At 67.5% G+C, this 53,871-nt stretch carries 62 protein-coding genes (1 of these 62 only partly in view); 32 read left to right on the top strand and 30 right to left on the bottom strand.

Annotated features, from left to right (window positions below; genetic code table 11):
• Positions 1-729 carry the final stretch of a dihydroxy-acid dehydratase gene (gene ilvD, locus AB0M14_RS25835; RefSeq protein ID WP_364999200.1) on the top strand. Its footprint begins 963 nt before the window's first position, so only the last 729 of its 1,692 coding nucleotides appear in the window; its start codon lies beyond the left edge, outside the window; its stop codon occupies positions 727-729.
• Between the two features lie 11 nt (positions 730-740).
• Here ilvD and AB0M14_RS25830 read toward each other — a convergent pair whose 3' ends face one another.
• The gene (locus AB0M14_RS25830; protein ID WP_364999198.1) at positions 741-1,061 is read right to left on the bottom strand and encodes a hypothetical protein; all 321 of its coding nucleotides are present in this window, start codon (positions 1,059-1,061) and stop codon (positions 741-743) included.
• 182 nt (positions 1,062-1,243) lie between these two features.
• Here AB0M14_RS25830 and AB0M14_RS25825 point away from each other — a divergent pair, with 182 nt between their 5' ends.
• The 4 genes from AB0M14_RS25825 to AB0M14_RS25810 are packed head-to-tail and all read left to right on the top strand — an operon-like array spanning position 1,244 to position 5,075.
• Complete coding sequence (locus AB0M14_RS25825; protein ID WP_364999196.1) at positions 1,244-2,377, top strand: LLM class flavin-dependent oxidoreductase; 1,134 nt, start codon at positions 1,244-1,246, stop codon at positions 2,375-2,377.
• A 4-nt stretch (positions 2,378-2,381) separates the two neighbouring features.
• Positions 2,382-3,224 carry an ABC transporter permease gene (locus AB0M14_RS25820; protein ID WP_364999194.1) on the top strand — a complete coding sequence of 281 codons (843 nt, stop codon included), beginning with the start codon at positions 2,382-2,384 and terminating at the stop codon, positions 3,222-3,224.
• Complete coding sequence (locus AB0M14_RS25815; RefSeq protein ID WP_364999193.1) at positions 3,221-4,267, top strand: glycine betaine ABC transporter substrate-binding protein; 1,047 nt, start codon at positions 3,221-3,223, stop codon at positions 4,265-4,267. The genes AB0M14_RS25820 and AB0M14_RS25815 overlap by 4 nt, the downstream gene beginning before the upstream one ends.
• The gene (locus AB0M14_RS25810) at positions 4,254-5,075 is read left to right on the top strand and encodes an ABC transporter ATP-binding protein (protein ID WP_364999191.1); all 822 of its coding nucleotides are present in this window, start codon (positions 4,254-4,256) and stop codon (positions 5,073-5,075) included. The genes AB0M14_RS25815 and AB0M14_RS25810 overlap by 14 nt, the downstream gene beginning before the upstream one ends.
• Positions 5,076-5,078: 3 nt before the next feature.
• On the opposite strand, the gene AB0M14_RS25805 is transcribed toward AB0M14_RS25810, so the two are convergent.
• Positions 5,079-5,390 carry a hypothetical protein gene (locus AB0M14_RS25805; protein ID WP_364999189.1) on the bottom strand — a complete coding sequence of 104 codons (312 nt, stop codon included), beginning with the start codon at positions 5,388-5,390 and terminating at the stop codon, positions 5,079-5,081.
• A gap of 252 nt (positions 5,391-5,642) precedes the next feature.
• Here AB0M14_RS25805 and AB0M14_RS25800 point away from each other — a divergent pair, with 252 nt between their 5' ends.
• From AB0M14_RS25800 to AB0M14_RS25790, 3 genes are all read left to right on the top strand, one after another.
• Positions 5,643-5,786: a hypothetical protein gene (locus AB0M14_RS25800; protein ID WP_364999187.1), complete on the top strand. Its 144-nt coding sequence runs from the start codon at positions 5,643-5,645 to the stop codon at positions 5,784-5,786.
• Between the two features lie 34 nt (positions 5,787-5,820).
• Positions 5,821-6,171, top strand: a complete 351-nt coding sequence (locus AB0M14_RS25795) for an HNH endonuclease (protein WP_364999185.1) — start codon at positions 5,821-5,823, stop codon at positions 6,169-6,171.
• A 141-nt stretch (positions 6,172-6,312) separates the two neighbouring features.
• Positions 6,313-6,726, top strand: coding sequence for a hypothetical protein (locus tag AB0M14_RS25790; protein WP_364999183.1), 414 nt, complete (start codon positions 6,313-6,315; stop codon positions 6,724-6,726).
• Here AB0M14_RS25790 and AB0M14_RS25785 read toward each other — a convergent pair.
• Positions 6,689-7,852, bottom strand: a complete 1,164-nt coding sequence (locus AB0M14_RS25785; protein ID WP_364999181.1) for an LLM class flavin-dependent oxidoreductase — start codon at positions 7,850-7,852, stop codon at positions 6,689-6,691. The genes AB0M14_RS25790 and AB0M14_RS25785 overlap by 38 nt on opposite strands.
• Before the next feature lie 187 nt (positions 7,853-8,039).
• On the opposite strand from AB0M14_RS25785, the gene AB0M14_RS25780 reads away from it, so the two are divergent.
• Together AB0M14_RS25780 and AB0M14_RS25775 are read left to right on the top strand one after the other, a co-directional pair.
• Positions 8,040-8,690, top strand: a complete 651-nt coding sequence (locus AB0M14_RS25780) for a glyoxalase (RefSeq protein ID WP_364999179.1) — start codon at positions 8,040-8,042, stop codon at positions 8,688-8,690.
• A 77-nt stretch (positions 8,691-8,767) separates the two neighbouring features.
• Positions 8,768-9,202, top strand: a complete 435-nt coding sequence (locus AB0M14_RS25775; RefSeq protein WP_364999177.1) for a YdeI/OmpD-associated family protein — start codon at positions 8,768-8,770, stop codon at positions 9,200-9,202.
• Positions 9,203-9,270: 68 nt separating this feature from the next.
• On the opposite strand, the gene AB0M14_RS25770 is transcribed toward AB0M14_RS25775, so the two are convergent.
• Positions 9,271-10,434 (bottom strand): ankyrin repeat domain-containing protein, encoded by a 1,164-nt coding sequence (locus tag AB0M14_RS25770; RefSeq protein ID WP_364999175.1) that lies wholly within the window; start codon positions 10,432-10,434, stop codon positions 9,271-9,273.
• 363 nt (positions 10,435-10,797) lie between these two features.
• On the opposite strand from AB0M14_RS25770, the gene AB0M14_RS25765 reads away from it, so the two are divergent.
• The 4 genes from AB0M14_RS25765 to AB0M14_RS25750 all read left to right on the top strand — a co-directional run bounded on the left by AB0M14_RS25765 (position 10,798) and on the right by AB0M14_RS25750 (position 14,505).
• Positions 10,798-12,531, top strand: coding sequence for a hypothetical protein (locus tag AB0M14_RS25765; protein ID WP_364999173.1), 1,734 nt, complete (start codon positions 10,798-10,800; stop codon positions 12,529-12,531).
• Positions 12,532-12,593: 62 nt separating this feature from the next.
• On the top strand, positions 12,594-13,421 hold the full coding sequence (locus tag AB0M14_RS25760; protein WP_364999171.1) for an adenylate/guanylate cyclase domain-containing protein: 828 nt from the start codon (positions 12,594-12,596) through the stop codon (positions 13,419-13,421).
• A gap of 153 nt (positions 13,422-13,574) precedes the next feature.
• Positions 13,575-14,051 carry a DUF1772 domain-containing protein gene (locus AB0M14_RS25755; protein ID WP_364999169.1) on the top strand — a complete coding sequence of 159 codons (477 nt, stop codon included), beginning with the start codon at positions 13,575-13,577 and terminating at the stop codon, positions 14,049-14,051.
• Positions 14,052-14,106: 55 nt separating this feature from the next.
• On the top strand, positions 14,107-14,505 hold the full coding sequence (locus AB0M14_RS25750) for a PPOX class F420-dependent oxidoreductase (RefSeq protein WP_364999167.1): 399 nt from the start codon (positions 14,107-14,109) through the stop codon (positions 14,503-14,505).
• A gap of 50 nt (positions 14,506-14,555) precedes the next feature.
• Here the strand turns inward: AB0M14_RS25750 and AB0M14_RS25745 are convergent, their stop codons facing one another.
• From AB0M14_RS25745 to AB0M14_RS25730, 4 genes are all read right to left on the bottom strand, one after another.
• Positions 14,556-15,554, bottom strand: coding sequence for a cyclase family protein (locus AB0M14_RS25745; protein WP_364999165.1), 999 nt, complete (start codon positions 15,552-15,554; stop codon positions 14,556-14,558).
• A gap of 79 nt (positions 15,555-15,633) precedes the next feature.
• The gene (locus tag AB0M14_RS25740; RefSeq protein ID WP_364999164.1) at positions 15,634-17,076 is read right to left on the bottom strand and encodes a hypothetical protein; all 1,443 of its coding nucleotides are present in this window, start codon (positions 17,074-17,076) and stop codon (positions 15,634-15,636) included.
• Complete coding sequence (locus AB0M14_RS25735; RefSeq protein WP_364999162.1) at positions 17,073-17,696, bottom strand: TetR/AcrR family transcriptional regulator; 624 nt, start codon at positions 17,694-17,696, stop codon at positions 17,073-17,075. The genes AB0M14_RS25740 and AB0M14_RS25735 overlap by 4 nt, the downstream gene beginning before the upstream one ends.
• 53 nt (positions 17,697-17,749) lie before the next feature.
• Entirely contained in the window at positions 17,750-18,214 is a 465-nt protein-coding gene (locus AB0M14_RS25730; RefSeq protein WP_364999160.1) for a hypothetical protein, read from the bottom strand.
• 94 nt (positions 18,215-18,308) lie between these two features.
• On the opposite strand from AB0M14_RS25730, the gene AB0M14_RS25725 reads away from it, so the two are divergent.
• Positions 18,309-19,217: a GNAT family N-acetyltransferase gene (locus AB0M14_RS25725; protein ID WP_364999159.1), complete on the top strand. Its 909-nt coding sequence runs from the start codon at positions 18,309-18,311 to the stop codon at positions 19,215-19,217.
• A gap of 11 nt (positions 19,218-19,228) precedes the next feature.
• Here the strand turns inward: AB0M14_RS25725 and AB0M14_RS25720 are convergent, their stop codons facing one another.
• The 3 genes from AB0M14_RS25720 to AB0M14_RS25710 all read right to left on the bottom strand — a co-directional run bounded on the left by AB0M14_RS25720 (position 19,229) and on the right by AB0M14_RS25710 (position 25,261).
• Positions 19,229-19,846: a 3'-5' exonuclease gene (locus tag AB0M14_RS25720; RefSeq protein ID WP_364999158.1), complete on the bottom strand. Its 618-nt coding sequence runs from the start codon at positions 19,844-19,846 to the stop codon at positions 19,229-19,231.
• A gap of 136 nt (positions 19,847-19,982) precedes the next feature.
• Positions 19,983-21,449: a rifampin monooxygenase gene (gene rox / locus AB0M14_RS25715; protein WP_364999156.1), complete on the bottom strand. Its 1,467-nt coding sequence runs from the start codon at positions 21,447-21,449 to the stop codon at positions 19,983-19,985.
• A gap of 56 nt (positions 21,450-21,505) precedes the next feature.
• Positions 21,506-25,261 (bottom strand): CHAT domain-containing protein, encoded by a 3,756-nt coding sequence (locus AB0M14_RS25710; protein WP_364999154.1) that lies wholly within the window; start codon positions 25,259-25,261, stop codon positions 21,506-21,508.
• Positions 25,262-25,425: 164 nt separating this feature from the next.
• Here AB0M14_RS25710 and AB0M14_RS25705 point away from each other — a divergent pair, with 164 nt between their 5' ends.
• Genes AB0M14_RS25705 through AB0M14_RS25695 form a run of 3 tightly spaced genes read left to right on the top strand, consistent with a single transcriptional unit; the run spans position 25,426 to position 27,318 of the window.
• Entirely contained in the window at positions 25,426-25,827 is a 402-nt protein-coding gene (locus tag AB0M14_RS25705; RefSeq protein WP_364999152.1) for a hypothetical protein, read from the top strand.
• Entirely contained in the window at positions 25,811-26,542 is a 732-nt protein-coding gene (locus AB0M14_RS25700) for a hypothetical protein (protein WP_364999151.1), read from the top strand. Before AB0M14_RS25705 ends, AB0M14_RS25700 begins: the two co-directional genes overlap by 17 nt.
• Positions 26,543-26,568: 26 nt before the next feature.
• Complete coding sequence (locus AB0M14_RS25695) at positions 26,569-27,318, top strand: TetR/AcrR family transcriptional regulator (RefSeq protein ID WP_364999150.1); 750 nt, start codon at positions 26,569-26,571, stop codon at positions 27,316-27,318.
• 17 nt (positions 27,319-27,335) lie between these two features.
• On the opposite strand, the gene AB0M14_RS25690 is transcribed toward AB0M14_RS25695, so the two are convergent.
• The 6 genes from AB0M14_RS25690 to AB0M14_RS25665 all read right to left on the bottom strand — a co-directional run bounded on the left by AB0M14_RS25690 (position 27,336) and on the right by AB0M14_RS25665 (position 31,684).
• Complete coding sequence (locus tag AB0M14_RS25690; RefSeq protein ID WP_364999149.1) at positions 27,336-27,551, bottom strand: hypothetical protein; 216 nt, start codon at positions 27,549-27,551, stop codon at positions 27,336-27,338.
• 18 nt (positions 27,552-27,569) lie between these two features.
• Positions 27,570-28,652: an oxygenase MpaB family protein gene (locus AB0M14_RS25685; RefSeq protein ID WP_364999148.1), complete on the bottom strand. Its 1,083-nt coding sequence runs from the start codon at positions 28,650-28,652 to the stop codon at positions 27,570-27,572.
• A gap of 149 nt (positions 28,653-28,801) precedes the next feature.
• The gene (locus tag AB0M14_RS25680; RefSeq protein ID WP_364999147.1) at positions 28,802-29,374 is read right to left on the bottom strand and encodes a TerD family protein; all 573 of its coding nucleotides are present in this window, start codon (positions 29,372-29,374) and stop codon (positions 28,802-28,804) included.
• Between the two features lie 81 nt (positions 29,375-29,455).
• Entirely contained in the window at positions 29,456-30,163 is a 708-nt protein-coding gene (locus AB0M14_RS25675; RefSeq protein ID WP_364999145.1) for a DUF2993 domain-containing protein, read from the bottom strand.
• Between the two features lie 79 nt (positions 30,164-30,242).
• The gene (locus tag AB0M14_RS25670) at positions 30,243-30,632 is read right to left on the bottom strand and encodes a DUF1801 domain-containing protein (RefSeq protein WP_364999144.1); all 390 of its coding nucleotides are present in this window, start codon (positions 30,630-30,632) and stop codon (positions 30,243-30,245) included.
• Positions 30,629-31,684 carry a GAF domain-containing protein gene (locus AB0M14_RS25665; RefSeq protein ID WP_364999143.1) on the bottom strand — a complete coding sequence of 352 codons (1,056 nt, stop codon included), beginning with the start codon at positions 31,682-31,684 and terminating at the stop codon, positions 30,629-30,631. The genes AB0M14_RS25670 and AB0M14_RS25665 overlap by 4 nt, the downstream gene beginning before the upstream one ends.
• A gap of 293 nt (positions 31,685-31,977) precedes the next feature.
• Here AB0M14_RS25665 and AB0M14_RS25660 point away from each other — a divergent pair, with 293 nt between their 5' ends.
• Positions 31,978-32,553: a dihydrofolate reductase family protein gene (locus tag AB0M14_RS25660; protein WP_364999142.1), complete on the top strand. Its 576-nt coding sequence runs from the start codon at positions 31,978-31,980 to the stop codon at positions 32,551-32,553.
• Here the strand turns inward: AB0M14_RS25660 and AB0M14_RS25655 are convergent.
• Entirely contained in the window at positions 32,508-33,248 is a 741-nt protein-coding gene (locus tag AB0M14_RS25655; protein ID WP_364999140.1) for an AraC family transcriptional regulator, read from the bottom strand. The two genes, AB0M14_RS25660 and AB0M14_RS25655, sit on opposite strands and share 46 nt — an antisense overlap.
• Before the next feature lie 147 nt (positions 33,249-33,395).
• Between AB0M14_RS25655 and AB0M14_RS25650 the strand changes: the two genes are divergently transcribed.
• Positions 33,396-33,884 (top strand): carbonic anhydrase, encoded by a 489-nt coding sequence (locus AB0M14_RS25650; RefSeq protein ID WP_364999138.1) that lies wholly within the window; start codon positions 33,396-33,398, stop codon positions 33,882-33,884.
• Positions 33,885-33,898: 14 nt separating this feature from the next.
• Here AB0M14_RS25650 and AB0M14_RS25645 read toward each other — a convergent pair whose 3' ends face one another.
• From AB0M14_RS25645 to AB0M14_RS25635, 3 genes are all read right to left on the bottom strand, one after another.
• Positions 33,899-34,879, bottom strand: coding sequence for an alpha/beta hydrolase (locus AB0M14_RS25645; protein WP_364999136.1), 981 nt, complete (start codon positions 34,877-34,879; stop codon positions 33,899-33,901).
• A gap of 87 nt (positions 34,880-34,966) precedes the next feature.
• Entirely contained in the window at positions 34,967-35,389 is a 423-nt protein-coding gene (locus AB0M14_RS25640; protein WP_364999135.1) for a hypothetical protein, read from the bottom strand.
• A gap of 4 nt (positions 35,390-35,393) precedes the next feature.
• Positions 35,394-35,657: a hypothetical protein gene (locus tag AB0M14_RS25635; protein ID WP_364999134.1), complete on the bottom strand. Its 264-nt coding sequence runs from the start codon at positions 35,655-35,657 to the stop codon at positions 35,394-35,396.
• Positions 35,658-35,675: 18 nt separating this feature from the next.
• On the opposite strand from AB0M14_RS25635, the gene AB0M14_RS25630 reads away from it, so the two are divergent.
• On the top strand, positions 35,676-36,335 hold the full coding sequence (locus tag AB0M14_RS25630) for a hypothetical protein (RefSeq protein WP_364999133.1): 660 nt from the start codon (positions 35,676-35,678) through the stop codon (positions 36,333-36,335).
• Here AB0M14_RS25630 and AB0M14_RS25625 read toward each other — a convergent pair.
• The gene (locus AB0M14_RS25625; RefSeq protein ID WP_364999131.1) at positions 36,316-36,858 is read right to left on the bottom strand and encodes a dihydrofolate reductase family protein; all 543 of its coding nucleotides are present in this window, start codon (positions 36,856-36,858) and stop codon (positions 36,316-36,318) included. The two genes, AB0M14_RS25630 and AB0M14_RS25625, sit on opposite strands and share 20 nt — an antisense overlap.
• Positions 36,859-36,965: 107 nt before the next feature.
• On the opposite strand from AB0M14_RS25625, the gene AB0M14_RS25620 reads away from it, so the two are divergent.
• The gene (locus AB0M14_RS25620; RefSeq protein ID WP_364999129.1) at positions 36,966-37,985 is read left to right on the top strand and encodes a hypothetical protein; all 1,020 of its coding nucleotides are present in this window, start codon (positions 36,966-36,968) and stop codon (positions 37,983-37,985) included.
• Here AB0M14_RS25620 and AB0M14_RS25615 read toward each other — a convergent pair.
• From AB0M14_RS25615 to AB0M14_RS25605, 3 genes are read right to left on the bottom strand one after another with little or no spacing between them, the layout of a single operon-like run.
• Positions 37,982-38,479 (bottom strand): nucleoside deaminase, encoded by a 498-nt coding sequence (locus tag AB0M14_RS25615; protein ID WP_364999127.1) that lies wholly within the window; start codon positions 38,477-38,479, stop codon positions 37,982-37,984. The two genes, AB0M14_RS25620 and AB0M14_RS25615, sit on opposite strands and share 4 nt — an antisense overlap.
• Positions 38,472-39,281 carry a 2-phosphosulfolactate phosphatase gene (locus AB0M14_RS25610; protein WP_364999126.1) on the bottom strand — a complete coding sequence of 270 codons (810 nt, stop codon included), beginning with the start codon at positions 39,279-39,281 and terminating at the stop codon, positions 38,472-38,474. Before AB0M14_RS25610 ends, AB0M14_RS25615 begins: the two co-directional genes overlap by 8 nt.
• Positions 39,278-39,619, bottom strand: a complete 342-nt coding sequence (locus AB0M14_RS25605) for a transcriptional regulator (RefSeq protein WP_364999124.1) — start codon at positions 39,617-39,619, stop codon at positions 39,278-39,280. Before AB0M14_RS25605 ends, AB0M14_RS25610 begins: the two co-directional genes overlap by 4 nt.
• Positions 39,620-39,676: 57 nt before the next feature.
• Between AB0M14_RS25605 and AB0M14_RS25600 the strand changes: the two genes are divergently transcribed.
• On the top strand, positions 39,677-40,027 hold the full coding sequence (locus AB0M14_RS25600; RefSeq protein ID WP_364999122.1) for a putative quinol monooxygenase: 351 nt from the start codon (positions 39,677-39,679) through the stop codon (positions 40,025-40,027).
• On the opposite strand, the gene AB0M14_RS25595 is transcribed toward AB0M14_RS25600, so the two are convergent.
• Both AB0M14_RS25595 and AB0M14_RS25590 read right to left on the bottom strand, forming a co-directional pair.
• Positions 40,028-41,386, bottom strand: a complete 1,359-nt coding sequence (locus AB0M14_RS25595) for an aldehyde dehydrogenase family protein (RefSeq protein WP_364999120.1) — start codon at positions 41,384-41,386, stop codon at positions 40,028-40,030.
• Positions 41,386-42,444 carry an AMP-binding protein gene (locus tag AB0M14_RS25590; protein WP_364999119.1) on the bottom strand — a complete coding sequence of 353 codons (1,059 nt, stop codon included), beginning with the start codon at positions 42,442-42,444 and terminating at the stop codon, positions 41,386-41,388. The genes AB0M14_RS25595 and AB0M14_RS25590 overlap by 1 nt, the downstream gene beginning before the upstream one ends.
• A gap of 210 nt (positions 42,445-42,654) precedes the next feature.
• Here AB0M14_RS25590 and AB0M14_RS25585 point away from each other — a divergent pair, with 210 nt between their 5' ends.
• From AB0M14_RS25585 to AB0M14_RS25555, 7 genes are all read left to right on the top strand, one after another.
• Positions 42,655-43,119 (top strand): SRPBCC family protein, encoded by a 465-nt coding sequence (locus AB0M14_RS25585; protein ID WP_364999117.1) that lies wholly within the window; start codon positions 42,655-42,657, stop codon positions 43,117-43,119.
• A 30-nt stretch (positions 43,120-43,149) separates the two neighbouring features.
• On the top strand, positions 43,150-44,118 hold the full coding sequence (locus AB0M14_RS25580) for a hypothetical protein (protein ID WP_364999116.1): 969 nt from the start codon (positions 43,150-43,152) through the stop codon (positions 44,116-44,118).
• The gene (locus tag AB0M14_RS25575) at positions 44,115-45,218 is read left to right on the top strand and encodes an FAD-binding oxidoreductase (RefSeq protein WP_364999114.1); all 1,104 of its coding nucleotides are present in this window, start codon (positions 44,115-44,117) and stop codon (positions 45,216-45,218) included. The genes AB0M14_RS25580 and AB0M14_RS25575 overlap by 4 nt, the downstream gene beginning before the upstream one ends.
• Complete coding sequence (locus AB0M14_RS25570; RefSeq protein WP_364999112.1) at positions 45,166-46,965, top strand: carbamoyltransferase C-terminal domain-containing protein; 1,800 nt, start codon at positions 45,166-45,168, stop codon at positions 46,963-46,965. The genes AB0M14_RS25575 and AB0M14_RS25570 overlap by 53 nt, the downstream gene beginning before the upstream one ends.
• Positions 46,965-47,600 carry a histidine phosphatase family protein gene (locus AB0M14_RS25565; RefSeq protein ID WP_364999110.1) on the top strand — a complete coding sequence of 212 codons (636 nt, stop codon included), beginning with the start codon at positions 46,965-46,967 and terminating at the stop codon, positions 47,598-47,600. The genes AB0M14_RS25570 and AB0M14_RS25565 overlap by 1 nt, the downstream gene beginning before the upstream one ends.
• Before the next feature lie 282 nt (positions 47,601-47,882).
• Positions 47,883-48,674, top strand: a complete 792-nt coding sequence (locus AB0M14_RS25560) for an SDR family oxidoreductase (protein ID WP_364999108.1) — start codon at positions 47,883-47,885, stop codon at positions 48,672-48,674.
• Positions 48,675-48,739: 65 nt separating this feature from the next.
• Positions 48,740-49,261: a DinB family protein gene (locus AB0M14_RS25555; protein ID WP_364999107.1), complete on the top strand. Its 522-nt coding sequence runs from the start codon at positions 48,740-48,742 to the stop codon at positions 49,259-49,261.
• Between the two features lie 19 nt (positions 49,262-49,280).
• Here the strand turns inward: AB0M14_RS25555 and AB0M14_RS25550 are convergent, their stop codons facing one another.
• On the bottom strand, positions 49,281-49,652 hold the full coding sequence (locus AB0M14_RS25550) for a helix-turn-helix domain-containing protein (protein WP_364999105.1): 372 nt from the start codon (positions 49,650-49,652) through the stop codon (positions 49,281-49,283).
• A 94-nt stretch (positions 49,653-49,746) separates the two neighbouring features.
• On the opposite strand from AB0M14_RS25550, the gene AB0M14_RS25545 reads away from it, so the two are divergent.
• A complete protein-coding gene (locus AB0M14_RS25545; RefSeq protein WP_364999104.1) occupies positions 49,747-50,556 on the top strand; it encodes an NAD(P)H-dependent oxidoreductase in 810 nt (269 codons plus the stop codon).
• A gap of 13 nt (positions 50,557-50,569) precedes the next feature.
• Here the strand turns inward: AB0M14_RS25545 and AB0M14_RS25540 are convergent, their stop codons facing one another.
• Complete coding sequence (locus AB0M14_RS25540) at positions 50,570-51,139, bottom strand: hemerythrin domain-containing protein (RefSeq protein ID WP_364999103.1); 570 nt, start codon at positions 51,137-51,139, stop codon at positions 50,570-50,572.
• 117 nt (positions 51,140-51,256) lie between these two features.
• Between AB0M14_RS25540 and ligA the strand changes: the two genes are divergently transcribed.
• Complete coding sequence (gene ligA / locus AB0M14_RS25535) at positions 51,257-53,248, top strand: NAD-dependent DNA ligase LigA (RefSeq protein ID WP_364999102.1); 1,992 nt, start codon at positions 51,257-51,259, stop codon at positions 53,246-53,248.
• On the opposite strand, the gene AB0M14_RS25530 is transcribed toward ligA, so the two are convergent.
• A complete protein-coding gene (locus AB0M14_RS25530; RefSeq protein ID WP_364999100.1) occupies positions 53,245-53,655 on the bottom strand; it encodes a nuclear transport factor 2 family protein in 411 nt (136 codons plus the stop codon). The two genes, ligA and AB0M14_RS25530, sit on opposite strands and share 4 nt — an antisense overlap.
• Positions 53,656-53,871 lie beyond the last annotated feature (216 nt).

Below are 53,871 nucleotides of genomic sequence, written 5' to 3'. Positions count from 1 at the left end.
GTCATGAACGACGTCGACAAGGTCGGCGGTATCCCCGTCGTGATGAAGGCGCTGCTCGACGCGGGCCTGATGCACGGCGACGTCATGACGGTCACCGGAAAGACCATGGCCGAGAACCTCTCCGGTATCGAGCTCGGCCTCGACGGGGACGTCATCCGGGGCCTGGATCGGCCGATCCACAAGACCGGCGGACTCACCATCCTGCACGGCTCGCTCGCCCCCGAAGGCGCGGTGGTGAAGAGCGCCGGCTTCGATTCCGACGTGTTCCGCGGGACGGCCCGGGTGTTCGACGGGGAGCGGGCCGCGATGGACGCGCTCGAGGACGGCACGATCGCGGCCGGCGATGTGGTCGTCATCCGCAACGAGGGCCCCAAGGGCGGACCGGGCATGCGTGAGATGCTCGCGATCACCGGCGCGATCAAGGGCGCCGGCCTGGGTAAGGACGTGCTGCTGCTCACCGACGGCCGATTCTCCGGCGGCACAACGGGTTTGTGCGTCGGTCACGTCGCGCCCGAAGCCGTCGACGGCGGGCCGATCGCCTTCGTCGCGGACGGTGACCCGATCGTGCTCGACGTCGCCAACCGCATCCTCGACGTGGAGATCGACGAGAGCGAACTCGCCGCTCGCAAGGTCGGCTGGGAGCCGCGTCCGCCCAAGTACACCTCGGGCGTGCTCGCCAAATACCGCAAACTGGTCAGTTCGGCGGCGCACGGAGCTGTCACCGGCTGACGCCGCGACAGTTACGGCCGGCCCTCGGCTTGGAAATCATCGAACAGGGACGGGGATTCGGCCTTGGCGCGGGACCGCCGCGGGGCGGTGTGGCGCCGGGCCGGTTTGGTGAGGGTGAGTTCGGTGGGCGAGAACGCGAGGGTGTCTCTCGAACCGCTGGGCCGCACATGGAGATAGTCGGGTTCGGTGGGCGGGGCCAGGGCGACCACCATGCCGGATCGGCCTTCCTCCATGCCGACGGCGTCGGCGGTGAAATACACGCGAGGCGAGCGCCCCGCTTCGACTGCTGCGGCGATTCTCTGGATCTGGTTGTCGGACAAGAAGGTCGGCATTGTGTGCTCCGGGCGGGATGAAGCGGCTATCGCTATCGAGGATGCCCGAGGGTACCGACACCATGCACGCTGGGTGCGCTGAGCGTCCCCGAACGCTGCGCGGCGGATGCCGGGAATTCCTATTCGAATCTGCCCGATTCGATACCTGGCCTGCGCGGTCCCGGCCGAGTTGGATCGGTCGAATGTCCTTGACCTTCCACTGGTTTCTGCCCACCAATGGTGACAGTCGCAATGTCGTCGGCGGCGGTCACGGCGCGACCGCGACGAGTTCCGCGGGCGACCGCCCGCCGAACGTGGCCTACCTCAGTCAGATCGCGGTCGCCGCGGAGCGCCTCGGGTTCGAGGCGGTGCTGACGCCGACCGGCGCCTGGTGTGAAGACGCGTGGCTGACGACCGCCATGGTCAGTCAGGCGACGAAGCGGCTGAAGTTCCTGGTGGCGTTGCGGCCCGGCTTCCTGTCGCCGACCTTGGCCGCGCAGATGGCGAGTACCTTTCAGCGCCAGACCGGCGGCCGGCTGCTGATCAACGTCGTCACCGGCGGCGAATCCAGCGAACAGCGAGCCTATGGCGACTTCCTGGACAAGGACGGCCGCTACCTGCGCACCGGCGAGTTCCTCGAGGTGGTGCGCAGGTTGTGGGCGGGGGAGACCGTCAGCGCGTCCGGCGAGCACATCCACGTCGAGCAGGCGAAGCTGGCGCAGGCGCCGAACCCGGTGCCGGAGATCTACTTCGGCGGCTCGTCGCCGATCGCGGGCACCATCGCGGCGCGGCACTCCGACGTCTATCTGACCTGGGGCGAGCCACCCGCGCAGGTCACGGAGAAGATCGCCTGGATCCGTAAGCTCGCGCGGCGCGAAGGCCGGACCGTGCGCTTCGGAATCCGGCTGCATGTGATCACCCGCGACACCTCGGCGCAGGCGTGGGCCGAGGCCGACCGGCTGCTGGCCGGGTTCGATCCCGCGGCCGTCGCCGATATCCAGAAGTCGCTGGCGCGCAGCGAATCCGAGGGACAGCGCCGCATGCTGGCCCTGCACGACGGCGACTCGCTGGAGATCTACCCGAACCTCTGGGCGGGCATCGGCCTGGTGCGCGGTGGCGCCGGCACGGCGCTGGTCGGGAGTCACGACGAGGTCGCCGACCGGATCCTCGAATACCACGATCTGGGCATCGACGAATTCGTGCTGTCCGGATATCCGCATCTGGAAGAGGCGTACTGGTTCGGCGAAGGCGTCCTGCCGCGACTGGCGGCGCGCGGATTGTGGCAGCACCCCGATGCGCCGGCGGTGCATCGCGGTCTCGAAGTCGCGTCGTCCTAGACCGATGACACCGACCACCGAGCGCGCTGCGGCCGAGACCGCAGCGCCGGTTACCCGCCGCCGTTTTCCGGCTGTCCGAATCCTGTTGCCGCTGTTGTCCGTTGCGGTCTTCCTCGCGGTGTGGCAGGTGGTCGCGGCGGCGGGACTCTGGAACGAAACCTTTGTGCCGCAGCCGATAACGGTGTGGCGCGCGGCTGTCGACCTGTCCACCGTCCACGACGGCGTCACCGGCTACCAGGGCTATCTGCTGTGGGAGCACCTGTACATGACCCTGCGGCGGGTGCTGGCCGGGGTCGTCGTCGGCGTCACCCTCGGCGTGGCGCTGGGTGTGGCGATGGGCACCTTCGGCTGGCTGCGCAGCATTCTGGAACCCTGGCTCACCTTCCTGCGGACCTTGCCGCCGCTGGCGTACTTCTTCCTGCTGGTGATCTGGCTGGGTATCGATGAGGCGCCCAAGGTGACCCTGCTCGCGCTCGCCGCGTTGCCCGCCGCGGCCATCGCCACCACCACGGCGGTAGCCGCCGCTCCGATCGGATTGGTCGAGGCCGCGCGGGCGCTCGGCGCCTCCCGTGCCCAGGTGATCCGCGATGTGGTCTTCCCGGCCGCGCTGCCGGAAACCTGCACCGGTGTCCGGCTCGCGGTCGGCATGGCCTACTCGTCGGTCGTCGCGGCGGAGCTGTTCAACGGACTGCCCGGAATCGGCGGCGTCGTCAAGGACGCGAGCAACTACAACAACACTCCGGTTGTGCTGGTCGGGATCGCCGCCATCGGCATTTCCGGTCTCGGTATCGATGGCCTGCTGCGTGCGGTCGAACGGCGCGCTGTGCCGTGGAGAGGAAAGATATGAGTTTCCAGGGATTCCGGCTGCGGCGTGCGGTCGCGGCGGCGGTGGCCGGGGCGGTCGCGTTCGCGGTGGCGGGCTGCGCGGTCGACCGCTCCGGTTCCGACGACGGCAAGCCGACGATTCGCCTTGCCTATCAGTCGTTTCCGAGCGGCGACCTGATCGTCAAGAACAACCGGTGGCTGGAGAACGAGCTGCCCGGCTACAACATCAAGTGGACGAAGTTCGACTCCGGCGCCGATGTGAACACCGCCTTCATCGCCGGGCAGGTCGACTTCGGCGCGCTCGGTTCGAGCCCGGTGGCGCGCGGATTGTCCGCGCCGCTGAACATTCCGTACCAGGTCGCCTACGTGCTGGACGTGGCAGGCGACAACGAGGCGCTGGTGGCGCGCAACGGAACCGGCATCGAGACGATCGGCGCACTGCGCGGCAAGCGCATCGGCACCGCGTTCGCCTCCACCGCGCACTACAGCCTGCTCGCCGCGCTGGACCGGAATGGGCTCGGCGCCAACGACGTCAAGCTGGTCGACCTCCAGCCCGCCGCTTCGCTCGCGGCCTGGGAACGCGGCGACATCGACGCGGTGTACACCTGGCTGCCGACGCTGGATCAGCTGCGCAAGAGCGGTAAGACGCTGATCACCAGCCGGGAACTGGCGACCGCGGGCAAGCCGACGCTGGACCTCGGTGTGGTGTCCAGGGCGTTCGCCCAGGCGCACCCCGACATCGTCGACATCTGGCGCAAGGTGCAGACCCGCGCCATCGAGACGATCAAGAACAAGCCGGCGGAAGCGGCCGAGGCAGTCGCCGCCGAGATCGGCGTCAGCCCGGCGGACGCGGCCCAGCAGCTCGGTCAGGGCGTGTTCCTGACCAAGGCGCAGCTCACCTCCGCCGAATGGCTCGGCACCGAAGGGCGCGTCGGCGAGATCGCCACCAGCTTGCGGAGCGCCGCCGAATTCCTGGTCGCCCAGAAACAGATCCCCGCCGTGCCGTCGGTGGAGACGATCAAGGACGGGATCTACGTCAAGGGGCTGCCCGGTGTCCTCGATTAACGCGCTCGCCGAAGGGATTGCCGCGCCGGGACGGCCGACGGGCAAGGGCAGCATCAGGATTCGGCAGGTCGCGCATCGGTACGGCCGCGGCGAGGACGCGCTGACCGCGGTCGGGCCGATCGATCTGGACGTCCCGCCGGGTGAATTCCTGGTGCTGGTAGGCGCTTCCGGTTGCGGCAAGAGCACCTTGCTGCGGCTGATCGCCGGCTTCGAGACGGCGACGCAGGGGAGTATCGAGGTCTCCGGCACCGCACCCGCGCCGGGACGTACCGCGGGCATGGTCTTCCAGCAACCCCGCCTGTTTCCGTGGAAGACCGTGGGCGGCAACGTCGACCTCGCCCTGAAGTACGCCGGGGTGCGACGAGATCAGCGTGCCGTGCGGCGCGGGGAACTGCTGCACCGGGTCGGCCTCGGCGAGACGGCGCACCGCCGGATCTGGGAGATCTCCGGCGGCCAGCAGCAGCGCGTGGCGATCGCCCGCGCGCTGGCCGCCGAGCACTCCCTGCTGCTCCTCGACGAACCGTTCGCCGCGCTGGACGCCCTGACCCGTGAGCGCCTTCAGGACGACCTGCGACGAGTGGGCACGGAGTCTGGTCGCACCGCGGTCTTCGTCACCCACAGCGCCGACGAGGCCGTCTTCCTCGGCTCCCGGATCGTGGTCCTGACGAAGCGCCCCGGCCGGATCGCCCTCGATCTTCCGGTCGACCTGCCACGCTCCGGTGTCGACGCGGACGAACTCCGGGCCGCTCCCGAATTCGCGGCGCTGCGCCGAGAGGTCGGGCTCGCGGTGAAAGCCGCCGCCACCTGACGATCAGCGAGCCCCCGCTTTACACGGACTCGGCAACGCCGACAGCGTCGCCAGATCGCACACGCCGCCCGTCAACGCTTGAAAAGGCGTCACTGCCAACAGCACGAGCAACCCGATGACATTGCCTTGCTGCAACAGCCACACCGCCGAGTTCGCCGCCGCCGACCCGGAATCCACAGCAGCCGAGCCGGTCCCGGCCGCGATCGTGGCTACTGGCTGGACGGAGTCGACCGGTTCAGCCGTCGCGCCCGCGGCAGCGATCACGAGCGTCGCGGTAGCGGCCGAGGCGGCAGCGAGTCGGAAGGTGGTACGCATCATCGCGCTCCTATGTTGCGGAATAGTCATCAACATAGTAGCGATGTCCCAGTCATCTGCACTCGCAATTCGCTCTGTATTGCTTCGGAATCACGATTCACATAGGAGGTTGGATCCGCACCGTCGACAAACCCGCGGGGTAATGCACGCCACAAGATTCGGCGACCGGGAGTTGTTGCCACTCTTGGTTTTCGGGTATCGCCCGAACAGAGGGATGCACGCGATATGGAGAACTGACGAGGAGATGATCTTGTGAACAGCTCGTACTCCGACTCCCGTACGCGCCGCCGGATCCAGGTGGCTGCCTCGTTCGGGTCGGCCCAGTCCGGTTATGCAGTCCTGGCTGTGTGGATCTCGCTCATCATCGCCGCCAGCTTGGCCCTGGCGTTGCTGTAGCCACTCGGACCATCGCAACGCGTAGTCTCACTTCGTGCCGACTGGCGGTAGTAAACAGGTTCGTGCCGCGCGCAAGCGGAAGAAGCGGATGGCGCGCGTCACTCACGATCTCACCGATGTGCAGTGGGACGCGCTCAAGACGTCCTGGGGCGGGTGTGCTTATTGCGGGTCGCCCGCCGCCTCGTTGCAGAAGGACTGTGTGCAGGCTATCTCGCGTGGCGGTCGGTACACGCTCGGCAATGTGGTGCCCGCGTGTGGGTCGTGCAATGCCAGTAAGTGCAATGCCGAGGTGACGGGTTGGCTGCGCCGCAAGAAGCTCGATGAACGCTCGTTTCTCGTGCGCCACTACGAGATCTCGACAGAGCTCACTACCCGGTTCGCCTAGTCCGGGCGTCGGCCTCAGATGTATACCAGCGGTTGACCTTTCGGCGTTTCGCACTGGTCGGTTGCTCAGCGATTGTGTCGACACTCCGGCCCGACGGCGTCCTGCCGCTCGTTCTCTCGGGCTCGAGGTTGGATGGCGCGCATGAACCGCATCCGCCACCGATCCCTCATTCAGCTCGGCATCCTGGTCTTGGCGTTGGCAATGACGCCACTGGTGGTTTCCGGCCAGGCGTCGGCGGCGGGGAGCATCGTGCTGACCAATGCGGACTCAGCCAGGTCGGTGGATACGAAGGTCGGCAACGACGTCGAGGTCCGGCTCAACCGGTACCGCGAGAACGGAATCACCTACACGTGGCATCTTCCGGAGGCCGGCGACTCGTCGGTACTGCCGCGCATGTCCGCCGGCGTGACGCGCACCGGCGACGCCGTGGCGGTCTTCCGTGCGGACATCCCCGTCGACAGCGTGATCACCGTGCGACGAACCTGCCACCCCGATCCGAACCGGGACTGCCCCGCCGTCATGCTTCCGTGGAAAGCCGCGGTGCGCGTGCGGTAGCGAGCGGGCCTGGTCGCCGTTTCCGCAGTCTGCTGATCAGCCGGCGTTGTTCGCGGAGCCCGGCCGCGGCCAACGTCGGTTTGACCGCGGAGGCGAAGGCGTAGAACAGGATGTGATTCAGGCCCGCGTCGAGGTAGGGCGCCAGCCAGCGTTCGACGTCGGCGGCGGTGCCGGAGGGCATCAGAGCGCGCACCAGCTCGGGTGTGACGTGCTTGCTGTACTCGGCGAAGCGCTCGCCCTCGAAGACGGCGGGATCGACATGCGTATAGCCGGGGTTGTCCGCGCCGAGCGGGTGTGTCGCGCCGGCCGCGGTCCAGCTCGCTCCCGGCATGACCAGCGCCATCGCTTGGATGAAGGGCGCGCGGCACAGCTCGTCGAGGACGCGCTGGTCGGGCGCCAGCAGCGGGGCCAGTAGGACGCTGCGGTGCAAGGTTTCCGGGTCGCGCCCGGAGTCCTCGGCGCCGCGCACGAAGTGGGCCGCGGCGGTGTGCCAGGAGGTGGTGGTGTCGTTGAGGATGAACATCCAGCCGTCGCCGTGCTGCCCGGCGATCCGGCACGCGCGCGGGCCCTGCGCGGCCACCCAGACCGGGGGAGTCGTGCCATTGAGCGGCGGCAGCCCGAATCTGGCCGCCCGCCAGTCGTGGAAATCCCCTGTGTGCGTGAGCAATTCGTCGGCGGAGGACCAGGCGGCGCGCAACGCGGTCAAGGCGTCGGCCAGCCGGGCGGCGCGCGGTTCGAGCGTCAGCCCGTAGGGGACGGTGTTCTCGTATTCGCCCGACCCGATCCCCAGCACGACCTTGCCGCGCGACAGATGATGCAACGACATCCACGCCCGCGCCAGATCGGCCGGATTGCGCCGCACCACATCGGTGACCGCGACCCCCATCATCGGCCCGCGTGGCCGAGCCCAGCGGGCCAGCGCGACAGTCGGATCCAGGTACGCGTCCAGCGAGGAGACGAAGCGCGCCATCGGCGAGAACCGAACATTCCACGCGGCAGCGGGAAACGCCGACTTGGTGTGGTCGGAGAACCACACGTCATCGACACCCAGCAGGCCCGCGGTTCGCATGTTCATCTTGATCGCCCACACGGGAGCAACAGGCTCGATCAGGGACCCGATCCGCACCCGATCACCCTGGGGCCGAACCTTGTACGGACTTTCACGCTGGTCCATTGCCACCCCCGAGAGGAATCCTGCTCGATTTATAGCAAGAAGCTAGGACTCCTGACCCGGAAACGGCCGAACGCGGACGCCGACGACCGGTCAGGAATCGAGAAGCCCCGGCTACCACCCAGCCCATAGCGTGATGTTCATGGCAAACACCACTTCCACCACGTCCCTCACCTCCGTCACCCTCGAGGTGGCCGACCTCGCGGCTGCCCGCCGCTTCTACACGGCTTTCGGCGTGGACTCCTACATCAGCCTGCGGGCTTCCGAGGCGCACGCCACTGGTTTTCGCGGCTTCACGCTCGCGCTGACTGTGTCCGGGCCGGCCACCGTCGACAGCTTTTTCGGTGCCGCCGTGGCCGCCGGCGCCACGGTGCTGAAGCCCGCCGCGAAGTCGTTGTGGGGCTACAGCGGCGTCGTCCAGGCTCCCGACGGGACCATCTGGAAGATCGCGACCTCCGCGAAGAAGGACACCGGCCCCGCCACTCGCGAGGTCGACCAGGTCGTCCTGCTGATCGGCGTCGAAAGCGTGAAGGCCACCAAGCAGTTCTACGTCGACCGCGGGCTCACCGTGGCGAAGAGCTTCGGCGGCAAGTACGCCGAATTCGCTCCCGGTCAGTCCAGCCCGATCACGCTGGCGCTGTACAAGCGCCGTGCCCTGGCCAAGGACCTCGGCGTTCCCGTCGACGGCTCCGGCTCGCACCGCGTCGTTCTCGGCAGCACCGCCGACGCCGTCACCGACTCGGACGGGTTCGTCTGGGAGACGGCCGCGTCGCGCGCCGCCACGCCGTCCTGATCCCTAGCCTGCTATACCGATCGACCAGCGAAAGACCGCCGGCTCCGCGGTGAGCCGGCCCGACTACAGGAGAGATCATGAAGTTCCGGGCCCACGTCGAGCCACCCGAGCCCATGCGGGGCCTGGAAGTTCCGCCCGAGGTGGTGGCGGCGCTCGGCGGGGGCGCGCGACCGCCGGTGACGATCACCGTCAACGGTCATTCCTGGAAGAGCCGGGTAGCCATCATGCGGGGTCGCCATCTACTCGGCCTCAGCAACGCGAACCGCCAGGCCGCGGATGTCGCGATCGGCGAGGAAGTCGAGGTCGAACTGCACCTCGACACCGAACCACGCACCGTCGTCGAGCCCCCGGACTTCGCCCAGGCTCTGGACGCCGACCCCATCGCCCGCGCGGCCTACGACAGCCTCACCCACAGCCGCAAGCGTGCGCATGTACACGCCATCGAGAGTGCGAAGAAGCCCGACACCCGCCAGCGGCGTATCGAGACGGCCATTGCCACCTTGCGGGGTTGACCCCGCATCGCACGGTGCGCGAGCCGAAATCAGCGGGGGAGGACGGGCGGCCATGGCCGGCACGTCGGTCAGCCGGCGGGGTACTCCCGGAGGAGTCGCTCCATCCCGTAATGTCCTGCCGCGATGGCGAGATCCAATGGTGTTCGGCCGTCGGCGGTTTCGGGAGCGATGTCGGCGCCCGCCGCGAGTAGGGCTCTGGCGAGCGCAGCATGCCTGTAGACGACAGCGATGTGCAGTGCGGTCCAGCCATTCGATGTTCGCGCGTTCGGCGCGGCGCCGGCGGCCAGCAGGATCCGCGTGACTTCGACGCGGCCGTGATCGGCCGCGATCAGCAACGGGGTCCAGCCGCTGTGGTTCGGTATGTCGCAATCGGATCCGGCGTCCAGTAGTCCGCGGATCCGGTCCGTGTCTCCGGCTGCGGCGGCTGTGTGGGCGGCCGTCGCGCCCTGGCCCGCCGCGGTCGCGTGCGCGCTTCCGGTGACCAGCAGCCGGACATTCTCATGACGTCCGAAGGTGATCGCGAGATCGCCGGGTGTTCGCCCGTGGGTGTTCCGGGCGCGTGGGTCGGCGCCGCTGTCCAGCAGACGTTGCACGGTCTCCGCTGATTCGTGGCGGGCTGCCAGATGCAGCGGTGTGTTTCCTTCGGAATTACGTCTGTCCGCACCGACTACGGCTGCCAGCACCTCGGCATCATGGCTCGCGAACGCCTCGTCCAAGGCGGAACGTCCGTACTTGCCGACGGAATAGAGGTCCGCGCCTGCGCGTAGAAGAATTCGGACGATCTCCGGATTCGATTGGCGCACTGCCAGTTGCAACGCCCATTCATCGCCGCGATGGAGATCCGCTCCCGCGTCCAGCAACGCACGCACGGCCTCCGGCCGACCGCGGTTGACCGCAACACTCAGTGCGGTGTGACCGGACTTGGTGTGGGTGTCGGGATCCATTCCCTGATCCACCATCGCCAGGATCTCCTCGAGGGCACCGGCCCCGATCGCGTTGCGCAATGGCTGATCCAGCCGATCCCGGTATCCACCGGACAGCACCGCGAAACATCCACGGAGCGTTGCGCCCGAGGCTCCCCGGGCGAGTTCCCGCTCGATCTCGGCGGCATCGTGCGCTGGTGCCACTACCTGTCCGTCCAGCAAGCCGACCAGGTGCTGCACTCCGTGACACCGCACCCGGATCGTCCGCCGCAACAACGGTTCCGGGTTCGGCAGACTCATCGACGTCATCACTTCCGCTATATCTCGGCAGCGTTCCCGAGTCAGTTCCCTGGTCACCGACGCAGGTGCCACCTCAATGACTTTACGCCGGACGCCCATGGCCGGGTCGCGCCGCCGATCACGGGCCAGCGCATGTTCCCGTTCCACGCGGTGACCGATTGGCCGCAAACGTGATTCGCTGTTCTCCAGGTTGTCAGGCACCGCTCGCGAGCCGCACCGCGCCAGCGGACCGAGGGATCCGTACCGCGCGCTTCGCCAGGGTTACCGTAAAACGCCATGGACACCGTAAAGGTCGCCCTGCCTCCGTCCGTCCGTGGCTCGCGGCCAGAACCGAACGTTCCTGCACGACACCGGCGCTGGAAAGCGCGGCCGGTGGTCATCGTGGCCGTCTGCCTGATCCTGGGCCAGCTCGCACTCCGCGGCTGGGTCGCGGCCAGCGGCTACTTCTACTGGGACGACCTCATCCTCGTCGGCCGGGCTGCTAGCTATCCGCTGTGGTCGGCTGAGCTGCTGCTCTACGACCACGACGGCCACTTCATGCCCATGGCCTTCGCCACGGCCTGGCTGCTGACCGAAATCGCACCGCTGGAGTGGGCCGGTCCGGTCGTGTCGATGCTCGTCCTGCAACTCGCGGCATCGGTGGCGGTGCTGCGCATGCTCGTCGTGCTGGTGGGCGTGCGCCGGATGCTCCTCGTCCCGCTGGTCTTCTATCTGTTCTGTCCGTTGACGCTCCCGGCCTTCGCGTGGTGGTCGGCCGCGCTGAACGCGCTACCGCTGCAAATCGCGCTCGCGTGGGTGATCGCCGACGCGGTCCTGCTGGTGCGCGGTACCCGGCCGCGGCAGATCGCAACCACTCTGGCCGTGTTCATCGCGGCGCTGTTGTTCTTCGAGAAGGCGGTGATCATTCCGCCTGTCGCGGTGGCCGTCGCCGCCCTCGCCACTTATGTCTCCGGAGACCGGATCGGCGGGCGCGAGTTCTGGCGGCGTGGTGCGGTGTTGTGGGCCGGGTGCGCGGTCGTGCTGGTGGTCTGGTCGATCGCGTATCTGATGGTCGTCGATGTTTCCGTCGTGCCGCACGGCATGGGCGAGTGGCGAAAGCTCCTGCCGCAGGCGACTTCGCTGGGTTTCGTGCCGGCGCTCGTCGGCGGACCCTGGATCTGGGAGCGCTGGGTGCCGTCGACCCCGTGGGCGGACCCGCCGGGCTGGGCGGTGGTCGCGGCGTGGGTGACGCTGGGTGTTGTTGCGGCACTGTCCATTCGCGGTCTGCGCCGGGTCTGGTCTATCTGGCTGGCCACCGCCGCATACGTGCTGATCGCCCAGCTGCCGGTCGCGCTGGCACGCAGTGGTCCCAACACCGCGGGGGAGATCATGCAGTCCCTGCGCTACTTCGCCGATATCAGTGTGATCCTCGCCGCGGCAATGGGATTGGTGCTGAGCGCTCGGCCGCGGCACGGTGTCCAGGCCGGTTCGCGTGCGACGGTCGCGGTGCTGGCACTGTTCGTGGTGAGCAGCCTGTGCACCACCTATACCTTCGTGCGGTCCTGGCGCGCCGATCCGACGCGCACCTACCTGACGAACGTCGAAGCGGCGCTGGCCGCGCACGACGGCGCGCCGCTGCTCGAGCAGGAACTCCCGTGGGATGTACTGAACCCGCTGGTATATCCACAGAACCTGGCCAGCCAGGCGCTGGCCGCCATCGCCCCCGCGGGCACCTTCGCCGAGTCGACGCCGCACCTGCGGATGATCACCGATTCCGGCTCGATCGTCGACGCGGCTGTCTGGTGGAACCGGAGCATCCTGCCGGGGCCGGAACCGAACTGCGGCTATCGAATTCACGGCGCGCTCCCGGTTTCGCTGCCACTCGACGGCCCCATGCTCGAGCACGAATGGACCGCGCAGCTGAACTATCTCGCGAATCGCGACGGTTGGATCACGCTCGCCTTCGAACACGGAAAACCTGTTTCAGCTCCGGTCCGGCAAGGTCTGAACACGGTCTTCGTGCGGGCGGTCGGCAGCGGCCGGGAACTCAGAATTACCACTGGCGCACCGGATCTCACACTGTGCGTGGGTGTCGGGCCGATCGGCGTCGCGTCCTATGACAACTGAACGTCCACAGCGGCTAGAGTCGGACGCGCTCGTGCAGGCCCCTTCTACGACGGATCCCGGTGATGATCGAACTCGTTCTCGCGGCGGTCGCGGTGCTGGAAGCCGCAGGACTTGTCGCGCTGGCTGTGTCGCTGCGGCGCAGTCGCCGGGAGTTGGAGGAGCTCCAGCGGCGCGTCGACGCCCGGCAACTGCTGAAGATCACCGGCCGGGAGGCCGTCAAAACCGTGTGGGATACCGCGAACATCTTGCGCAAGAAGGGGTTTCGCGGCGCGGTGCTCTCCTCGATCGAAGACTTGGCCGGGTGGGCTCAGGTCGAACGACCGGACCTGGCCCGGCTGACGCCCGACGGGCACGTCGTAATCGCCTTCTCCGACATCGAGGGATCCACCGCCCTCAACGAACGACTGGGCGATCGGACCTGGGTCAAACTACTGGACCGGCACGACCGGCTGATCCGGAAGCTCGTCGCCGACCACGGCGGTCATATCGTGAAAAGTCAAGGCGACGGCTTCATGATCGCGTTCGCCGAACCCGAGCAGGCGGTCCGCTGTAGCTTGGACGTTCAGCACGCGCTCGGCAACGGCGCCGCACTCGTCGGCCGCGAGAGCATTCGAGTCCGCATCGGCATCCACATGGGTACCTCGGTTCGGCGCGGCGATGATCTGTTCGGCCGCAACGTAGCCATGGCCGCCCGCGTCGCCGGGCAAGCCGACGGCGGTGAAGTTCTCGTCAGCGACACCGTGCGGGAGGCACTCGCCGACGAGCGCGATATCGCCGTGGTCGCCGAACGCGCGGTCGAACTGAAAGGCCTGCACGGCACCCACCGGCTGTCCGTGGTCGAGCGGGCGGGGGCCGAGCCAGGTCAATCGACACGACGAGTCAAGCGCTGATTCAACGGAAATCGGCCAGGTGGTCGGCAACCCACGGCTTTCCCAGCACCGGTCGGTGCACCCGAAATATAGCAACGCTAGACAAGCTAGCGAGAGCGATGCTATCGTTGCTCCAGTTTCTAGCGACGCTAGATTTTAGGAAGGGAAGCCGAAATGCTGATTGTCACCGGCCAGATCATTGCCGTCGCCGCCGTTCTCGCCAACGCCATCGTCTACGGGACCGATGTCTGCGCGGCGGTGATCATGCGGTCCGTGTATCGCAAGCTCGATGACGCGACCGTGACGACGAGTGCGGGCTGGGGCCACTACTACGGCGACAAGCGTATGCCGGTCATCGGCATCAGCGGTGTGGTCACCGCGGTGCTCACGCTGCTGATCGCGCTGGTCGCCGGGCAGGTCGGCGCCGCTGTCGCGGCCGGGATCACGGTGGCGGCGCTGCTGACCTGGCTCGCCCTCTATGTGCGCATCGCCAAGCCGATCAACACCCAGCAGACCGCCGCCGCGCAGAGCGGCATCATTCCGCCCAATGCCCGAGCGCTGCAGGACAAGTGGGACAGCATCCTGAAGTACCGCGTGACCCTCCAGTTCATCGCCGTCGCCGGCCTGTGCGCCGCCCTGATTCTGTTCTGACCTCGAAGCGCCGGATACCCACCGCACCAACACCTTTCACCAAGGAGTAATTCCCATGTCCTTCACCACCAATGAACAGCAGTTCCTCGCGACGGCCGGGATCGGCCGACTGGCCACGGTGTCTCCCGACGGCGTCGTGCAGAACAACCCGACCAGCTATCGGGTGAACGCCGACGGCACGATCGACATCGGCGGCATGCGCATGCGCGCCAGCCGGAAATACCGCAACGTCGAGTCGGGCAGCCGAGTGTCTTTCGTCATCGATGAACAGGTCTCCCTGGATCCCTACGTGATTCGCGGCATCGAGGTACGCGGCACAGCCGAGGCTCTCGACGACCTCGAGCCACCGTTCCCGCACCAGGAGCGCGCGATCATCCGAATCCGCCCCGAGCGAGTCATCTCCTGGGGCATCGACGGCGGATCCTTCGACTTCACCACCCGCGCCGCCGAGTAGTCCCCGCCCTACGATTCGCCGCCGTTGCCAGCCTCGCTGGCAGCGGCTCACTATTTGATCGCGACGGGGCTGATCGGTGTCCCGACTGCTCCGGGGATTCGCAAAGCTGGTGCGCAGAGCAGGAATTCGTGGATTCCATCCTCGGCGCAGTCGCGGCCGAGGGCTTCGAGGTCCCAGATCTCACCGAGTGGCATGCCCATATCCCGCAGTGCGAGCATGTGCAGCGGCATCAGGACGCCGTCCTCGGGGATCAGTACCTCGACGGCGGGGTTGTCGACGGCGACTGCCGCGATCTCGTTCTCGTGCAGCCACTCCGCGCACCGCCAGCTCAATCCGGGACTGCCGCCGAACCATTCGGACTGCGTGCGGGTTTCGAGAAACCTTGTCCACCAACCAGTTCGGATCAGCAGGATGTCTCCGCCGGCGAAGTCGACCGCTTGCGCGTCCGCCACCGACTGCAACTCCCGCGGGGTGATGACACTGCCCGCCTCGAGCCGGGCCACATTCCGATGCCGGGCGACATCGAGCAACACCCCGCGCCCCACCACTCCGCCGCGCTCGGCAACCTGCTCGATCCCCAGCTTGGTCGCCCCGAAACTGGTGACAGCGGCCGCTGGAACGCCGTTGTAGAGCAGCCCGTCGTAGTAGACGTGCGAAAGCGCGTCCCACTGGGTGGCCGCCTGCAACGGCATCATGATGTAGTCGTCGTTGAACCGCATCGGTCCGTTCGCGTACATCCCGGCGACTTGGGCTTCGGTCCGCCCGCCCCACCCGCCGAGCAGCTCCGCGAAGTTCGCGTCACCACCGTCGACGGCCATCAGGTGAATCGGGTTGCGCCGGAACCCACTCGACCCCTGCGGCCCATACGCATCGAATGGGATCCCGAGCGAAATGGCCCGGCCTTGCTTGGCGCACGCAGCCGCCGCGGCCAGCCGGGCCGAGGTGATCAGATTCAGCGTCCCCACCTGGTCCGCGTCACCCCACCGCCCCCAATTACGCACCTTCTCAGCGACTTCCCGCCACGCCTCGGCCACCGGATACCTCCACATCGACAGTCCGAACGATTGTGGCCGGTCCCCGTCGCGCCGACAAACACCCATCCCGAAGGGAGAGACGGGTTTCCCCGGCTCAGTAGGTGATGACGGCGACTGCGTAGGGGTGGAGTACAGCAGTTCCTGCTTCGACCGGTGTTCGTTCGTCGGCGAGTTGCTCGAGTTCACCTCGCCCTTCCGGGACGGCTACCGTGACCGGCTCAGCGGTCTTGTTGACCAGCAAGAGCTTTCGGCTACCGGAAGTGCCGACGAATGCCTGGGCATGGATGCGAGGGTCCGGAAAGCCCTGGGCCCCGGTCGTTGTGGTGGCCAGGGCATCTCCGGTGCCGAAGTGGCGCAGTAGGAGCGCGAGGGCGTGGTAGCGGGTATTGGGTTCGCCGGTCGTCCAATCGATCAGGCTGACGCCCGGAATCATGCCGGGGTAATCCATGAATTCGGCGATGCCGACCAGGTCAATGCCGAGTTCGACGAGCTCGGCCCAGAGGTAGGACTGGACCGCGGCGCTCAGCGCCCAGTATGCGTCGGGGATGTCGGGCGCCGGGTTCATCACATCGGCCGGATAGGTACCGAGTTCGTTGATGAAGGTCGCGGTGCTCGGGGACAGGCGCCGCCGGATCGAGTCGATGAAACGGACTTGGTCGAGAAAGGCGTCGGCTTGGGCGAAGAAGATGTCGCGCCAATGGGCGCTCGGTGCGTTGCCTGCTGTCCCGAAGGGGTTGGCGATTTCGGGTTGCGCGTAGAAGTGGTAGGAGATCGCGTCGATCGGGACGCCTTCGGTGTGGTTGGCGGGGTCGAGGAAGTGCCAGAAGTACTCCGGCTGGTGGTGCACGTGGCTCAGTGACAACCCGATGAATTTCATGTCCGGGTCCAGTGGGGCCAGGCGGGCGACGATAGCGTCGTAGAGCTCGGTGTAGGCGTGCGGTGGGATTCGGTGACCGATGTCGGGTTCGCACAGCACCTCCCAGTAGGCGAAGCGGTAGTGATGGCCCGACTCGTGCCAGTGGCCCAGTTCGTCGGTGAAGCCACCGGCGATGTACCAGCTGGCGACGCGATAGAAATAGTCGGCGACCTCGGCGCAGGTGGGGTCGCGCAGTTCGCTGCCCTGCTCGTAGTGCCAGTGGTTTTCGTCGAGATCCTCCGAGACCGCGACGGGTTCGGGGGTCACGAACATCCAGGCCGGGATGGTGGCGAAGTTCGCGACGACCGGTCTGCCCTCGGCCGCGGCGACGAAGTCTTCGACGAAGGGGTCGAGAAGCTCGAAGTTCCACGAGGTTTCGGTAGCGGTGGGCGGGTTGAGTTCGGGAACCGCGACTCGAGGGTGGGTGAACCAGGGGAGGAACCGGGCCAGGTCGACGCGTAGTTCGCGCAGGGCGTCGAAAGCCTGGTCGTGGATTGGGGATTCGCGGCGCAACGGTGGCGCGGTCCACAGGTGGGTGGTGAGTGTGGTGCGCGAGGTTCCGGTCGTTTTCTCCCACTCGACCTGGACGGTGACTGGTGGGGCTGCGGTGATGGTGCTCATGTGGTGGTTCCTTCGTCTACGGTGCGGGTGATGCCGAGGGCAGGCAGGATCGCCTGGTCGACGATCGCTGCGAGGGTTCGGGTATCGGGGAGGTTCCCGGTGTCGATCTGGTGCTTGATCACCAGCGCTTCGCCGATATCCACGACGATCGGGGTGACCAGTCGGGCGTCGATGTCGCCGCGTGCGGCGTAGTGCTCGAGGACGGTGCGGGTGAATCTGCCGCCATGGGTGTCGAACACGGTGGCGTACAGGGCCTCGACGAGATCCGGGCGGCGCTGCCGTTCGGAGAGGATCGCCGCGACCGCCGGTGCGGTGGGCCCGGCCAGCCAGTCGCGGAGCTGTTCGAGCGACCGCAGCAGGTCTGATCGCAATCCACCGTTGTCGGGTGTGACGGTTTCGACGGGATGGGCATGGGCGAGCGCGTCGAGCAGCAACTCCTCGACCGTGGGCCAGCGGCGGTAGATGGATGTCTTCGCGATACCCGCCCGCCGCGAGACGCCCTCGATCGAAAGCCGGCCCAGTCCGGTTTCCGCTACCTCGGCGATTACCGCCGTCCGGCAGGCCTCGAGGACATCGGCGAGCGAGCGGCGGCGTGCGGGTTGGTCATCGGTCTCGGCCATGACCGCAATGCTAGCTACAGTCCCGTAGCTCCGCAACCGTAGCTAAGTGTCGATCATCCGGTCAGGCAGAGGATCGTGAGCACCGGGAAGATCACCAAGAGGGTGGAGAAGACGAGGTTCGGCGGGGCCGAATGGTGGAACGCGTCGATCGGGATCGCGGCGAGTACTCCCGCGCCGAGCTGGCCGAGGATCACCAGCCATGCGCCCACTAGGAGTGGCCGGCGGCCGGATGTCTTGCCGCGCAGGAGAAGTACTGCGCCGTAGCCGAGTAGCAGGCCGATGAGCAGGAATGCGTAGGAGAGAAACGTGAGGAGATCGTCGGCGGCGATCGTCGAGTCGCCGATCGACAGATATTCCTTGTCCTGCCACTTGCCTTCCTGTGACTGGATCCACGCGCCCAATGCTTGGATGGTCCATACGAGCGCGCCGGGGATCGCCAGCCATGCCGCGATCTGGTAGCGCGTCCGCTGGTGCTGCGCCCAGCCGCGTTGCGCCTGTGCGACTGTCGATTCGTTCATAGCTGTCAGGATCCGTCCGGTGTGGAACTATGCGCAAGAGATCGGCAACGAGGAAACGCGATCAGATCGATCGACGATGGGGGAGGGACTTTCGATGTTCGATGTTTCGCTGCGTCCGGCTGCGTCCGCGGACCTGCCGTTCATTGGAATGCTGTGTGCGCGAAGCACTTCGATATCCGAGGAGGGACTCGGGTATCCGAGGTGCGACGACGAGAGCGAACTGCTCGCCGAACTCGCGCTGTACGGCAACAAATTCGAGCAGCACGTCTTCATCGTCGAGGACGTCGACGGAACGGCGATCGGGTTCGGTGGATATCTGATCTCCGACACCGATTCCGCGTGCTACCTGATCGCACCGCTACTGGATCGGCGGTATCGCACGGTCGACACGGCCACCCGAGCGGTCGAACAGCTTGTCGCACAGCCTATCGCGGCCCCGAAACAGGTGTCCTACCTGGAGGAGTCCAACCTCGTTCTCGCCGAGGCGCTGCTGCGTGCCGGGTGGGAGCGTGGTTCCGCACAGCTGGAGATGTGCTGCGCGCTCTCGGCCGCCAACCGCGGGGATATGGTCTCGGGTTATCCCGTTCGAACAGTCGAGAGCAAGTCGGACCCGCTCTTCGCCGATATCGCCGAAATGCTTGCCGAACACCATCATTGGACCTCCGATCCGCTGATCCGACTCAGCGACTATGTGGCTGACGGCTACCAGGTCTCTGTGATCGAACTCGACGTCCTCGCCGCCTGCGCATTGTGGATTCGCGTGGCGGACACCGCGTTCGGTCGTCTGGACTATCTGTCGGTGGCCGAGGCTTGGCGCGGCAAATCCCTCGGCACCGCACTGACCAAACATGTGCTCGCGGAGGCAGTCGCCGTCGGCGGCATCGAAAAGATGTATCTGAGCGTCGACCCCGGCAACGAGGCCGCGCGCCGCGTCTACCGTGCCTGCGGATTCGTGGATGGGACCGTTTCTCGACAGTATCGCTACGCGCCTGGGCCGGTCTGAGTCGCGACCGCTTACGGACCTGCCTCGGGTTGCACGAATTCGGGCAGCGCGGCGGCGGCCACGACACCCGCCCAGTCGAGTCCACTGTCGCGGACCAGCCGGCACAGCAGCAGCCAGGCGGCCCAGGCGTCGCAGCCGGAGTGGTGGTGGCGATGTTCGGCGGGCAGCAGGTCGCTGACCGAGGTGTGGTCGAGGAGGGCGTCGAGGGCGTAGCTGGGCAGGTCGGGGGAGACGGCTTTGGCCAGGCGCAAGGTGTCGAGCACCAGGGGCGGCTTCCACTCGGGCAGGTGCTGGGTGAGCGTCCGGTAGGCGGCGGGCGCGTTGTGCGCGACCACTGTTCGGCCGTCCAGGGCGCGGTCGACGGCGGGGGCGATCATTTTCCAGGCCGGGCAGCTGAACACGTCTTTGTTGCCGATGCCGTGCACGTGGTGCGTCACGAACGGCACGATCGGATGCTGCGGGCGGATCCGGCAGGCGAGGATTTCCTCGGCGCCGACCGTGGCGCCGGTGACGGGGATGATGGCGATCTCGATGATCTCCGGCGGATAATGGCCATTGCTCTCGACATCGACCACGGCGATATCGTGCCCCCGCAGTACGGCGGGAACCTCGGTATCCGTTGTGGTCACAGTGACATCTCCGAAACAGTTGATCCGAGCCCGGCGCCGCGCGGGCGCCTCGTTAGTGTCATGTGCCATTCTGCGCCTGTTGGTGGGCTATGTCGGCCGAATGGGCGAACTATCGGTCGAAAGCCCTTGACAACTTCTAACGTGGTTGACTGTCAAGGGAATTCGCGGTGCCGCCGGGCTTGCCGAACCAGCGCTCCAGGCGGTCGTTCAAGTCCCGTTGGCGCTCGCCGATCCAGGCGACATATCCGTCGGGGCGCAGCAGAACAGCCGGAACATCCAGTGCCGCAGTGGGATCCGTTATCACGTCGACTCGGTCCGACCAGCCGTCGACGCTCAGTCGCCCGGTCCGGTCGAGGACCAGGCCGCGCCCCTCACGCATGCGGTCGTAGAGGCGGCCCGCTTCCAGCTCGACGTCGCGCAGCCGGCGGCCGAGCAGATCGGGGCCCGCGCCGAAGTCGTAGCGGATGTCGATCGCGGTGATCTTCTCGATCAGGTATCGGTTCACCTCGTCGAGATCCATCAGTTCGGTGAGCAGCCTGCGCACGGCTTGCGCACCCGGCTCGGCGGACAGGAGTTCTGTCTGGGCGCGAGTGTTGTCCAGGACCGCCGCGGCGACCGGATGACGTTCGCTCTGATAGTTGTCCAGCAGCGTTTCCGGCGCCCAGCCGCGGATCTGCGCGGCCAGCTTCCAGCCCAGGTTGACCGCGTCCTGAATGCCCAGGTTGAGGCCCTGACCGCCGATGGGCGGGTGGATATGCGCCGCGTCGCCGGCCAGCAGCACCCGCCCGGCCCGATACCGCTCGGCCAGCCGGGTGGCGTCGCCGAAGCGAGACAGCCAGCGGGGGGAGTGCAGGCCGAAATCGGTTCCGGTCAGTGCGCGCAGCTGGTGCTGGAAGTCGTCGAGCGTGGGCGGTTCCGCGCGATCCTCGCGCACCTCCGCGGCGGGGACGACGACGCTGTACACCCCGTCCCCGAAGGGGCGGAGCATGATTCGTCGCTCGGCGTTGCCGAGTTCGGCCAGCCTGGCGGCGATCTCCTCCTGCGGCACACCGACTTTCATCTCGCCCATCAGGGTGTCGTTCCGGGCCGGCTCGCCGGGGAAGCCGACGCCGAGCAGTTTGCGCACCGTGCTGCGCGCCCCGTCGCAGCCGACCAGGTAACGCGACCGCAGCCGCTCCCCGCCGGCCAGCTCGACCGTCACACCCTGCGCGTCCTGCTCGAAACCGGTTACCGCGCAACCGCTCCGAACTTCCGCCCCCAGGGCGACCGCATGCGCTGTGAGCACCTGCTCGATGACCGGCTGCGGAATACCCAGCAGATAGGGGTACGTGGAATCCAGACCCTCGGGCGCGGGTTTCGCGATGGCGGCGAAGATGCCGCCGACCGGTCGCCGCCGGCCCCGTTCGACGAGCCGATCGAGCAGTCCGCGCATCGCCATCAGTTCGAGACTCCGCATATGCAGGCTGACGATGCGGACGAACGAACCGGGCTCGGCTTCCTTCTCCAGTACGAGTACCGGCACATCGTGCAACCGCAGTTCGGCGGCCAGCATCGCACCCGTCGGCCCGCATCCGGCGATGATCACTTCCGCGTGTTCTGGCATCGGGCGCCTATTCTGCGGTAGCCCCAGGTCGAGCCGCAAACGATATTTCGCCGGGATTAGATCCCGACGTGGATCCACGCGCCCCACAGGTGCGGAGACTTGCGCAGGCCCGGCTGGTCTCGCATGTCGTTGACCACTCGGTGCAGCGCTTGCGCGGCGTACTCGGGGTCGAGATTCCCGCCGGCTTCCTGGAGATGACGATAGAAGCGGACGGCGATCTCGTAGGAGATGGCGTCGGGCACCGGCCATTGGGTGGCGACCACACGCGGATATCCGCCGACCATGCAGGCGGTCGCCAGATTCAAGGATTCGTCGAAGAACTCCGGAACCAGCGAGTGCGCCGTCCGGCAGGCCGAGAGGAAGGCGAGTTGCGCGCGGGGAAGCCGCATCGTGGCCATTCGGGTGAGGGTCAGCGGATTCTCGTTGTGATCGTGCAGCAGGATTCGGCTCTGGGCGGGATCGGTGGGGTGGCCTTCGGCATGGCATGCGAAGTGCGCTATTTCGCAGCGATCGAGGGCGGCCGCGACGGAGTCCATGGTGGCCTGTGCGCCGATGAACCGGTTGCGGGGATCGATCGAGCGCGGATACTGCTGTTCGATGCTGGATATCTCCCACTCCGCGTTGTGCAGCCGGCCGAACCGGGTGGCAGTGCCGTCCGGCTCGGTGCGCGCCGGAGTCTGCGGCATGGCCACGGCAGCTACCCGGAATTCGCCGGTACCAGGAGTGTGCGCCCGGGCGTACCGCAGGTGCCTGATGCTGGGAGCGTACGACGAGATGACGAAGTCCATCGCGGTGCGGCCGTGCGCGGTCTGGTAGTCCCCGGCGGCTTGCAACGGGAAGGCGCTCAACGGACCGGTCGGAATCCACCAAACGCGTGGCCACTGCGGGGGATTCGGTTCATTCAGATACTTCAATTCGGCGAGCACCAGTCCGACGATCCGGCGCCACAGCCAGGTCAGCTGCTCCCGCACGGATCGAGCCGCTTCCGCACGCTCGGCGCGGACGGAGTTGGGGTCCATGATCACCGCGATCGCGGCGTGGAACTCCGTCACCAGCTCCTCCAAGGCGGCCTGCTCGACTTGGCGCAAAGGAATTCCCGTGACGCCGTCCGCACGCACCACCAAGGCGTGACTGCCGAACTCGCTGATATTGAGCAGCACGATCGGCCCGGCCCGGCTCTGCTCGCGCAGGACGGCGATATCGGAATGTCGCAGGAAGTCCGAGAAGCCCGGCAGGGCGCGGATCTCGGTCACGACTCGGTGGAATTCCTCGACCGCTCGGTGCCGAGTGTCGGTGTGCAGTCCCGTCTCGAGCCCCGCGGAGGTCACCTCGAACCGATCCGCCAGCGCGGGCGCGCGCGCCCACAGTTCGGTGCGGTCGGTTCGGGTTTCCATGGCCTGCCCCCACACCACCGACCGGCCGGTCTCGAGCACCTGGATCGCGCGGGCGGCCGCGGTGGGTCCGCCCTCGCGCAGGATCAGTGCGGCGGTGTCACGGGCCAGTTCGGCGTGAGCTCGCAGCAGTTGCTGCCGGTTGCCTCGAGTCAGATGCCGGGAGGCGACCAGCGGCATCAGGCCGACCGCCTTCTCCAAGAGTCCGATCGCCGCGTTCGACCGGAGATCCAGCAACCACCATCCCGCGACCAGCGCGGCATCCATCCGGTCCTGGGGCGCGGACCATTCGTCGTCGGCGGCCGCGTCGGCCGTCGCGAGGGCGGTGTCGAGGTCGGCTTCCAGTCCGGTCTGCTGGAATCGCGCTTGCAGGGCTTGAATCAGGTTGCAGGAGTAGCGTGCTCGCAGAAAGTTCTGTGGTGGGCACTCGCGCACCGCCTCGGCGAAGCAGTCGACCACCAGGTCGAAATCCGAGTCCGGGTCGTCCTCGGTATTGCTCCGCAGGAACGCCAGCCCCATGTTCGACAACCGCATGGCGCGGCCGGGGTGCCCGCGCTCGGTGGCTGTGACGGCCTCGACGGTTGCCTGTAAAGCCGCGAAGCGATCGTCGTCGTCCTCGGTCGTTTCGAAACGGGTCATGAGAATCGTGCCGAGGTTGGACAGGTAGCCGGCTCGATCGGGATTCGCTTTCGGGGTGGACTCCACCGCCGCCCGGCAGCAGGCTACGGCCTCGTCGAGCAATTGCGGGTCGCCGTCCTCGTTGTAGAGCGCTTCCAGCGCGATCCCCAAGGTGCTCGAGCGTTTGGCGAGATGCGGGCTGCCCGGCCCGGTCGCCGCCACGGCGGCCCGGCCGACCTCGACCGCCTCGGCCAGGTCGGCGGCGTCGCCGCGCCGCACGAAGCGGCTGTGCAGTCCCGTGCACAGGTTCTGCTGGCAGAGGGCGCGCACGTGCGGGTCTGCGTCGATCTGTTCGCTTCCGACGCGCAGCGCGTCCAGTGCGTCGTCGAGATCGCCGGTGGCGCCGAAGTGTTCGAATCTGGACAGCAATGTCACGCCGAGGTTCGACAAGCGGAGTGCGCGCAACTCGTGCTCGGCCGGAGTGGCTGCCACGGCCGCGCGGGTGTAGCGCACCGCCTCGGACAGTGCGGCGTGGTCACCCGAATGTTCGAAGCGCCACCACAATCCGGTGCCCAGCGTCGACGCGTAGTCCGCCCAGTCGGGATCGGAACGGGACGTCATTTCCAGTGCCGACCGGAGCATGGCGATCGACTCGTCGAGATCGCTTGTCCGGCCCGAGAATTCGAAGAGCTGGCGGATCGACACGCCCAGTTGCGCCAGTAGCGCCGCGCGTCCGGGGTCGGCCGCGGAAAGCAGCTCGAGCTGCTCGCGCTCGACACTGATGGCTGCGGCCGAATCCGCCAGCACGCCTTGGTTTTCGAACCGCGTGGCGAGGGCGTCGGCCAGCGTCGGCAAGATGGCGGCTCGCGTCCAGTGGTCGCGTGGATAAGCGGCTGCCGCCACCCGTAGCGTCTCGATCGTCCGGTCCAGATCGCCTGCTTCGTCTCGATGCAGCAAGGCGACACCGAGGGCGAACAGGCGAACACCTCGATCAGGATGTTTCGGCGGAGTCGCGTCCACGGCCAGGTGGCTCAGCCGCACCGCCTCGGCGAAGTCCTCGGACTGACCGCTGATCAGGCCGCGCAACACCAGCACTCCACTGAGGCTCGCGGTGAGCGTGGTCCACACGTACCCACCCTCCGCGGCGTAGGTGAGCGCCGCGCGGAACAGGCGCACCGCCTCCTCGACGTCGGCCGGCGCCGCGGAATGGAGGTAGCGGGCCGAGTGCGCGGCCGCGAGTCCGCTGAGGATGTCGGCGTAGTCGGGGTGATCGGTGGCGGCCGCTCGCACCGCTTCGGTGTGCCATCGCATCGCCGCTTCCGCGGCGGCGGGGTCGCTGCTGTCGAGCGTCGAGCGCAGGAACCAGACCTCGCCCAGACGGGTCAGATGGACTGCGCGATCGACGTGATCCGGTGGGACGATGGCCACCGCCGCCTCGGCCGCTTCGCCCGCGGCGGTCAGATCGGCCGAATCGCCGAGCCAGGAGAAGCGAGTCAGCAGCGCCAGCGCGAGCCGGGAGTACCGCTGAGCCCGTTCCGGCGGCGGAGCCTCGAGAACGCAGACTTTCGACAGGGTCGCCGCGGCGACCTCCAACCCCGCTCGGTCCCCGACGCCCAGGGCGCGGTCGAGCAGGCCCGATGCCCGCGCTGTGCCCAGGGCGGCGACCTCGCTGATCAATGGTTGAGGTATGTCGTCGAATTCGATGGTGGGTAGACATCGAGTGAATCGCTGCCCCGCCGCGGCGCGATGGCGCGGGTCTCCCGTCGTGCGGAATCTTCGCCAGAAGAATCGGCCGAGAAGCATGTTTCCGGCAGTCCACCATGGTGATCGGGCCCTGTGGCGTCGACCGATCCGGTGCGGCGAAACCCCCACCCTCGCATCCTAGCGCCGTTCGTGAAAAGCATTCGTGGACTTCTCAATTCACCCCTGCGTAGCATGAGCTCAGCAAGTGTCGCAGCAATATCCGGATGGTGATGGTGGTCAACCCTCAGGACACGGCACTGGGCCTCCAGTATTTGTGCCGCAACGACGCGATCGCCGAAATGCGGCGCACCGGCGACAACGCTCTGCTGGAACGCTTGCGGCGCGCCGTCTCCCAGCCGGATGTCGCGGCGGCGGACCTGGTCTCCGGCGCCATCGATGCGCTGGGATGGCGCGCGGACTACGAACTCTGGGCGATGGTCGCGGCGGGCACGCGAGGCCCGCTCGACGATTTCCCCGGTACCCCAGCGATTTTGAGCCCGGTGTTCACCTGCCCACTGGCGGACCCGAACAATTGCGGAAGGCGCTCGCGAAGCCGTAGCGCACCGCCCGCATGCACACTCGGAAACCGCGCGATGGCATGGACCGGCGATGAATTTACTGGCTGACCTGGCCGCTCGGTTGCCGAGTCGTTGGCTGCTCTGGCAGGGGCTCCCAGGGCTGATCTACCTGGCCGCGATCGTCCTCGGCAGCCGCCTCGGTTATCGGTCGGTGCTGGATTTCGACGCCGCGGCCGCCTACACCACGACTCTGGCCGACCGCCTCGAAAAGCTCTCCGGCACGCAATCCGCCGCACTGCTGATCGTAGCCGCCATCGCCGCCGCGGCGCTCGGACTGGTAGCGGCCGCGATGGCGGTGGCGATCGAGTTTCTCGTCTACACCCGGCGGGTCCCGGCGTGGCCGTCGGTGCCGCTCCGTCAGGTCGAACAGCAGTTTCGCACGCACTATCTGCTGGATATCGCGACCGTCTGGCCGCACCTGTGGCTGCAACTTCCCGAAGAGCACCGCAACCATCTGATCGAAGCTCGTACTCGAATTCGGCTGGCGGCCATTACGATCGGATGGGGCGTCGTACTCGTGCCCCTGGCCGCAGCATGGCCTCTGGCGTGGCTGCCCGCGCTGGTGGCGGTGTGCGCGGGTGGCACGCAGCTACGCATCGCCACCGCCGGATACGCGCGCGCTGTCGCGGCTGCCGTCCGACGCTACACCCCCTCCTTGGCATCCGATCTGGGTGTCGGTCAAGGAGATACGCTCACCAGAGATCTGGGCCGGGCCCTCCAATACCACCTCCAGTTCGACGACCCACGACAATTCCAGCCGTAGTGGCTTTCCTGCGGGATCATTTCTGGATGAGCATCGAGAAGAAGGAAGCCGGCGTCTGGCAGATCTCGCCGGCGCCCCCGGTGCGGCCGCGGCGCCGGAACGGGCCGCGATTACCGCCCGCGCAGCGCCGTGCGCAGTTGCTCGACGCGGCACACGCGGTGGCGGGGCGTGCGGGGTTGTCCGAGCTCACCATGCAGGCGGTGGCCAAGGAGGCGGGCGTCGCCAAACCGGTTCTGTACGCGGTCTTTCCGACCGCGCCGGACCTGGTCGACGCGCTGCTGCGACGCGAGCACGCGCGCGGGATGCAGCAGGTGCTCGCGGCATTGCCGGACAACCTGGCCGAGTCCGACCCCGACGAGGAGTACGAGGCGGCGGTGCTGGCGTTTCTGACTGCGGTCCAGCAAGATCCGACGCGCTGGCGGCTGATCCTGCTACCCGCCGACGGCGCACCCGCCGACTACCGCGGGCTGCTCGCCGGTGCCAGGGAGGCCGTCGTCGCGCGGTGTGTGCAGCTGCTCCGGTTGGGTATCGAAATGCGCGGCGGGCCAAGCGATGTCGATGTCGAGCTGGTCGGGCGGGTGATGCTCGGATTCGTCGAATCGCTCGGCCGCTTGGTGCTCTCGGATCCGGAACGCTTTCCGCCGCAAGCGCTGCGGCCGACCGTCCACGCGCTGGCGCGCACGCTGCCCAAAGGCGGCGACGGGACCCCGGTCTTCGGCACCGGCGAATCCGTTGTCGCCGCGTGGCGGCAGACCGGCCCACCTGGCGATTCCTGATGGGCTAGGCCGGGAATTCATCGTAAGTCGATGTCGGAGATCAATAACGGCGGCCACGCGATGACCTCCCCGATCGCGGAGAACACCTTCGTCGAGCCGTTGAGGTCGGCGAGGTGGTCGTTGTGCGTCGACAACCACACCAGGCCGATCGCGAAATACGGGACTCCGAAAGCGACCGCCAGGAAGAACAACTGGCGGATGCTGATTCGGTAGCTCAATGCTTCTTTCCACACGATGATCACTCCGCCTGTTCAGGAAATGTAGCCGAGTACGGGTTGGGATTCGATGATGCCTTGGTCGTCGGGTCGCTCGCCTCGGCCGAAGACTCGGGCGCGCTGTTTTGCCCGCAGCTCGTGATGGGCTTGGGCGGGAATGTCGTATCCGTAGCGTTCCTGCGCTTCGCGCGGGGTCATCGTCTCCGTGCTCACCGGGGCGATGCCCAGCAGGACGGGACCCGCGACCGGAACGGTCATCGGCGAAATCAGCCGTAGCAGTAGCACTTGCAGCCTGGCGTTGAGGCTTACCAGAGTGAAGGCCGCGCTGAGCGGAGCGCGAACCAGCAGATCGAAGAGCCGCCCGGTCGGTAACCCGGCCATCTCCCGCATCCATCGCGGCATCGTGGCCAGAGTTCCGCGCCGCAGGAATGCGTAGACGAGGGTGAACAACGGTTTCAGCAGGGCCGGGATCTCGGGCATCATCACCTCGGCTTGCAGCAGGTGCCGCATCGCCTTGCGGGCGATCTCGGAACCCAGCAGCTGCGGCCGCATCCGCTCGAAATACAGTCGCACCTCTTCCCGACTGCGCGGCACATCGTCTGGGTCACACGTCTGCAGTTGCGCGGCCCGCGCGCACTCCGCCCAGTACTGCGACTCGTCCGCCGCGCTGAGCCGCCCCGGCCCATACATCTCGTAGGCGACCAGAATGGAATGCCAAGCCGTCAAATGAATCCACAGCTGCGACTGCGGATCATTGGCGTCATACCGCTGCCCGGTGACCGGATCCACCCCGATGCCCTTGGAATGGATCTTGACCAGCACATCGGCGACGTGCGCGGTCGACCGGGTGTCGGCGAACATGACCATCGCGAAATACCGCAGCGTACGGTCATACCGGGTGCGCGGCCGATCATAGATCGCGTGCGTGGTGTCGACCGACGCGACCAGCGCCGGATCCAACTCCTCGATCACCACCGCCCGCTGAAACCCGATAGTCAATCCGGTGGGATAGCTCCACACCCGCCACGCGACCGAATCCGGTCCGAAGAACCCGTAATCCGCAGCCGGCTCCAGCACTGGCACAGACAGCCACTCCCGCAAGTCTTTCAACGAGACCATGAGCGTTCCGATCCATCTCTACTCACACGTAATAGCGATTACTACGCATGAGTAGAAAGCGTAAGAGCCAAAGTGACCTGCGGTCAACGGATTCGGCAGATCTTGGCGGAACTGGCCCAGACAGATCGGATCTTCTCTCGAAATCGATCTCAGTCGAGCAGTTGGCTGACGACCGTGGGGATGAGTTCGTCATGGGTTCGGGCGTCGGTGTGGACGCCGTGGGACTTCAGCGCGAAGTCGCTGCCTGCGCGGGTCAGCGACGCGGTGAATTGGGCGGTGTGGGTGCCGCCGGTTTCGGTGAGGTCGAAGCGGGCGATTTCCTGGTCGGTTTCGGTGGTCACCCGGCAGTAGGCGTTGTCGATGTGGGCGAAGTTCTGGCCGGTGATCGAGACGACGGTGAAGGCGAGATGGGTGACTGCCGGGTGGAGGGTGGTCAGGTCGACGGTGATCACCTCGTCGTCGCCCGCGCCCGCGCCGGTCATGTTGTCGCCGCTGTGGGTGACCGAGCCGTCTTTGCTGCGTAGGTGGGCGGAGGTTGCGGTGTCGACGACACTGCCGGAGCGATCGAGCAGGAGGCAGCCCAAGTCGAGATCGATCGTCCGGGTCCGGGCGAGTAGAACCTCTTCGGTGTCGGTGGAGTCCCAGCCCAGACCCACCCGTAGCGGGGTGAGCGCCGTCCCGTCGAGAATGACCTGCTGTCCTGGCTGAAGCGAGGTCGACATGGCGGGCTCCTCGAGGCTCGGCTGATTCGATGGTAGAGCCACCCGCGACTCGGCGCGGCGGGATCGGCGCGACATCGGTTGTCAGGCGACGGCTTTCGGCAGATCGGAGAAGCGCACGTCGTGGGCTACGGCCGTGACGAGCAGGCCGTCGGTGCTCGGCGTGATCGCGGTCAGGCGGGCGCCGAGCGGGAGCTGTTCGAGCGGCACCGTGAAGGTGAGGGTGCTGCGGAGCAGGGCGAGCGAGATGGTCGGGCCGCCCGCCGCGGACTGCACCGACACCGGGGTGACCTCGATGCCGCCCTCGGTCGGCGCCACGGTCACGACCACCGTCGCGGGCACCGGAATGCCCTCCACCGAGAAGGTTCCGGTGACGCGCAGTCCCTCCGGGCTGTGCGAGATCGTCTCCGTGCCCGACGGCGCGAAATCGCGCACCGTGTCGTAGGGGACCAGCGCGGTCGCGGTCGCGGTGGCCGCGACCAGGTTGGCGGTGCGACCGCCGAGGACGTCGTTCAGTTGCGCGTCCACGTCGGTCAGCACGACGTCCAGGTCGCGGACGGTGAGATTCTGTCCGCTCCACTGTCCGACCTGGATGTCGACGTTCGGATACCGCCCGTCGAGGGCCTGGGTCAGGAACGGGAAACCGCCGATGGTGACGTCCGGTTGCCGGGACAGGTCGTATTCGGCGGCGATCTTGCGCCCGATCTCGTTCTGCGCCATCGCCACCGCTACCCGGTCGCCCGCGACCAGTGCGATCGCCAGCACGACGAGAGTTATCAGCAATCCACGCATGTGCCCACCTGCTCAGCCATCCCACCATCATGCTGTGCAATCGCGGTGGGCGTCCGGTCGACGGGCCGGAAAAGCTGGTTCAGCGCTTGAGTTTTCGCCAGCCGCCCGCCCTGTTGTTGGCGATGATCTGCTGGAACATGGCGGTGAGTGCGGGGGCGTTGATCGTGTCACCCTCGTGGAAGGCGACGGTCCGGGCGGTTTTGTTGTCGTGCCCGCCGGTGATGATTCCTTCGGGGTCGGGCACGATCGCGCCGTCGTAGAGGAACACATTGACGTGCGTTTTCGCCGCGAGCAGCGCGCAGATATTGCCGTCGAGCACGAAATACGGCTGGCGGGTGCGTTTGATGGTCTCTACGACCTCGGAGTCGGCGGCATGGACCAGCGCGCGCACCTCGTGGCAGATGGCCTGCTGCCATTCGGGAAGAGCGTCGATGTAGGCGTCGACGCGGGGATCGGCGTCGTAGGTCATCGGCGGCGCCGTCGCCGGGGGAGTTCGGTGGCGGGCACCGTCGAGGTCAGGGTCAGCATCGCCAGTCCAGTATCACGGATCATCGCGTCCAAGTCGTCTACGGCTTGGTCGAGAGCCTCCCGAGCCGTGGAAATTTCGGTGGGGGTCAGTGTTTCGCCGTCGAGGGTCGCGCGGATTCGGCCCAGGCGCAACCCGCCGTCGAACAGTGCGCGCACCAGTCGCTCACCGAGGACGGCGAAGGCGAGAGTGTCGCAGTGCTCGTGCGCGCCTTCCGACCACAGGTGACGCACGCGGGCTATCACGTCGACGAGTTCGTCCGAGGCGCGATGCAGGTGTTCGCGGGTGACGCGGTCGCCGGTCCGGTGCAGGGCCTGGCTCAGGGTGGCGGCGATGCCGTCCAGTCGTGCGCCGAGCTCACTGCCGGTGTAGACCGGCCGCAGGCGTGGCGGTCGCGGGTCGAATACACGCGCGCTCGCGAGCTGCGGTGACGCCGGATCGCCGTTCGCCAGCAACCGTGCGGTCACCTCGCCGGCGAAGACGCCGTAGAGCCTGAGCAATTCGAGCTCCGGTTGCGGCGGCCGGTGCGGACTGCCGAAGTGCGTGGAGACCATGCCGACGAGACGCCCGGCGTGGTTCAGCAGCGGGGTCGACTGCACGCCGCGAAAACCGGCGGCGGTCGCGATGTCGCGGTGCGGAGCGAACGCGGCGTCGGTGCGCACGTCGGCGATCGCGATCTGCTTGCTTTCCCGGACTGCCCGCCCACAGGCCGAGGCGGTGTCGTCGACGGCCGAGAAGTACTCCAGGAACTCGGTATCGAACCCGGAGTGCGCGACGATCCGCAACGCTCCGCTGGCCGGATCGAGCAATTGCACATTGCCGAAATCGGCGGCCGTCACCGACATCGCATGGGCGAGAACGCGGTCCGCGAGGGTGGGCAGGTCCGATCCGGTGTTCAGTTCGGTCGCAGCGGCCAGTACTCGCCCGAGCGCCTCGGGTTGATCCAGCCCCAGACGTACGCAGGACGACAGGGGATCGAATCCGTCGCCGGCCACCCGTTGACTCCACCGGGCTGCCGGAGCCTTGGTGGTATCGCTGTCCGCCGGTGGACAGCCCGAAGGTTCGGGATAGATCTTAGTTGTCACTGCACCGTCCCGTTTCGGTGAAGGGTGGCCTGAGCTGCCAAAAGTGTAGACCTGTGGCACCTCGGCCACGAAGTTTCCGCCGCGTAGCGGGCTGGACGGTACACCGTGTCGGTTCTGTCCAAGACGTGCCTCGCCCAGGTCCATAAGCTGAAGACCAGCAGTAGGCGGACCGTACGCTCCGCCTTCGGATTCGAGGAGGAAACGTGACACGTGAATTGGTCTACACAGGCTTCATGTCCCTGGATGGTGTGCTGGACTCGCCCGGCGGCAAAGTAGAGGGTCACCGCAGTGGCGGCTGGGTCATGGAGACCGAGTTCGTGCCCGAGGCCTACTCGCTCAAGGGCGAAGAGCTCGCCGACACCACGGCGCTGCTGTTCGGCCGTCGCAGCTACGAGGCGTTCGCGCCGGTGTGGCGCGACTCCGCGGATCACGCCGCGTACAAGGCGCTGCCGAAGTACGTGGTCTCGACCAGTCTCACCGAGGACGCGCTGCTCGACGGCTGGGGTGAGACGACGATCCTGCGGTCCACCGAGGAGGTCGCCGCGCTGAAGCAGAGCGAGGGCGGCGGCATCTTCATCCACGGCAGTGCCGAATTGGCCCGCCGCCTGGGCGAAGCCGACCTGATCGACCGTTACAACCTGCTCGTGTTCCCGGTGTTGCTGGGTGCGGGCAAGGGCCTGTTCAGCCGCGCGGACCGGGACAAGCAGCAGCTGAGCCTGCGCGAGTCGGCGACCTACTCCAACGGCGTGGCGAAGCTGGTGTACGACGTCGTGCGCTGAGTGAGGTCGAGTGCGATCACGCCACCGCTGCCCTCGCGCAGCTGACCCGCGGTGCGCCCGACATACCGGCGCAGCGCGCGAGCGAGATGGGGTTCGTCGTAGTAGCCGAGCTTGTCGACGACATCGCTCGGATTCTCGCCGGCGTTCAGGAGCAGCGCGGCGGAGCGGGCGCGCCCGATCTGCCGGACCGCGCCACGGGTGAGCCCGGTCGCCGATCGGAACCGTCGCTCCAGCGTGCGGTCCGTCGCCGCGGGCGGGCGGCCCTGTAAGACCTCCGCGACCAAGGGATCCCGGACTACGACGCCGGCGCGGACAAGCCGGTCCACGAGTGCCTCGGCGTCATCCGGGTGCGGTGTCTCCCAGCGGGCGCCGTGCATCCAGAAGCTCCCGCCGGTCACGTCCGGCAACAGGATCCCGCTGTCGACCAAGTCCGGTGTGGCGACTGCCCGCAGCGAGGTGCCGAGTGCGAATTGAATTCCGGTGAAGCTCGCGCCCGCGGGAACCGGGGCGGTGTCGGTCCGGCTTTCCGGACCGGAAATGCCCGCGTAGGTCTTCCCCTCGTGCTCCCAGAACACCAGCCCCCAGTTCTCGGTCGCGACGGAGGTCATCTCCGAAACCTGCTCGCTGCGGCAGGTCCACACCGCGTCGATCCACCGCGAATCCGAGGCCCGCGTCCAGAACTCCAATCCCACCATCGGAATCCTATTCCGAGCGCCGTGCGCGCCGGGGCGCGAGGGTTGATTTCACGGTGCGCGGAACCCTCGCGCGGGCCGTCCGGTTCGGTCACCGTCGAATGCGGAGATTCGTATGTCCGCACCATCCATCGACGCTAGGACGCGACCATGTCAGTCACGGACGAATATCTCGCCAACAACGCCGAATACGCCGCGCGGTTCAGCGGGCCGCTGCCGTTGCCGCCGAGTAAGCAGCTCGCGGTGGTGGCGTGCATGGACGCCCGGCTCGACGTGTACCGCATTCTCGGGTTGCAGCCGGGCGAGGCGCACGTCATCCGCAATGCGGGTGGTGTGGTCACCGATGACGAGATCCGGTCGCTGGCCATCAGTCAGCGGCTGCTCGGCACCACTGAGATCATTCTCATTCACCACACCGACTGCGGCATGCTGACCTTCACCGACGACGATTTCAAACGGTCCATCCAGGACGCGACCGGGATCAAGCCGGCCTGGTCGGCGGAGGCTTTCCCGGATCTCGACGAGGATGTGCGCCAATCGATTCGGCGAATCGAAGCAAGTCCCTTCATCACCGCCACCACCTCCCTGCGCGGCTTCGTCTTCGATGTCGCGACCGGGAAACTCGACGAAGTCGGCTGACGGGCCGGCCGCGGTCAGCCGTTGAGGAAGCGCAGGAGCTCCGCGGTGACGAACTGCGGATTCTCCTCGACCAGCCAGTGGCCGGCGTTCGGAACATCCACGGCGCGAACGATATTGGTCATGCGTGGTGTCGCGGTGGCGCGGATCGGGTCGATCTGGCCCTGGGCGGACAGGACCAGGGTCGGGACGTTCGTCGGTGCCGCGGCGGCGGTGTCCCGTACGTCCGTGTCGATGGCGCGGTAGAGCTCGAAGCCGCCGGTCAGTGCCTCGGGACGGCTGTATGTTCGCGCGTACTCGTCGATCTCGGCGTTGGTGAAGGGAGAGTGGTTCGAGGTGCCGCCGAAAGCCTTGCCGCCGAAGGAGACCTGCGGGTAGAAGAGCGCCAGGTAGTCGCGGACGTCGTCGGAGACCACCGTCTCGGGGACCTGCGACTGGGAATGGAAAGCGATGTGCCAGCTCAAGGTTCGGTAGGTCGGTGCGTCGATCGCGGGGCCGGGGAGCGGGAGGTCGAGATAGGCGAGGCGGGCGGTGTCGGCCGGGAACTGGGCGGCGTACTGGAACGCGACCGCGGCGCCGAAATCGTGGCCCACGACGCGGGCATCGTCGACACCCTGCGCGGTCATCAACATGTGGATGTAGCGCGCCAGGGTGGCTTTGTCGTAACCGGTCGGCGTGCCGGTGCTGTCGCCCAGGCCCGGGAGATCGACGGCGTAGACGGTGTAGTGCTCGGCGAGGGCGGGCATGATCGACCACCAGCCGTACCAGGTTTGCGGCCAACCGTGGATCAGGACCAGCGCCGGGCCCTTTCCGCCGGTCACGTAGTGCATTTCGACGCCGTCGACGTCGGCGAACTTGTGCTCGAACGTGCTCGCGAACTGGGGATCGTGCTGAGTGGCGGCGGCGTAGGGTGGCACCGCCTCGGTGCTGGGCGTCGAGCAGCTCGCGAGCAGTAGGACGGAGAAGAGGGCAGTGGCCAGTGTATGTCTGGTGCTCATCGCGGGGTCCTTCGGTTGGGATGAGCCCAGTTTTGCCAGGGCCGGCCCGCGCTGGCACGGATTCTTGCGGTTTCGGCAAGAAAGAACCTAGGCCCGCCACTCGGTCACATCGGCGTTGCGGATACCGGCATCGGCGAGCACTGCGAGAGCCCGGTCCGAAACGACAAGCGAGAGTGCGTCGTTCACACCGAAGTCGGACTCGCCCGGCTTTCCCGTCGGCTTCAGCCAGCGCCACGCCGGTAGTTCCGCGTCCATCAGCTCCTCGCCCTCCGGCGAGATCGACACGATCACGTCATCGAAAGTCGCACCGCTGAGCCCCATTCGGGCGATCTGGCCGGCAACCTCCGCGGTGACCACGAAGCACGGAGTGGACTCGAGGAGCGCGTCGCCGAGCCAGTCGGCGAACTCGTACTCCAGTTTCGTGACGGTCGCGGGCACCGTGGACCAGTCGTACACGGTGCCGGGTCCATGGCCGCCGGCAACCTCGGGTTCGATGAGATGAAATCGCACTCGTCTACCGGCGTCCCGGCGGCCATGCGCCTTTGACCCGTTGCGCCAGCTGCCTTGCCCTTGCTCGGAAGCCGGTGAGTTCTATTGGGGGAGTAATGGTTTCGGGGGTCGCGGCGGCCGAAGTCGCCTGGGCGTAGCGGACGTGTAGTTGTTCGCGGACCTGTTCGGGGGTGTAGGCGCGGCGGCGGCGCTCGGCCCGCACGACGACCACACCGGTGGCGACCACGCCGGCCGCTCCCGCCAATCCCACTGCCTTCCACCACCTCATAACGCCTAGGCTACTGGTATGACGGGGACGAGCATCAGTCTTGATCGAGCGCTCGAGCTCACCAGGACGGGTGACATCTGGTTGTTTCGCGGGCATTCGGCGGCGGATCGGGCGATTCGGATCACGACGAACAGTCCGGTGAATCATGTCGGCATGTCGGTGGTGCTCGACGATATGCCGGCCTTGATCTGGCATGCGGAGCTGGGGCGCTCCCTGCCCGATATGTGGTCGGGTACCTATCATCGCGGGGTGCAGTTGCACAATCTGCGTGACGCGGTGCTGGTGTGGGCGCACCGGTACGGGCAGCAGGCCTGGTTGCGGCAATTGAACCGTCCGGCAACGCAAGAGATGGAAGACGGTTTGCTGCGGACCATCGCCCGGCTGGACGGGACCCCGTTCCCCTCTACCGCAAGTCTGGCCGGGCGCTGGCTGCGCGGTCGGGCCCGGCTGCCGCGCCGGCGGCCGGACGCGCACGAACTGGAAAGTGCCTATTGCGCGGAGATCGTGGCGGCGACGTATCAGTCGATGGGGTTGTTGCCGCAGCAGCGCCGCCCCAATTGGTATGACCCGGGCCGTTTCTGGAGCGGCGACGAGCTCCGGCTGGGCGGTGGCTACGAGCTCGGCGGCGAGATCGCCGTGCAGACACCGCCCGCGCCGCCTACGTCAGACGATAGGTGAGCATCGCGAACTGACCGAACCGGCCGACGTCGGTGAGCCGCAGGCGCGAGGACAGGATCCGGCGCGGCAGCAGTGGCGCACCACTGCCCAAGGTCACGGGTGCGACGGAGGCGATGATCTCGTCGAGCAACCCGGCATCGGCGAACTGGCCGACGAGTTCCCCGCCGCCGAGCAGCCAGATGTTCTTGTCCCCGGCCGCCTCGGCCATCTCCTTGTGAATCGGTTCGACAGCGCCGGAGACGAAACGCAGATTCGCACCGGGGATCACCGGCAGCTCACGATGGGTGAACACCCAGCACGGCATATCGCCATACGACTTCGCCCACGAGTCCGGTCCGTCGTTGGCCAGCACCCACTCGTAGGTGGTCGCGCCCATGCACATCGCGCCGACGCCGTCGAAGAACGTGCCGGTGACACTTTCGGTCTGATCATCATCGTCGACCTCGAACAGCCAGGTCAGTGAGTTGTCCGAGTCCGCAAGGAAGCCGTCGAGAGTGGTCGCCGTGTAGTACTGAGTCGTCATGAAAGGGACTATGCCAACCAAACCTGACATCTTCTGTCAAGGTTTGGTGGGGTCCGAAAGGATTTCGCTCGCGATTAGCCCGGAGTACCGCATGTCATGCTCGGAAGATGAGCCTGTACGGGGAGAAGCTGGTCGCTGAGCTCGGGGTGCCGCGACTGGTCCAGGCGCTGGAGAGCAGTCCGCGATCACGGGTGTGGCGGGCCGAGGTGTCCGGCACGCCGGTGGTGGTCAAGCAGCTCGTCGGAGGTTCGGAAGCGGGCGGGGGATATGCCCGCGAGGTCGCGGCGTTGCGGCTCGCGTCCCGGGTGGACCCGCCGGTCGTGCCGCGGCTGCTCGGTGTCGATCCGGGTGCGCGGGTTCTGGTCCTCGAATATCTGGAACATCAAGCGCCAGAAGAGGATTGGCTGATCGACTACGCTACGGCGCTGGCCCGTCTACATGCGGCCACGAGTGTCGAAGGAGCAGTGGACCTTCCGGCGTGGTCGGGTCCGGCGAGTCGGGATGTCGACTCGTTTCTGGGGCTCGCCCGCACGCTCGAGGTGCCGTTGCCGTCGGGCATGCGGACCGAGCTGGACGGCGTCGTGCAACGGCTGGGCGAGACCGCGTATCCCGCTCTGCTGCACGGTGATCCGTGCCCGGGCAACGACCTGCACACCAGCGCGGGCGTGCGGTTCGTCGACTTCGAGCAGGCCGCGCTGGGCAACGGCATCGTGGAACTCGCCTACCTGCACATCGGTTTCCCGACCTGCTGGTGCGCTCTCGCACCCGCTCCGGCGCTGCTGGACGCGGCCGAGCGCGCCTACCGCACGACTTGGCGCTCAGCTACCGGCACCGAGGTGCCCGGTGATCTCACCGACGCTTGCGTGGGCTGGTTGCTGCGCGGCGACGCGCTGGTCGAGAAGGCGCACCGGGCGACGATCGATCACCTCGGCGAAATCCCGCATCGAGACTGGGCATGGGGCACCGCGACCGCCCGCGGACGACTGCTGCATCGGCTCCGGGTCGTCGGCCGAATGGCCACTGGCAGTGGCGAATTGCAGGGCCTCGGGCGGCTCGTCACCGACATGGCCGATCGCCTGCTCACCCGGTGGCCCGAACTCGGGCCACTGCCCGCGCACCGTCCCTAAGAGCCCGCGTCGGGCCACGGGGTTTTCTGGTAGAGGTCCTTCATCTGATCGGTCAATTGCTCGACCGGTCCGGCGATCTCGATACCGGGAGCTGCCTCGGCGAGGGGTATCGGGCCGAACGCCGGCTGGGCCTTGCCCCACTCGGTCAGCCAATTCGTCAGTTGCGCAGTCGAACTCACGAAAACGATGCGACCGATGCCGACGAGAGCGTTCGCGGTGGCGCACATCGGGCAGTGTTCGCCGCTGGTGTACATGGTTGCCGCGGCACATTCTTCCGGCGTCAGGTTGCGCTGGGCCCAGCGCGCCAGTTCGATCTCGGGATGCTGCATCGGGTCACCGGTGGTGATCTCCCGATTGCGGTCCTCGGCCAGCCGTGTGCCGTTCGCATCGACCAGCAGCGACCCGAACGGCCGGTCGCCGGCCGCGAGCGCCTCGGCCGCGAGTTCTACACAGCGGCGCAGGTGGTCGAGCTCCTCGGCGGTGATCTCAGGCATGCACAGCGTCCTTTCGTCCGTCTCGTTGTTTCGATCCGTCGATGAAGGCTCCGTCGACCAGAACGGGCACCACCGTGCTGGTTTCGAGTTCGATCGCGACGGCGACGTCGTCGCCGAACCCGCCGGCCGCCAACTCCCGTCCGGAAGCGCAGTCACGGATTATCGCGCGGACATCGCCGATTCCGTCGTAACCGGCCTGCGCGGCGAGCGCCTCCGGTGACAGCGGCCCGGAGCCGTGTCCGGCGAGCGCGGAGAGGACGGCGGCGGCGCCGAGCCAGTCTTCGACGGCGGGGCGCAGCCCGTGCCGACCCGGCCAGTGCTCACCGGCGGCGATCACCGCGACCGGCTGCTGCTCGGTTCCCCAGCCCTGTCCGGCGATCCATGCGCCGACCGCCGAGGCGTTGCGCAGGCACGCGGCGATCACCGGAATTCCGGTGACGGCGGCGGAAATGGCCGAACCGTTCGGGGACGGCAGCACCAGCCGCCGCGGCACGGGTGCGCGGCGCAGTGCCGCGGCCGACAGCGACCATGGATGCTGCTCCGACATGGCCCGGCGGCCGACAGCCAGTTCCGCGTCGTGCGCGGCGGCGAATTCCGCGGCGTTCCCGTCCCGCCAGGGATACGGCAGCACCGCTGTCCCGGCGTCCACCGCCACCGACACCGTGGTCGTAAACGACAGCACGTCCACGACCACGAGCGCGGCGCTGTGCGGCCCGAGCGCCCGCGCACCGGCCGAACCCCAATCGAACCGGACCCCGGCCCGCGCCTGCTGTGCCCATTCGGGAAACTCGGACGTCGTCACACTTGACCTCGCGTTTCGAGCCGCCGGCGGGTGTTCTCCGCCTCCAGTAGCGTGATCAGCCCCGGAAACCGGGCCGTCAACTCCGCCCGGCGCAGCTGCGCCATATTGCTGTTGCCCCGATTGACCTGCCGGATCAGCCCCGCCCGGCGCAGCACCCGGAAATGGTGCGTCAGAGTCGCTTTCGTCACCGGCAGCCCGAACGAGCTGCAATGCCGTTCCGCGCCTTCGACATCGGCGACCAGCGCGCACACGATCTCCAGGCGGTTCTTGTCCGCCAGCGCGGACAGCACCGCGCCCAGTTCCATGGCGTCGGGTTCGGGCTGATCGTCTTCTGGCATGCGGCACCTCCTAGGTATGGTTTGCATCGTACCTGGTCGCCGGATATGGTCCGAGGTATGACCAATGTCGTACCTACGGATCCTGTTCCCTACGCGCTGATGGGCTTCGCCCGGCCCAAACCGGGCCGTGTCGAGGAACTCAAGGAACTGCTGCTGTCCTTCGTCGCCCCGACCCGGGTGGAGGAAGGCGCACTCGAGTACCACTTCCATGAGGACGCCGACGATCCATCCACCTTCGTCTTCTACGAGGTCTGGCGGTCCAAGGAAGATCTCGATCGCCACCTGTCCTTGCCGTACATGCGGGACTTCTGGGAACACCGCATGGACTACCTCGAGCAAGACCTCGACATCCGCTTCCTGTCCATGCAGAGCCCCTATCCCCGCCCCGTCCCGGCTATCGCGGTGTAGTCAGCGCAGCACCGTCTTGGTGCGCATGAGGAACTCGGCGAGATACCCGTCGTGGGGGAGGCCGGGGGCCATCCATGGTGTCGGGTGCTCGCCGAGGTAGACGTTGCCGATGGTGGGTTCGGCGACCAACTCGTCGATGAGATCCGCGTCGGTGGTGACGGCCGTGAGGACGAGAGTGTCACGCAGCGGCCGGATTCCGGCGTCGCGATCCCAGGGCGCCACCCAGGCACAGGGGAAACCGAGCTCGACGCCGAGCTGTTCGGCGAAGGGGCTGTCGAGTTGGTGGACGGCCGGCCGGAGGACCGCGCTGCCGTCGCCGAGATCGTCGACGATTCCGTCCCCGCCGAGCCAGGCCTTGGTTCCCGTCGCGCGTTGTCGTAGGTGCTGGTCCCAGCGCCGGGCCAGGCCGATCGGCGCTACCGGGAGGACCGCGCGTTCGTCGGTCGCGGGCAGGCTCGGCAGCGCGGCGAGGCGCTCGGCGAGGGCGGCGGCCACCGGGGCGGGGTCGCCTTCGACGAGGATGCCGGTGGCGTTGACGCAACCGACGCCGCCGCCACTGCTGATCGACTCCACGAGCGTGTCGAGGACCGGCTCCCAGTCGGTTTCGGCGGTCAGCAGGATCTTGGAACGCCCCGGCCCTTGCGGCAGGACGCGCCGGTCACCCGCGTACTTCCGCACGACATCGGCGCCGCCGTAGACCATTCCGAGGTCGGCATGCCGGAGCACCTCGTCGGCCACCGTGTGATCGGTGGGCAGCAACAGGATTCGCTCGCCGAAACCGGCTGCCCGGAGCGCGGTGATCAGCCGATGCGGCGTGAACGGCTCACGCCGGGAGGGACGCACTGCGACCCGGTAACCGAGCGCGAGCGCGTCCAGCCAACCCTGATGCACCGCAGGGTGATTGCCGGCCGCGTGCACGGCGAACACCTCGCCGCGCCGCGACCACACCGCCGCCCCGCCCCGGGACAGCGGATCACGCCACGAGTCGACCGCACCGACCGGCCGGGCCTTGCGCACGTTGTGCTGAATCTGCTCGGCGGCGCGGGCGATCTCCTCGGTCGCGTTGCGCACCACCGTGATCGGTATCCCGGTCACGGCGCTCACGGTGTGCTGGTATTCCGCTGGCGTGAGCCCCGCGATGGACTGGGTGGCGAAGGCGCGGCCCGCCGCCGCGAACGCCGCGATCCGCGCGTCAAGGGGCAGCTCCGGAGTCCGGCCCAGCGCCTGCATCGCGCGCACCACATACAGCGAGGGCGCGAGACTCAAGGTGGCGACCGGGTTTCCGGTGAGATCCTGGATGGTCTCCACGCGCCGGGACCGATACGGACCGCCGGGGCCGAGCACGTCGAGGGTCAGCATCAGTACACGCCCTCGATCACGGCCGCGCCGCTGAAGGACGCCACCGGAGCGACGTCGGCGACCGAATCACCGAAGCCGTCACGGACCGGCGCGATCCGCGTCGCGAAGTCGCGCTCGATATTGTTGACCAGCAACGCCGTTGGACTCAGGTGATGCACAACCACCTGCCCACGCTCCCCGTAGGGAACGACGGTCCCGGTGCCCGCGTCGATCACCTGGAACGTGGTGTACGGGGCGAAGGAATCGAACACGCACGGCTCGTCGTCGCGCAGGCCCGGGCGTTCCACCGACGTGCCGAGCATCATGGTGCTGCCGTACCCGCCGACCAGCTTGGTGTTCGGAAAAACCTCGTCGCGCAACAGATCCCGGGTGTCGGCATCCAGATGCGTACCGCCCCAGATGATCGTGCGGATCTTCCGGTTCACCAGCTCGACCAGGTCCTCGTGCTGTGCGAGCCGTTCCAGCAGCGGCGGCGTGGCGAAGAGGACGCCGACATCCTGACCGGCCAGAATGTAGCCGATCTGCTCGATCAGGTGGTCCGTGTAGCGGGCGGCCATGTCCATGCGGCCCTCGGCGATCAGCTTCTTGACCCAGCGCGGGTCCACATCGATGCCGAAGTGCAGCCCACCCCGCGCCGCCGCGGTGTCGACCGCCATCGCGCCCACATTGTGCGGTCCGCTCGGAACCGCGCTGAGCCAGTCCACATCGCGCGGCACGCCATGCGCGTCCAGGCGTTCACTGAACCAGCCGACGCTGCGGCGCTGCCACTCCGCGGTGAACATCACGCGCTTGGGTTCGCCTGTGGTACCGCCGCTTTCGTAGACGCTGGCCTGGTGCTGATCGCCATACCCCCGCGGGATCAGCTCGCGAACGCCGACATCGCGCAGCTCGTCCACCACATTGGGAAACAGCGCGAGATCCGCGAAATCCCGGACATCGGCGCGCGGATCGAAGTCGAGCGACTCCGCCCGCCGCAACCAGAACGGCGACCCGGTCTCCGGACTGAAATGCCACCGCATCATCTCCTGCACGAATTCTGCGCCGCTGTGCTCGGCCATGAATGTCCTCTCGAAGCTGGCTGAAGGCGAAAACGATTATGGCTCAACGCAATACGACGACGTTGTTGTAGATGTCTACGAAATGCCGGACGCGCCCCGGCGTCGATTTCGTGGCTTCCATCCCTGGCCGCCGGCACCCGCCCGGCTGTGTACTCGCTGCGTCAGCTCGAGACGAAGCAGGGGAATTCCCTTGCTGGACAAGGAGTTCCCGTGGCGATACAGCGGAAGCACACGATGTACGACTCGACCATCATCGACGCCGATCCGGGCACCGTGTGGGCGGTTGTCCGCGACGCGCTGCGGGTGGTGTCCATCGTGTCCGGACCCGCCGCGCAGGACGTGCACTGGGTCGGAGACGGTTCGGCCGAGCGGGTTCCCTCGCTCTACAACTTCACGCTGGCCTTCAGCGGCGGCCTGGTCCAGCAGGAGGTTTCCGGTCGCGACGAGGTCGAGCGCGCACAGTCCTACCGCTCGATCGAACCGACGATGGGCGTGCAGCGCTATCTCGGCGCCATCCGGGTCCGGGAGATCACCAACGACCCGCACCGCAGCTTCTTCGACTGGACCCGGGAGCTGACGATCGCCGAGGACGCCGACACCGAGGTCGTCGAGACGATCATCGCCATGATGGCGAAGCAGACCGACGCCATCCGGGACTTCTTCGCACAGCGGTAGCGGCAGCCTCATCCAACGAAGGAGACAATCTTGACCGAGACGTCACCCGTACGGCAGCTCGAGATCGCCTGGCCGGACCTGGGTCTGAGCGTGACCGCCGAACTCGACGGCCGCAACCCCGAGCTGGCCGACGCGCTGTGGGAGGCGCTGCCCTACCAGAGCTTGCAGGGCCACGCGCTCGTGGCGGGACAGCATCTGTATCACGTCGCGCCGATTCCCTCGCTGCTGCATCTGCCCGCGTCCACCCGCATCCCGGACCGGCGGGACGCGCCCGACGGCACCGTATTCTGTTCGGCGCTACAGCATTTGGGCATCAAATACGGCGCGCTGACCGAACCCATGCCCGCCTCTCCGGTGGGCCGGATCCGGGCCGCGGACCTGCCCGCGCTGCGCGACGCGGGGCAGGCGATCTGGGAGTCGGTCTATTCGACCAAACAGCCGATCGTGGCGGAGGTGCGCAAAGCCGGCCAGGCGGGCGGTCACCGCATCCCGCACCTGACCGCCGCCGACCCGGACGCCAACCGTCTCATCCACGACGTGTACACCGCGACCGAGCGGGCCTGGCTCACCGAACCGCCGGAGCTCGCCGGCTTGCACCGGGGCCTGATCCCTTCCGGGGCAGGCAGTTTCGAGACAGTGCTGCCCACGCTGTTGTTCGTCAACGGGGAGACCCGCCCGCTGGGCTACGCCACCTACGGCGGCCTGGTCCGGGCCGCGGTGCAGGGCATGCCGATGGACTCGCTGCGGCACATGACGCGCCTGCTGGTCGGCCTTCCGGCCGAGTTCCTCGGCTACTGCGGTCTGGCGCAGCTGTGGAGCTTCACCGAACGCTTCCTGGCCTGCGTGGACCAGCTCGACCGTGACGACTTCCTGTCCGTGGCCAGTCAATTCGCGCTCTATGTCAACTGCCTGGGCGGCTGGAATCTGCACCTGTACCCGTGGGACGCCGGCGACCATCTGCGCCAGCTCCAGCCTGCCGAAGTCGGCCATCAGTCGTGAGCTCGCTGCCCGAACGCACCGACGTCCTGGTCATCGGCGGGGGCGTGATCGGGACATCGATCGCGTGTCAGCTCGCCGAGGCCGGCGTCGATACCGTCCTGCTGGAGCGCGGTGCGCTCGGATCGGGCTCCTCGGGCACCACCGCGGGCGTGCTGCGGGCTTACTTTCCTGGCAACTCGCTCATCAGCGGCCTCGCCGTTCAGAGTTTGGCGGTGTATCAGGATTTCGCCGCGCGCACCGGAATCGACTTGGGGCTGAGCAGAATCGGGTTCCTGGTGTTGTTCACCGAAGAACATCAGGTGGCGGAGTTCTGGCGGACGCAGGCACAGCAGCGGGCTGCGGGCGTGCAGGTCGAGCTCGTAACCCCCGCGGAAGCAACACGATTCAATCCGCTGGTCGACGAGCGGGCGATCGTGGCCGCAGCCTGGTCGCCGCAGGCCTACACCTGCGACCCCGCCGCGATCGTACGCGGTTACGCCGCCGCCGCCCGTGCGGCGGGAGCCATACTGCGGACCGAAACACCGGTCACCGGAATCGATCCCGACGGGCAGGTGCACACCGCCGCGGGCAGCATCCGAGCCGGGGCGGTCGTCTGTGCGGCGGGGCCCTGGGCGGGGACGGTCGCGGCAACGGCGGGCGTGCAGCTGCCGGTCACCACCTACCCCGTCGACATGCTGCTCACCGACTCGCCCGCCGCGCTGCCCGTCTTGCCGATGACCCTGGACCCGTCCGGTCTGCGTATCCGTGGTTGGGGCGAACGCATCCTCGTCGGGATGGGACGCCCCGCGCCTGACGAGTCCCGGGCGGCGTGGCTCCAGCGGGTATCCCGTCAGCTCGGCGCTACCTACCCCGCGCTGGCCGGCGGCCGCCTCGATCTCGGGTGGAGTGGCGACCTGGATGTCAGCCCGGACGGGATGGCCTTCCTCGGCCGCGTCCCCGACCGCCCCTTCCTGTACGCGGCAGGATTCTCCGGCCAGGGCCTGTGCCAGGCGCCCGCCGCCGGCGCGATCATCCGCGACCTCGTGCTCGACAAAGAAGGAAATCGTCATGATCGTCTTGGGGTGCAACGGATTCACCCGGGTATCGGAAGTCTTCGCTGAGCACTTCGGCGCGGTCGGCATCGACAAGCACTACCTGCTCGGCCACGACGCGGGCGCCGCGCTGCTGGTGGACGGCGAGCTGGTCGCCGCCGTGGAGGAGGAGCGGCTCAACCGGGTGAAGAAGACCACCGACTTCCCGGTCAACGCGGTGCGCTGGTGCCTGGAGCAGGCGGGACTGCGGTTCTCCGATATCGACCTGATCGCCATCCCGTTCAACTTCTCCGACGAAGTGCTGGACGAGATGCTGACCGGCATCGCCGGCGCGCCGATGCCGCCCGAGCCGAAGCTGGCGCTCCTGAACAACATCGTCAAGCTCTACACCGAGGTCGTCAGCCACGAGGCGATCCTCGCCGACTTCGCCGCGCGCACCGGATACACCCCGGACCCGGACCGGGTGGTGTTCGTCCCGCACCACCTCGCGCACGTGATGACCGGCTATTACGCGGCGGGGATGCCGGACAGCGCGTTCCTCGTCAGTGACGGTCGCGCCGAGGTGCTTTCGACGCTGATGGGTGAGATTCGCGGCGGGCGGATCCAGGTCTTCGACGAGACGGCTATCGGCGCGGAATATTCGATCGGCATCTTGTTCAGCGCGATCACCCGGTTCCTGGGTTTCGTGCCCAACAACGACGAATACAAGGTGATGGGCCTGTCCGGGTACGCCCGGCCACCGGTCCCGAATCCGTTCGTCGAGGAGTTCATCGAACTGCATCCCGACGGGCGATACACCTTCCGGCAGCCGCTCCAGACCGATGATCCGCGCAGTCTCGACGGTCTGTTCGAACAGTACTTCGGGCCCTTCGAAGCCACCTTGGAATACCAGTCCCGGGTGGCGGCGGCGGCGCAGGAAATGCTGAATGTCGTTACCCGGCATCAGATTCGCGCGCTCGAAGGCAAGACCGAGCTGCGACATCTGCTGTTCGAAGGCGGTGTGGCGCTGAACTGCCTCAACAACACTCCGCTGTTCGCCGGTTCGCGTTTCGACGACATGGACGTGAGCTTCGGCGCCAGCGATACCGGCGTCGTCCTCGGCGCGGCGGTCTACGCGTGGCTCAATCACCCCGAGAGCGCGGGCCGTCGGCAGGTCGCGCCGCGGGTGACGCCCTATCTCGGACCGGAATTCGACGACGCGGCGATCGAGGACGCCCTGCGCGGTTTCCGCGATCGAGTCGGATGGACGCGGCTCAGTGACGCCGAGATCGTGGATCAGGTGTCGAAACTGCTCACCGAGAAGGTGGTCATCGGCTGGTTCGAGGGCCGGATCGAGCACGGCCCAAGGGCTTTGGGGCATCGCAGCATCCTGGCGAACCCCCAGTTCCCGGACATCAAGGACGTGATCAACACCAGGGTCAAGCATCGGGAGCCGTTCCGGCCGTTCGCGCCGATCGTGCTCGAAGCGGACGCGCCGAAGATCTTCGAGATGGGACGCAAGACCCGGTCGCCGTACATGACGTTCGTGTTCCCGGTGCGGCCGGAGTTCCACGAGGTGATCCCGGGTGCGACGCATGTGGACGGCACCTCCAGGGTGCAGACGATCACCGACGCGGACACCCCGCGCCTGGCGGATCTGCTGCGCCGGTTCACCGCGTTGACCGACGTGCCCTGCCTGATCAACACCTCGTTCAATGTGGCGGGTGAACCGATCGTGTGCACGCCCGCCGACGCGTTGCAGTGCTTCCTCGGCACGGAGATCGACTACCTAGTGCTTGGCAACTACCTGGTTACGAAGGCCGACACCGCCGGATGATGCCGGGATCGGAGGCCACCACGACGCTGCTGCTCCTGCGGCACGGCGAGACGGCGCTGACCGCGCAGCGGCGACTCTCCGGCAGCGGGGGCTCCGATCCGGTGCTCTCGGAGACCGGGCGGCGGCAGGCGGCGGCCGCCGGGGAGTCGCTCGCGAAACGCGACGCGGTGCACGCGGTGGTCTCCTCGCCGCTGCGCCGGTGCCGGGAGACGGCCGCGGCGGCGGCGCGCGGGCTGGGCCTCGAAGTGCGGATCGACGAGCGGCTGCGCGAAGCGGATTTCGGTGTGTGGGAGGGACTTACGTTCACCGAGGTGCGCGAGCGTTATCCGGACGAGCTGGCGGCATGGCTGCGCTCGCCGACCGCGGTGCCCGGAGGGACGGGCGAGCCGCTCGCCTCGGTGGCGCACCGGGTCGAGTCGTGGCGGGACGAGCTGCTGGCCCGGCATGCGGGACAGACAGTGCTGATCGTCTCGCATGTCGCGCCCCTGCGGACGCTGGTCCGCCTGGCGCTCGGCGCACCGCCCGCATCGCTGTTCCGGATGGAATTGTCCGCCGCCTCGGTCTCGGAGGTGGCTTATGACGGGTCCGGGATTGCCTCGCTGCGATCGCTGAACGACACGTCGCACCTCCGATAGACCCGCACCCGGCCCGCGGTGAGGCAGAGAGAAGGCAACCAGGATCCGGGTTGCCCGCGCGGCAGTTACATCGGCCCCGACGCCGCGTGCTACGGCAGCGAATGGCTCTGTCGCCATTGATCGTCGCTCCTGGTACGTGTTGGTGCGTCACCGAGCCCGGACGGTCTTCGGATGCGCCTGGGGTACAGGCGATTTCGTGTCCTCCCGCTGCGGACAGCGGTGGCCTGTGCCTATGGTGCAGGTGTTCCGGACGCACCGGGGCGCGTGGACAGGAGGGACGCGATGACATCGCACGGAAGTTTCGCTGGACGAACCTATGTGGTCACGGGCTCGGCCTCCGGCATCGGCGCCGCGACCGCCGCACTGCTGCGCGAGCGTGACGCGAAGGTGATCGGCTGCGATCTCGCCGATGCCGAGGTCACAGCAGATCTGTCCACACCGGAGGGCCGGCGGTCGCTGGTGGCGCAAGTGACGGCGTACGGTCCGATCGACGCGGTCCTGGCGGTCGCCGGCGGCGGCAAAACCGGTCTGCTGGAAACGAATTACTTCGGGGCCGTCGCGACCTTGGCGGGCCTGCGTCCGCTGTTGGCCCAGAGTCCCGCGCCGCGTGCGGTGGCGGTGTCCTCGACTTCGTCGCTCGCCCCGACGGCGGACCACATCGTCCAGGCCTGCCTGGACGGTGACGAGGCCGCCGCCGTCGCGGCCCTGGAGGCGGATCCGGCGGCCGGTGGTCCGGTCGGCGGCTATGGCATCGCGAAACGCGCGTTGAACCGATGGGTGCGCCAGGTTGCTCCGAACCCGGAGTGGGCGGGCGCCGGAATCGCCCTCAACGTCGTCGCCCCGGGTGTCGTCGATACCCCCGCCGCCGCCTACATCCTGACCGACGACACTGTGCGCCAGGCCGTGGAATCGGCTGCGCCGCAACCGTTCGGCGGGTTCCCGGGCCGGCCGGAATGGGTCGCCGAGCTCATCTGCTGGCTGGCGGGCGCGGACAACCGTTTCGTCACCGGTCAGATCATCTTCGCCGACGGCGGTTCGGAGGCGGCCGCACTGGGGGACCTGCACTGGCGCTGAGGAAGCAGCGGTCCGGAACGGTAAATCGATTGGCGGCTCGGTCGCCGTTAGGCAGGATGCGGCGTATGGATACCTCGTGTTCCGCCGTCCTGCGCTGGCAGTTCGACCTGGTGTGGGCGCTGTTCGAATACCATCTCGAGCGACTCGAGACGGCCGACTTCCTGTGGGAGCCAGCGGAATTGTGCTGGACCCTGCGTCAGGACGAATCCGGTGTCTGGGTGCCCGACTGGGCCGACGCCGAACCCGACCCCATCCCGGTGCCCACCATCGGCTGGGTCAGCTGGCATATCGGCTGGTGGTGGACCGTCACCATCGACCATCTGCGCCACCGTCCGATCCACGACCGTGCCGAGGTCGAGTGGCCGGGGCCCGGATCGGCCGCGGTCGACTGGTTGCGTGACCTGCGCACCGAGTGGTCACAGCTGCTCGATCAGATCAGCGAAGCCGACCTGGCGGCGGCGGCCACGTTTCCGTGGCCGGACGACCCCGGCAAATCGGTCGCGCACACGGTGGCGTGGGTGAACGCCGAACTGATGAAGAACGCCGCCGAGATCGGGCAACTGCGGCTGCTGCGCGCCGCGGCTTAGCTGAGAGATCCGCAGCTGCTCAACTTGATTCAGAAGGCTTGGCGTTATGGTGCGTGACTGCGCCTACAGCGGTCGCGTAAGTGGCTCCCCACTGGTTCAGCCACACCACCACTGGTTCCAGGGACGCGCCCAATTCGGTGAGTGAGTACTCCACTCGTGGCGGCACCTCGGGATAGACGGTGCGGTGGACGAGTCCGTCGGCTTCGAGCTCGCGCAACTGCCGGGTCAGCACGCGCGGGTTGACCGGGCCGACCAAGCGGCCCAGCTCGCCGAACCGGCGGCGACCGTCGAGCAGGTTCTTCACGATCGTCAGTTTCCACGCGCCGCCGAGCACCGAGACAGCGACCTCGACCGGGCACACAGCCAACGCGGTTTCGACCGGCTTCCGCATTTCAGGGCTCCTACCTCATTACTTACATTTCTGTCACTATGTGCCGAGAATGTCAGTACTTGGCATTATCGGGACTAGCTACGAAAGTAGCCCTATGACTTCTTCCGGATCAATCCTGTGGGTCATCGCCAATCCCGATCCCCACTCGCTCAGCCACTCGCTGTACCGGCACGGCGTCGAACACCTCCGTGCCGCCGGGCATCGGGTGCACGACGTCGACCTGTACGCGACCGGCTGGAATCCGGTCCTGAGCGAGGCCGACACGCTCGGCGCGAGCGGCGCGACGTTCTCCGATCGGCAACGCCACGCGACCACGCAGGACACCCTGCCCGCCGATGTCGCCCGGCAACAGCGGCTCGTCGCCGAATCGGACACCGTCATCATCCACTTCCCGCTCTGGTGGTACGGCATGCCCGCCATCCTGAAGGGCTGGTTCGACCGCGTGTTCACCAACGGATTCGCCTTCGGCGTACGAGACCGCGACGGCAAGGTCCGCAAGTACGGCGACGGCGGCCTCGCCGGTCGTCGGCTGCTGCCCATCGTCACCGCCGGTGACCGCGCCGACGCGCTGGGTCCCCGCGGAATCAGCGGCGATATCGACGACGTGCTCTGGCCACTACTGCACGGCACCGCCCACTACACCGGCATGCTGCCGCTGCGCCCGCACCTCATCAGCAGCGTCAACCAGGTCGGCGCCGACACTTACGGCGACTTGGCCGAGGCCCTCACCGGACGCTTGGACACGCTCGGCACCGAGCCGCCCATCCGCTACCGGTCGCTGCGCGGCGGTGATTACACCGCCACGCATGACCTCCGGCCACAGGTGCGGCCCGGTGAACACGGCTTCGCGATCCATCGGCTCGACAGCTCGAATCATCCAGGGCTGCAACACTTGCGGCGATGAGCTACAGCTGACGTCACTTCCGTTTCAGGCTGCCGACACTCAGCGATCCCGGAGCGATGGTGGGCAACTTGCGCTCTTCCTCGCGGACATAGGCCTCGGGATCCTTGTCGACGGCCTCGACCCCGGCGTAGTTGCGGGCCTCGAAGGCGGCGAAGGTGACGGCCAGCTGATGGCGGCGGGAGAGCGCGGCCAAGCGGCGGAAGTCGGTGAGCCCCTCGCGCTCCTCTTCGGCCATGTGATCGCTGTTGGCCAGGTTCGCCGCCGCGACGGCCGCGAACCAGTCGTCGGTGCCGACCTCGTGGCGCGCCACCTCGGCGACCGCGTCCCGGATCTCGTTGTGGTCGTGGATCGCGTCGAGGGTCTCCTCCTCCACGCCGTCCTTGCGCCGGGTGGCGATACCCACCTGCAGCAGCGCGGGATAGAAGATCTCCTCCTCGGCCAGCGCGTGCATTTCGAGGAAGGACGCCAGCCGCTCCCAGATCGCGGATAACACCCCGGTCTCCGCGCGGTCGATCTGCTCCAGGATCGCGAACAGCCGCCGCTGTTCGCGATGGTCGTCGAGGATCAGGTCGGTTATGTCCACAATTCCTCCCTGGCACTTCACTTCAGGTCAGCACTGGACGCTCACCTCGACGATAACGCACCGCCGCGCAGGGTAAGGCGCAGCACGTGTCGGTGGGTATGGGTAGCGTCTGGCCTTGTGGAAACTGGGGAACACATCCAAGAGCTCGCCGACCGCATCGTGGCGCTGCGCGACGCCTACTATCAGGGCTCGCCGCTGGTCGCGGACGCCGAGTACGACGCGATCGAGGACGAGCTGCGCGATCTGGTGGCGGCGCATCCCGACCTGACGCCCGACCCGAATCCGCTGGAGCAGGTCGGCGCGCCCGCGGTGCTGCACGCCCCGATTCGGCACGCGCGCCCGATGTTGTCGCTGGAGAAAGCGACCAAGCCGGAGCAGGTAGTGGCGTTCTTCAACCGGTTCCCGGGCCAGTCGGTCGTGGTGATGCCGAAGCTGGACGGGTTGTCCCTCTCCTTGGTCTTCGAGGACGGGCGGCTGGCGCGTGCGGTCACCCGCGGTGACGGCACCACGGGCGACGACGTGACCATGCTGGTGCGCGCGCTGGTCGACGGCGTGCCCGAGCGGATCGACGCCCCGGGGCGGGTGGAGGTGCGCGGCGAAGCGGTCATGCTGCGGTCGACCTTCGTCGCCTACAACACCGCACATCCGGACAAGCCGCTGATCAATCCGCGCAACGCCGCGGCGGGCACGCTGCGCGCCAAGGACCCGGCCACCGTCGCCGAACGTCGTTTGCAGTTCTTCGGTTTCGACCTCGACACCTCCACCGACGCCGCCGCCGTCGACCTGGAGGAGGGCCTGCGGGCGCTCGGCATCGCGGGTGCGCAGATGCGGCACTGCGCCGACGCCGACCAGGCGCAGGCGGCGATCACCGCGATCGAGCAGGGCCGCAACGATCTGGACTACGATCTCGACGGCGCGGTCCTGCGCCTGGCCGACCGAGATGCCTACGCGGCGGCGGGAACTCGCTCGAACTCCCCGCGCGGCGCGCTGGCGTTCAAGTTCGCCGCCGAGGAGAAGACGACGCTGCTGGCCGACGTGGTCTGGGATGTCGGCAAGACGGGCAAGATCGTCCCGGTCGCGTGGCTGGAGCCGGTGTTCGTCGGCGGCACCACGGTCACCAAGGCCACCCTGGCGAACCAGGAGGTGATCCGGGCCCGCGACATCAAAGTCGGTGACACGGTGCTGGTGCGGCGCGCGGGTGACGTGATCCCGTTCGTGGCGGGCGTGCTCGACGCGTCCAAGCGCACGGGGGAGGAGCGCGAGATCGTGCCGCCCACGGTCTGCCCCTCGTGCGCGCAACCGGTGACCGAGCAGGGCAACAGCCGAGAGCTGTTCTGCACCAACGTCGCCTGTCCCGCGCAGACGGTCCGCAGGCTGATCCACTGGGCCTCGCGAGCGGCCGCGGACATCGATGCGATCGGGCAGGTCTGGATCGAGCGGCTGGCCGAAGCGGGCATCCTGGAACGCCCGTCGGACTTCTACACCCTGACGAAAGAACGCCTGCTCGAGTTCGATCGGATCGGTGACATCTCCGCGCAGCGCATGATCGACTCGATCGACGCCAGCCGGCAGGTCGGCCTGCGCCGCGCGTTGATCGGTCTGGCGATCCCGATGGCTTCGGACGGCACCGCCGCCCGCTTGGCCCGGTCCGGTTTCGGTTCGCTGGAAGAGGTCGCCGACGCGGGCGAGGAACGGCTCGTGGCGGTGGAGGACATCGGCCCGAAGGTCGCCGCCTCCTTGGTCGCACACCTGACCCGGCTGCGTCCAGAACTGGATCGCTTGCGCGACCTGGGCGTCTCCCTGGATGTGCGGGAGGAGGACCTGCCGCCGGTCATCGCCGCCGGCGCGCCCCTGGCCGGCAAGACGGTGGTGATCACCGGCGCGATCAGTGACCCGCGCTCCGGCGAGAAGGTCGCCCGGCCGACCTTCCAGCGCCTGTGCGAGCAGGCGGGCGCGACCGCCGCGTCCTCGGTCTCGGCGAGCACCGACCTGCTCATCACCGGCGCGGGCGTCGGCGACAGCAAGCTGACCAAGGCGGAGAAGCTCGGCGTCGAGGTCGTCGACCAGGGCGAGATCTGGAGCCTGCTCATCGACGCCAAGGTCGTCTAGCTCCGCAGGGCGGCCAGGACCGCCGCAGTGTCGTGGTAGTAGGGACGGAATTCGGTGATCAGGCCGTCCCGGAAGCTGATCCATTGCAGCAGTGAAGTTTCCAGCATCCGTCCGGTGTGCCGGGCGCGCAGGCGGCCGCGGCTGAACACCACGACCCGGTCCTGGTCGCTGACGAAATGCTGCTCGTCGAACCATAGCCCGTCCCAGTTGTCCCCCATGGCGGCGATGAATCGCCGGAAGCCTTCGTGCCCATGCCATTCGCCGCCGTAGGGCAGGCTGGACGCTTGATGCATGACGACATCCGCCGCCAGGTGGCGAGCCATTCCCTCGAACGCCGCTCCCTCGGTCAGATAAGCGGCCTCGGCGGCGTAGAACGCCTGCAAGCTGGTCATAACGTCCGATGTCATGTCCACGATCCTGGCCGCGGGCGCCGGCACACGCTGGCCGGAATCGGACCTCGCGCTCGGAGCCGCCTAGGTTGTGTCTCGAAGTGAGTGTTGGGGGGGGGGGGCGGGGGGGGGGGGCCCCCCAAAACATGTGGAGGGGTTTAGTTTAGAGGTAGTGGTAAGAATTGTGGTTGGAAGAAGAAAGTTTTTAAATGAAAAGAAAAATATAAAAAAACA

Source organism: Nocardia sp. NPDC051832, from assembly GCF_040681285.1.
GTDB lineage: Bacteria > Actinomycetota > Actinomycetes > Mycobacteriales > Mycobacteriaceae > Nocardia.
This window is presented reverse-complemented; position numbering and strand designations above follow the sequence as displayed.

Excerpts from the sequence above, each read along its gene's own strand:
- AB0M14_RS25830 (WP_364999198.1), bottom strand. The coding sequence starts at position 1,061 with ATGCCGACCTTCTTGTCCGACAACCAGATCCAGAGAATCGCCGCAGCA.
- AB0M14_RS25825 (WP_364999196.1), top strand. The coding sequence starts at position 1,244 with ATGTCCTTGACCTTCCACTGGTTTCTGCCCACCAATGGTGACAGTCGC.
- AB0M14_RS25820 (WP_364999194.1), top strand. The coding sequence starts at position 2,382 with ATGACACCGACCACCGAGCGCGCTGCGGCCGAGACCGCAGCGCCGGTT.
- AB0M14_RS25815 (WP_364999193.1), top strand. The coding sequence starts at position 3,221 with ATGAGTTTCCAGGGATTCCGGCTGCGGCGTGCGGTCGCGGCGGCGGTG.
- AB0M14_RS25805 (WP_364999189.1), bottom strand. The coding sequence starts at position 5,390 with ATGCGTACCACCTTCCGACTCGCTGCCGCCTCGGCCGCTACCGCGACG.
- AB0M14_RS25790 (WP_364999183.1), top strand. The coding sequence starts at position 6,313 with ATGAACCGCATCCGCCACCGATCCCTCATTCAGCTCGGCATCCTGGTC.
- AB0M14_RS25780 (WP_364999179.1), top strand. The coding sequence starts at position 8,040 with ATGGCAAACACCACTTCCACCACGTCCCTCACCTCCGTCACCCTCGAG.
- AB0M14_RS25775 (WP_364999177.1), top strand. The coding sequence starts at position 8,768 with ATGAAGTTCCGGGCCCACGTCGAGCCACCCGAGCCCATGCGGGGCCTG.
- AB0M14_RS25770 (WP_364999175.1), bottom strand. The coding sequence starts at position 10,434 with ATGACGTCGATGAGTCTGCCGAACCCGGAACCGTTGTTGCGGCGGACG.
- AB0M14_RS25760 (WP_364999171.1), top strand. The coding sequence starts at position 12,594 with ATGATCGAACTCGTTCTCGCGGCGGTCGCGGTGCTGGAAGCCGCAGGA.
- AB0M14_RS25755 (WP_364999169.1), top strand. The coding sequence starts at position 13,575 with ATGCTGATTGTCACCGGCCAGATCATTGCCGTCGCCGCCGTTCTCGCC.
- AB0M14_RS25750 (WP_364999167.1), top strand. The coding sequence starts at position 14,107 with ATGTCCTTCACCACCAATGAACAGCAGTTCCTCGCGACGGCCGGGATC.
- AB0M14_RS25745 (WP_364999165.1), bottom strand. The coding sequence starts at position 15,554 with ATGTGGAGGTATCCGGTGGCCGAGGCGTGGCGGGAAGTCGCTGAGAAG.
- AB0M14_RS25740 (WP_364999164.1), bottom strand. The coding sequence starts at position 17,076 with ATGAGCACCATCACCGCAGCCCCACCAGTCACCGTCCAGGTCGAGTGG.
- AB0M14_RS25735 (WP_364999162.1), bottom strand. The coding sequence starts at position 17,696 with ATGGCCGAGACCGATGACCAACCCGCACGCCGCCGCTCGCTCGCCGAT.
- AB0M14_RS25730 (WP_364999160.1), bottom strand. The coding sequence starts at position 18,214 with ATGAACGAATCGACAGTCGCACAGGCGCAACGCGGCTGGGCGCAGCAC.
- AB0M14_RS25725 (WP_364999159.1), top strand. The coding sequence starts at position 18,309 with ATGTTCGATGTTTCGCTGCGTCCGGCTGCGTCCGCGGACCTGCCGTTC.
- rox (WP_364999156.1), bottom strand. The coding sequence starts at position 21,449 with ATGCCAGAACACGCGGAAGTGATCATCGCCGGATGCGGGCCGACGGGT.
- AB0M14_RS25710 (WP_364999154.1), bottom strand. The coding sequence starts at position 25,261 with ATGCTTCTCGGCCGATTCTTCTGGCGAAGATTCCGCACGACGGGAGAC.
- AB0M14_RS25705 (WP_364999152.1), top strand. The coding sequence starts at position 25,426 with ATGGTGATGGTGGTCAACCCTCAGGACACGGCACTGGGCCTCCAGTAT.
- AB0M14_RS25700 (WP_364999151.1), top strand. The coding sequence starts at position 25,811 with ATGAATTTACTGGCTGACCTGGCCGCTCGGTTGCCGAGTCGTTGGCTG.
- AB0M14_RS25695 (WP_364999150.1), top strand. The coding sequence starts at position 26,569 with ATGAGCATCGAGAAGAAGGAAGCCGGCGTCTGGCAGATCTCGCCGGCG.
- AB0M14_RS25685 (WP_364999148.1), bottom strand. The coding sequence starts at position 28,652 with ATGGTCTCGTTGAAAGACTTGCGGGAGTGGCTGTCTGTGCCAGTGCTG.
- AB0M14_RS25680 (WP_364999147.1), bottom strand. The coding sequence starts at position 29,374 with ATGTCGACCTCGCTTCAGCCAGGACAGCAGGTCATTCTCGACGGGACG.
- AB0M14_RS25675 (WP_364999145.1), bottom strand. The coding sequence starts at position 30,163 with ATGCGTGGATTGCTGATAACTCTCGTCGTGCTGGCGATCGCACTGGTC.
- AB0M14_RS25670 (WP_364999144.1), bottom strand. The coding sequence starts at position 30,632 with ATGACCTACGACGCCGATCCCCGCGTCGACGCCTACATCGACGCTCTT.
- AB0M14_RS25655 (WP_364999140.1), bottom strand. The coding sequence starts at position 33,248 with ATGGTGGGATTGGAGTTCTGGACGCGGGCCTCGGATTCGCGGTGGATC.
- AB0M14_RS25650 (WP_364999138.1), top strand. The coding sequence starts at position 33,396 with ATGTCAGTCACGGACGAATATCTCGCCAACAACGCCGAATACGCCGCG.
- AB0M14_RS25645 (WP_364999136.1), bottom strand. The coding sequence starts at position 34,879 with ATGAGCACCAGACATACACTGGCCACTGCCCTCTTCTCCGTCCTACTG.
- AB0M14_RS25635 (WP_364999134.1), bottom strand. The coding sequence starts at position 35,657 with ATGAGGTGGTGGAAGGCAGTGGGATTGGCGGGAGCGGCCGGCGTGGTC.
- AB0M14_RS25630 (WP_364999133.1), top strand. The coding sequence starts at position 35,676 with ATGACGGGGACGAGCATCAGTCTTGATCGAGCGCTCGAGCTCACCAGG.
- AB0M14_RS25625 (WP_364999131.1), bottom strand. The coding sequence starts at position 36,858 with ATGACGACTCAGTACTACACGGCGACCACTCTCGACGGCTTCCTTGCG.
- AB0M14_RS25620 (WP_364999129.1), top strand. The coding sequence starts at position 36,966 with ATGAGCCTGTACGGGGAGAAGCTGGTCGCTGAGCTCGGGGTGCCGCGA.
- AB0M14_RS25615 (WP_364999127.1), bottom strand. The coding sequence starts at position 38,479 with ATGCCTGAGATCACCGCCGAGGAGCTCGACCACCTGCGCCGCTGTGTA.
- AB0M14_RS25605 (WP_364999124.1), bottom strand. The coding sequence starts at position 39,619 with ATGCCAGAAGACGATCAGCCCGAACCCGACGCCATGGAACTGGGCGCG.
- AB0M14_RS25600 (WP_364999122.1), top strand. The coding sequence starts at position 39,677 with ATGACCAATGTCGTACCTACGGATCCTGTTCCCTACGCGCTGATGGGC.
- AB0M14_RS25595 (WP_364999120.1), bottom strand. The coding sequence starts at position 41,386 with ATGCTGACCCTCGACGTGCTCGGCCCCGGCGGTCCGTATCGGTCCCGG.
- AB0M14_RS25590 (WP_364999119.1), bottom strand. The coding sequence starts at position 42,444 with ATGGCCGAGCACAGCGGCGCAGAATTCGTGCAGGAGATGATGCGGTGG.
- AB0M14_RS25570 (WP_364999112.1), top strand. The coding sequence starts at position 45,166 with ATGATCGTCTTGGGGTGCAACGGATTCACCCGGGTATCGGAAGTCTTC.
- AB0M14_RS25565 (WP_364999110.1), top strand. The coding sequence starts at position 46,965 with ATGCCGGGATCGGAGGCCACCACGACGCTGCTGCTCCTGCGGCACGGC.
- AB0M14_RS25560 (WP_364999108.1), top strand. The coding sequence starts at position 47,883 with ATGACATCGCACGGAAGTTTCGCTGGACGAACCTATGTGGTCACGGGC.
- AB0M14_RS25555 (WP_364999107.1), top strand. The coding sequence starts at position 48,740 with ATGGATACCTCGTGTTCCGCCGTCCTGCGCTGGCAGTTCGACCTGGTG.
- AB0M14_RS25550 (WP_364999105.1), bottom strand. The coding sequence starts at position 49,652 with ATGCGGAAGCCGGTCGAAACCGCGTTGGCTGTGTGCCCGGTCGAGGTC.
- AB0M14_RS25545 (WP_364999104.1), top strand. The coding sequence starts at position 49,747 with ATGACTTCTTCCGGATCAATCCTGTGGGTCATCGCCAATCCCGATCCC.
- AB0M14_RS25530 (WP_364999100.1), bottom strand. The coding sequence starts at position 53,655 with ATGACATCGGACGTTATGACCAGCTTGCAGGCGTTCTACGCCGCCGAG.